At 61.9% G+C, this 56,579-nt stretch carries 52 protein-coding genes and 2 tRNA genes (2 of these 54 only partly in view); 27 read left to right on the top strand and 27 right to left on the bottom strand.

All coding sequences use genetic code 11. The annotated features are described in order from the left end of the window. Positions 1-6, top strand: the final stretch of a protein-coding gene (lptB, locus tag AC0L7I_RS02130; protein WP_473397890.1) for an LPS export ABC transporter ATP-binding protein. Its footprint begins 729 nt before the window's first position; only the last 6 of its 735 coding nucleotides appear in the window; its start codon lies off the left edge, out of view; its stop codon occupies positions 4-6. 22 nt (positions 7-28) lie between these two features. Beyond that, positions 29-1,528: an RNA polymerase factor sigma-54 gene (rpoN, locus tag AC0L7I_RS02125; protein ID WP_473397889.1), complete on the top strand. Its 1,500-nt coding sequence runs from the start codon at positions 29-31 to the stop codon at positions 1,526-1,528. An 8-nt stretch (positions 1,529-1,536) separates the two neighbouring features. Here rpoN and AC0L7I_RS02120 read toward each other — a convergent pair whose 3' ends face one another. Beyond that, entirely contained in the window at positions 1,537-2,331 is a 795-nt protein-coding gene (locus AC0L7I_RS02120; protein ID WP_473397888.1) for a S1/P1 nuclease, read from the bottom strand. 77 nt (positions 2,332-2,408) lie between these two features. Continuing rightward, positions 2,409-4,184, bottom strand: coding sequence for a PfkB family carbohydrate kinase (locus AC0L7I_RS02115; protein ID WP_473397887.1), 1,776 nt, complete (start codon positions 4,182-4,184; stop codon positions 2,409-2,411). Between the two features lie 116 nt (positions 4,185-4,300). On the opposite strand from AC0L7I_RS02115, the gene cdd reads away from it, so the two are divergent. Then, positions 4,301-4,705: a cytidine deaminase gene (cdd, locus tag AC0L7I_RS02110; RefSeq protein ID WP_473397886.1), complete on the top strand. Its 405-nt coding sequence runs from the start codon at positions 4,301-4,303 to the stop codon at positions 4,703-4,705. On the opposite strand, the gene AC0L7I_RS02105 is transcribed toward cdd, so the two are convergent. Continuing rightward, on the bottom strand, positions 4,702-5,223 hold the full coding sequence (locus AC0L7I_RS02105; protein ID WP_473397885.1) for a thioesterase family protein: 522 nt from the start codon (positions 5,221-5,223) through the stop codon (positions 4,702-4,704). The two genes, cdd and AC0L7I_RS02105, sit on opposite strands and share 4 nt — an antisense overlap. A 221-nt stretch (positions 5,224-5,444) precedes the next feature. Here AC0L7I_RS02105 and AC0L7I_RS02100 point away from each other — a divergent pair, with 221 nt between their 5' ends. Next, positions 5,445-6,194: a hypothetical protein gene (locus AC0L7I_RS02100; protein WP_473397884.1), complete on the top strand. Its 750-nt coding sequence runs from the start codon at positions 5,445-5,447 to the stop codon at positions 6,192-6,194. Between the two features lie 51 nt (positions 6,195-6,245). On the opposite strand, the gene AC0L7I_RS02095 is transcribed toward AC0L7I_RS02100, so the two are convergent. Further along, positions 6,246-6,896, bottom strand: a complete 651-nt coding sequence (locus tag AC0L7I_RS02095; protein ID WP_473397883.1) for a type III secretion system chaperone family protein — start codon at positions 6,894-6,896, stop codon at positions 6,246-6,248. A gap of 75 nt (positions 6,897-6,971) precedes the next feature. Continuing rightward, positions 6,972-7,048: transfer RNA gene (locus tag AC0L7I_RS02090), tRNA-Arg, on the bottom strand. A gap of 120 nt (positions 7,049-7,168) precedes the next feature. Here AC0L7I_RS02090 and AC0L7I_RS02085 point away from each other — a divergent pair. Further along, positions 7,169-8,158 (top strand): TraB/GumN family protein, encoded by a 990-nt coding sequence (locus AC0L7I_RS02085; protein ID WP_473397882.1) that lies wholly within the window; start codon positions 7,169-7,171, stop codon positions 8,156-8,158. On the opposite strand, the gene AC0L7I_RS02080 is transcribed toward AC0L7I_RS02085, so the two are convergent. Beyond that, a complete protein-coding gene (locus tag AC0L7I_RS02080) occupies positions 8,112-9,320 on the bottom strand; it encodes an acyltransferase family protein (protein WP_473397881.1) in 1,209 nt (402 codons plus the stop codon). The two genes, AC0L7I_RS02085 and AC0L7I_RS02080, sit on opposite strands and share 47 nt — an antisense overlap. Before the next feature lie 104 nt (positions 9,321-9,424). Here AC0L7I_RS02080 and AC0L7I_RS02075 point away from each other — a divergent pair, with 104 nt between their 5' ends. Next, on the top strand, positions 9,425-10,255 hold the full coding sequence (locus AC0L7I_RS02075; RefSeq protein WP_473397880.1) for a LytTR family DNA-binding domain-containing protein: 831 nt from the start codon (positions 9,425-9,427) through the stop codon (positions 10,253-10,255). 1 nt (position 10,256) lies between these two features. On the opposite strand, the gene AC0L7I_RS02070 is transcribed toward AC0L7I_RS02075, so the two are convergent. The 3 genes from AC0L7I_RS02070 to AC0L7I_RS02060 form a co-directional block, all read right to left on the bottom strand. Further along, positions 10,257-11,132, bottom strand: coding sequence for an inositol monophosphatase family protein (locus tag AC0L7I_RS02070; RefSeq protein WP_473397879.1), 876 nt, complete (start codon positions 11,130-11,132; stop codon positions 10,257-10,259). A 32-nt stretch (positions 11,133-11,164) separates the two neighbouring features. Continuing rightward, positions 11,165-11,560, bottom strand: a complete 396-nt coding sequence (locus AC0L7I_RS02065) for a helix-turn-helix domain-containing protein (protein WP_473397878.1) — start codon at positions 11,558-11,560, stop codon at positions 11,165-11,167. Positions 11,561-11,828: 268 nt separating this feature from the next. After that, on the bottom strand, positions 11,829-12,731 hold the full coding sequence (locus AC0L7I_RS02060) for an N-formylglutamate amidohydrolase (protein WP_473397877.1): 903 nt from the start codon (positions 12,729-12,731) through the stop codon (positions 11,829-11,831). Positions 12,732-12,881: 150 nt separating this feature from the next. Here AC0L7I_RS02060 and cpdR point away from each other — a divergent pair, with 150 nt between their 5' ends. The 3 genes from cpdR to AC0L7I_RS02045 all read left to right on the top strand — a co-directional run bounded on the left by cpdR (position 12,882) and on the right by AC0L7I_RS02045 (position 14,194). Then, positions 12,882-13,241: a cell cycle two-component system response regulator CpdR gene (gene cpdR / locus AC0L7I_RS02055; RefSeq protein WP_035617936.1), complete on the top strand. Its 360-nt coding sequence runs from the start codon at positions 12,882-12,884 to the stop codon at positions 13,239-13,241. A gap of 54 nt (positions 13,242-13,295) precedes the next feature. After that, positions 13,296-13,370 (top strand) — tRNA-Val (locus AC0L7I_RS02050). Between the two features lie 173 nt (positions 13,371-13,543). Continuing rightward, complete coding sequence (locus AC0L7I_RS02045; RefSeq protein ID WP_473397876.1) at positions 13,544-14,194, top strand: glutathione S-transferase family protein; 651 nt, start codon at positions 13,544-13,546, stop codon at positions 14,192-14,194. A 6-nt stretch (positions 14,195-14,200) separates the two neighbouring features. Here AC0L7I_RS02045 and AC0L7I_RS02040 read toward each other — a convergent pair whose 3' ends face one another. Further along, a complete protein-coding gene (locus tag AC0L7I_RS02040) occupies positions 14,201-15,091 on the bottom strand; it encodes a dienelactone hydrolase family protein (protein ID WP_473397875.1) in 891 nt (296 codons plus the stop codon). Between the two features lie 372 nt (positions 15,092-15,463). Here AC0L7I_RS02040 and AC0L7I_RS02035 point away from each other — a divergent pair, with 372 nt between their 5' ends. Beyond that, entirely contained in the window at positions 15,464-17,596 is a 2,133-nt protein-coding gene (locus tag AC0L7I_RS02035; RefSeq protein ID WP_473397874.1) for a sensor domain-containing protein, read from the top strand. A gap of 69 nt (positions 17,597-17,665) precedes the next feature. Here AC0L7I_RS02035 and AC0L7I_RS02030 read toward each other — a convergent pair whose 3' ends face one another. The 5 genes from AC0L7I_RS02030 to AC0L7I_RS02010 are packed head-to-tail and all read right to left on the bottom strand — an operon-like array spanning position 17,666 to position 22,541. After that, on the bottom strand, positions 17,666-18,544 hold the full coding sequence (locus AC0L7I_RS02030) for an enoyl-CoA hydratase-related protein (protein WP_473397873.1): 879 nt from the start codon (positions 18,542-18,544) through the stop codon (positions 17,666-17,668). A 15-nt stretch (positions 18,545-18,559) separates the two neighbouring features. Continuing rightward, positions 18,560-19,537 (bottom strand): NAD(P)H-dependent flavin oxidoreductase, encoded by a 978-nt coding sequence (locus tag AC0L7I_RS02025; RefSeq protein ID WP_473397872.1) that lies wholly within the window; start codon positions 19,535-19,537, stop codon positions 18,560-18,562. Positions 19,538-19,579: 42 nt separating this feature from the next. Beyond that, a complete protein-coding gene (locus tag AC0L7I_RS02020; protein WP_473399104.1) occupies positions 19,580-20,368 on the bottom strand; it encodes a glutathione S-transferase family protein in 789 nt (262 codons plus the stop codon). 24 nt (positions 20,369-20,392) lie between these two features. Then, positions 20,393-21,601 carry an acyl-CoA dehydrogenase family protein gene (locus AC0L7I_RS02015; protein ID WP_473397871.1) on the bottom strand — a complete coding sequence of 403 codons (1,209 nt, stop codon included), beginning with the start codon at positions 21,599-21,601 and terminating at the stop codon, positions 20,393-20,395. Between the two features lie 19 nt (positions 21,602-21,620). Next, positions 21,621-22,541 (bottom strand): oxygenase MpaB family protein, encoded by a 921-nt coding sequence (locus AC0L7I_RS02010; protein ID WP_473397870.1) that lies wholly within the window; start codon positions 22,539-22,541, stop codon positions 21,621-21,623. A 155-nt stretch (positions 22,542-22,696) separates the two neighbouring features. Here AC0L7I_RS02010 and AC0L7I_RS02005 point away from each other — a divergent pair, with 155 nt between their 5' ends. Further along, a complete protein-coding gene (locus tag AC0L7I_RS02005; RefSeq protein WP_473397869.1) occupies positions 22,697-23,437 on the top strand; it encodes a type I pantothenate kinase in 741 nt (246 codons plus the stop codon). Between the two features lie 8 nt (positions 23,438-23,445). On the opposite strand, the gene AC0L7I_RS02000 is transcribed toward AC0L7I_RS02005, so the two are convergent. Further along, complete coding sequence (locus AC0L7I_RS02000; protein ID WP_473397868.1) at positions 23,446-24,243, bottom strand: SDR family NAD(P)-dependent oxidoreductase; 798 nt, start codon at positions 24,241-24,243, stop codon at positions 23,446-23,448. Positions 24,244-24,303: 60 nt separating this feature from the next. Further along, positions 24,304-24,513, bottom strand: coding sequence for a SlyX family protein (locus AC0L7I_RS01995; protein WP_473397867.1), 210 nt, complete (start codon positions 24,511-24,513; stop codon positions 24,304-24,306). 96 nt (positions 24,514-24,609) lie between these two features. On the opposite strand from AC0L7I_RS01995, the gene dusA reads away from it, so the two are divergent. From dusA to AC0L7I_RS01975, 4 genes are all read left to right on the top strand, one after another. After that, positions 24,610-25,590: a tRNA dihydrouridine(20/20a) synthase DusA gene (dusA, locus tag AC0L7I_RS01990; protein WP_473397866.1), complete on the top strand. Its 981-nt coding sequence runs from the start codon at positions 24,610-24,612 to the stop codon at positions 25,588-25,590. A gap of 80 nt (positions 25,591-25,670) precedes the next feature. Continuing rightward, positions 25,671-27,218 (top strand): YifB family Mg chelatase-like AAA ATPase, encoded by a 1,548-nt coding sequence (locus tag AC0L7I_RS01985; RefSeq protein WP_473397865.1) that lies wholly within the window; start codon positions 25,671-25,673, stop codon positions 27,216-27,218. 56 nt (positions 27,219-27,274) lie between these two features. Next, positions 27,275-28,756 (top strand): ATP-binding protein, encoded by a 1,482-nt coding sequence (locus tag AC0L7I_RS01980; protein WP_473397864.1) that lies wholly within the window; start codon positions 27,275-27,277, stop codon positions 28,754-28,756. Positions 28,757-28,836: 80 nt separating this feature from the next. After that, the gene (locus AC0L7I_RS01975; protein WP_473397863.1) at positions 28,837-30,504 is read left to right on the top strand and encodes an MFS transporter; all 1,668 of its coding nucleotides are present in this window, start codon (positions 28,837-28,839) and stop codon (positions 30,502-30,504) included. A 6-nt stretch (positions 30,505-30,510) separates the two neighbouring features. On the opposite strand, the gene AC0L7I_RS01970 is transcribed toward AC0L7I_RS01975, so the two are convergent. Then, the gene (locus tag AC0L7I_RS01970; RefSeq protein WP_473397862.1) at positions 30,511-32,787 is read right to left on the bottom strand and encodes an NADP-dependent malic enzyme; all 2,277 of its coding nucleotides are present in this window, start codon (positions 32,785-32,787) and stop codon (positions 30,511-30,513) included. 179 nt (positions 32,788-32,966) lie between these two features. Between AC0L7I_RS01970 and mutS the strand changes: the two genes are divergently transcribed. Next, positions 32,967-35,678 carry a DNA mismatch repair protein MutS gene (gene mutS / locus AC0L7I_RS01965; protein ID WP_473397861.1) on the top strand — a complete coding sequence of 904 codons (2,712 nt, stop codon included), beginning with the start codon at positions 32,967-32,969 and terminating at the stop codon, positions 35,676-35,678. Between the two features lie 143 nt (positions 35,679-35,821). Further along, the gene (locus AC0L7I_RS01960) at positions 35,822-36,076 is read left to right on the top strand and encodes a hypothetical protein (RefSeq protein ID WP_473397860.1); all 255 of its coding nucleotides are present in this window, start codon (positions 35,822-35,824) and stop codon (positions 36,074-36,076) included. A 5-nt stretch (positions 36,077-36,081) separates the two neighbouring features. Here the strand turns inward: AC0L7I_RS01960 and AC0L7I_RS01955 are convergent, their stop codons facing one another. From AC0L7I_RS01955 to AC0L7I_RS01920, 8 genes are all read right to left on the bottom strand, one after another. Further along, complete coding sequence (locus AC0L7I_RS01955) at positions 36,082-36,492, bottom strand: helix-turn-helix domain-containing protein (protein WP_473397859.1); 411 nt, start codon at positions 36,490-36,492, stop codon at positions 36,082-36,084. Positions 36,493-36,636: 144 nt separating this feature from the next. After that, entirely contained in the window at positions 36,637-38,037 is a 1,401-nt protein-coding gene (locus tag AC0L7I_RS01950; protein WP_473397858.1) for an efflux transporter outer membrane subunit, read from the bottom strand. Further along, a complete protein-coding gene (locus tag AC0L7I_RS01945; protein ID WP_473397857.1) occupies positions 38,030-39,262 on the bottom strand; it encodes an ABC transporter permease in 1,233 nt (410 codons plus the stop codon). Before AC0L7I_RS01945 ends, AC0L7I_RS01950 begins: the two co-directional genes overlap by 8 nt. Then, positions 39,262-39,903: an ABC transporter ATP-binding protein gene (locus tag AC0L7I_RS01940; RefSeq protein WP_473399103.1), complete on the bottom strand. Its 642-nt coding sequence runs from the start codon at positions 39,901-39,903 to the stop codon at positions 39,262-39,264. The genes AC0L7I_RS01945 and AC0L7I_RS01940 overlap by 1 nt, the downstream gene beginning before the upstream one ends. Before the next feature lie 59 nt (positions 39,904-39,962). Then, positions 39,963-41,453 carry an efflux RND transporter periplasmic adaptor subunit gene (locus AC0L7I_RS01935; RefSeq protein ID WP_473397856.1) on the bottom strand — a complete coding sequence of 497 codons (1,491 nt, stop codon included), beginning with the start codon at positions 41,451-41,453 and terminating at the stop codon, positions 39,963-39,965. 198 nt (positions 41,454-41,651) lie between these two features. Further along, complete coding sequence (locus tag AC0L7I_RS01930) at positions 41,652-42,008, bottom strand: hypothetical protein (RefSeq protein WP_473397855.1); 357 nt, start codon at positions 42,006-42,008, stop codon at positions 41,652-41,654. A gap of 28 nt (positions 42,009-42,036) precedes the next feature. Continuing rightward, on the bottom strand, positions 42,037-42,987 hold the full coding sequence (gshB, locus tag AC0L7I_RS01925; RefSeq protein ID WP_473397854.1) for a glutathione synthase: 951 nt from the start codon (positions 42,985-42,987) through the stop codon (positions 42,037-42,039). 55 nt (positions 42,988-43,042) lie between these two features. Continuing rightward, entirely contained in the window at positions 43,043-43,726 is a 684-nt protein-coding gene (locus tag AC0L7I_RS01920; RefSeq protein WP_473397853.1) for a BON domain-containing protein, read from the bottom strand. 156 nt (positions 43,727-43,882) lie between these two features. Here AC0L7I_RS01920 and rsfS point away from each other — a divergent pair, with 156 nt between their 5' ends. The 3 genes from rsfS to AC0L7I_RS01905 all read left to right on the top strand — a co-directional run bounded on the left by rsfS (position 43,883) and on the right by AC0L7I_RS01905 (position 46,583). After that, positions 43,883-44,326, top strand: coding sequence for a ribosome silencing factor (gene rsfS / locus AC0L7I_RS01915; RefSeq protein ID WP_473397852.1), 444 nt, complete (start codon positions 43,883-43,885; stop codon positions 44,324-44,326). Between the two features lie 6 nt (positions 44,327-44,332). Continuing rightward, the gene (locus AC0L7I_RS01910) at positions 44,333-44,797 is read left to right on the top strand and encodes a 23S rRNA (pseudouridine(1915)-N(3))-methyltransferase RlmH (protein WP_473397851.1); all 465 of its coding nucleotides are present in this window, start codon (positions 44,333-44,335) and stop codon (positions 44,795-44,797) included. 484 nt (positions 44,798-45,281) lie between these two features. Next, on the top strand, positions 45,282-46,583 hold the full coding sequence (locus AC0L7I_RS01905) for a TAXI family TRAP transporter solute-binding subunit (protein ID WP_473397850.1): 1,302 nt from the start codon (positions 45,282-45,284) through the stop codon (positions 46,581-46,583). Here AC0L7I_RS01905 and AC0L7I_RS01900 read toward each other — a convergent pair. Beyond that, positions 46,580-47,329 (bottom strand): LytTR family DNA-binding domain-containing protein, encoded by a 750-nt coding sequence (locus AC0L7I_RS01900; RefSeq protein ID WP_473397849.1) that lies wholly within the window; start codon positions 47,327-47,329, stop codon positions 46,580-46,582. The genes AC0L7I_RS01905 and AC0L7I_RS01900 overlap by 4 nt on opposite strands. A gap of 145 nt (positions 47,330-47,474) precedes the next feature. On the opposite strand from AC0L7I_RS01900, the gene AC0L7I_RS01895 reads away from it, so the two are divergent. The 7 genes from AC0L7I_RS01895 to odhB form a co-directional block, all read left to right on the top strand. Continuing rightward, entirely contained in the window at positions 47,475-48,029 is a 555-nt protein-coding gene (locus AC0L7I_RS01895; protein WP_473397848.1) for a DUF2306 domain-containing protein, read from the top strand. Between the two features lie 73 nt (positions 48,030-48,102). After that, positions 48,103-49,272 carry an alkaline phosphatase D family protein gene (locus tag AC0L7I_RS01890; protein WP_473397847.1) on the top strand — a complete coding sequence of 390 codons (1,170 nt, stop codon included), beginning with the start codon at positions 48,103-48,105 and terminating at the stop codon, positions 49,270-49,272. Between the two features lie 45 nt (positions 49,273-49,317). Next, positions 49,318-50,562 carry an MFS transporter gene (locus AC0L7I_RS01885; RefSeq protein ID WP_473397846.1) on the top strand — a complete coding sequence of 415 codons (1,245 nt, stop codon included), beginning with the start codon at positions 49,318-49,320 and terminating at the stop codon, positions 50,560-50,562. A 124-nt stretch (positions 50,563-50,686) separates the two neighbouring features. Then, complete coding sequence (gene sucC / locus AC0L7I_RS01880) at positions 50,687-51,874, top strand: ADP-forming succinate--CoA ligase subunit beta (protein WP_473397845.1); 1,188 nt, start codon at positions 50,687-50,689, stop codon at positions 51,872-51,874. 9 nt (positions 51,875-51,883) lie between these two features. Beyond that, positions 51,884-52,786: a succinate--CoA ligase subunit alpha gene (sucD, locus tag AC0L7I_RS01875; RefSeq protein ID WP_473397844.1), complete on the top strand. Its 903-nt coding sequence runs from the start codon at positions 51,884-51,886 to the stop codon at positions 52,784-52,786. 164 nt (positions 52,787-52,950) lie between these two features. Then, positions 52,951-55,959, top strand: a complete 3,009-nt coding sequence (locus AC0L7I_RS01870; RefSeq protein ID WP_473397843.1) for a 2-oxoglutarate dehydrogenase E1 component — start codon at positions 52,951-52,953, stop codon at positions 55,957-55,959. 38 nt (positions 55,960-55,997) lie between these two features. Continuing rightward, positions 55,998-56,579 carry the 5' end (the start) of a 2-oxoglutarate dehydrogenase complex dihydrolipoyllysine-residue succinyltransferase gene (gene odhB / locus AC0L7I_RS01865; protein ID WP_473397842.1) on the top strand. The gene runs 915 nt beyond the window's last position, so only the first 582 of its 1,497 coding nucleotides appear in the window; it begins with the start codon at positions 55,998-56,000; the stop codon falls past the right edge of the window.

Here is a 56,579-nt window from a genome sequence, read left to right as displayed (position 1 = left end):
GCTTGATCTGAAGGGCGCGGGCTTAGGAATGAAACAGTCACTCGACATGCGCCAGGGCCAGTCCCTGGTGATGACGCCGCAGCTGCAGCAGGCGATCAAGCTGTTGCAACTCTCGAACCAGGAACTCGCCGAGTTCGTGGAAGCCGAGATTGAGCGCAATCCGCTCCTCAACAAGGCCGAAGACGGTGCTAGCGATTCCAGCGAGCAAGGCGAGGCGCCGACCCGCCGTGAACAGCTCTCCCTTGACGACAATTCCGGCCTCGGGGCGGCACGTGAGCAGCTCGACGCTCCGGGCGAAGACGTGTTCGAACCCGGCACAGGCTCGGATGCCGCGTTGCCCGCTGGCGGCTCGGGCCCGTCGGCCCAGACCGATTGGTCCGGCGCCACATCGGGCGGCAGCTTCAACAGCGAAGAATATGACTTTGCGGCCAACCTTTCGACCGATGTCACTCTGCAGGAACACTTGCACAACCAGCTGAACATTGCCGGCCTTTCGGCGGCAGATCGCCTGATCGGCGCCCGCCTGATCGACGAGACCGACGAGGCCGGCTACCTGCGCGCGCCGCTCGATGATGTCGCCAAGGCGCTGGGCGCGGATGTTGCCAATGTCGCCGCCGTTCTGGAAGTCTGCCAGGGCTTCGAGCCGACCGGTGTGATGGCACGGTCGATTCCCGAGTGTTTGACGCTCCAGCTGAAGGAGCGCGGCCGGTTTGACCCAGCCATGGAGGCAATGCTCGCCAATCTCGACATAGTCGCCAAGCATGACCTGAAAGCGCTCGCCGATGTGTGCGGAGTCGACAAGGCTGACTTGCAGGAGATGCTCGCCGAACTGCGCCAGCTATCACCCAAGCCCGGCAGCGGGTTTTCGAGCGACACCACGATCGCGGTGGCCCCCGACGTATTCGTCCGGGAGCTGCCCAATGGCATGTTCGCGGTCGAACTCAATTCCGAGACCCTGCCGCGTGTCCTGATGGACAAAGCCTACTATGCTGAGGTCACAGCCTTGCCAATGCGAGACAAGGAGAAGGAATTCATCTCCGAGTGCGCCTCGAACGCGACCTGGCTGATCAAGTCGCTGGACCAGCGCGCTCGTACGATCCTGAAGGTTGGCAGCGAAATCGTGCGCCAGCAGGACGCGTTCTTTGCGCATGGTGTGGCGCATCTTCGGCCGCTCAACCTAAAACAGGTTGCCGATGCGATCGAGATGCATGAATCCACGGTCAGCCGTGTGACCTCGAACAAATACATGGCCACGCCGCGCGGCCTGTTCGAGCTGAAATACTTCTTCTCCGCGTCGATCCCGGCGACGGGCGGCGGCGAGGCCCACTCGGCCGAGGCCGTCCGCCACCGGATCAAGGTGCTGATAGACGGCGAGACCGAGGACGACGTGCTCTCGGATGACCAGATCGTCGAGATCCTGACCGGCTATGGCATCGAGATCGCCCGCCGCACGGTGGCAAAATACCGTGAGAGCCTGAACATCCCGTCCAGTGTCCAGCGCCGCCGGATCAATCGCGCCAGCGCCTGAACCCGTGCCTATTCGGCGACCGGCTCTGCCGTTTCGAACATCTCGTTGAGATAGGCAGCGAGCCGGACGCCGCCCTGTGACAGGCGCTGACGCAGGACCGGACGCGTTTGGTAAACATAGTCCCACGATAGGATCTGCGTTTCCGGATAGATCGTGTCGCGGATCGCGGCGCTCTCATCGGCCCAGTCTGCGGGGCGGGCCTTGGCCCATTCGGCGAGCTGGTCGGGCGTGATCTTCTGCACGAGCCAGGCAGTCCATTCTGTATAGGACAGTTCCTGGTAGTTGATCAGCAACTCGTCCCAGACCTCATGCAGGTTCGTCATCTCCTCGAAGAAGGTGCAGACATACTGATTGCCGCCCCGGTCGGTGCCGTTCCCGGCGTGCAGCGGCTGGTGCAGGTCGCCGATGATGTGCACGATGAAGCGCAGGGCCATTTGGCGGTCCTCCGGCGAGGCTGACGGATCGGCGACCATCGCGCGAAACCTGGCCAGCGCCGTGATCGCATCGCCTTCCGGCGGCGGCGTCACCTGAGCGTAGGTCATGCCAACGGGAATGGTCACGTAATGATAGGGGTTGGCTTCCGAGCGCCAGAAATCATCAGTGCTGGAGCGCATGAAATCGGGCCAGTCTGACGCCTCGGCTATGCCTTCCGGGCCGAGAATGTCCTTGATCGCTGCGTCGGCAGTCTGGCTTAGGTAAGTTTGTGCGATGGCGGCCGTCACGCGGTGCCCTGTCTTGCCCCAGGCATGGGCGGGAAAGACGGTGGCAATAGCGAGCAAAAGGGGCAGGATGAAGCGGGTCATCAGGCAGTCTCCGGGGCTGGGATGTTGAATCGACCTGAACGGGATTTGGCTTGCCGGGTCAATGCCAGACTCAGGATTTACGGCCAGGTTTCACTCACCAGCCGGTCGACTTCCCGACGATGGGGCAGGCTGGGCTGGGCGCCGGGCCGGGTGCACGCGAGCGCACCGGCGGTCACGGCAAAACGCAGCGCATCCCTTTCGGTCATATCCTCGGTCAGCGCCACTGTCAGGGCAGCCGTGAACGTGTCGCCTGCGCCGACAGTGTCGACGACCTGTACCTTGGGCGGGGTTTCGCGCGCAACTTCCTTGCCATTGCGATAGAGCGCTGCGCCGGCGTCGCCGAGCGATATGGCCACGAGCGCGTCTGTTGCGTGCAACTTGTCGCCGTAGAAGGCGGCCTCCGTCTCATTGACGCTGAGCAGGCTGGCGCGCGCCAGCAGTGCGTCGGGCACAGCCATGGCGGGGGCGAGGTTCAGGCTGACGAAACCGGTGGCTGTTTCGGCCGCGGCCAGAAGCGTGGCGGCGCTGACTTCCAGCACGCCCATCATGTGCGTGATCGCTTGCCCCTCAACATCCGCCGGGCGCAGTGAACGGTTGGCGCCGGGGCAAACGACGATCTGGTTCTCACCGTCGGCCGACACGGCGATCAGGGCGACGCCCGTCGTCTCGCCATTGATATGCTGCACGCCGGACAGGTCCACGCTGCCCGCCTGCAGCAGTTTCAAGGCCTCTTCGGCCATGTCGTCGGCGCCGACCGCACCAATCAGCCGAACCTCCGCCCCGAGGCGGCGCGCGGCTAGCGCCTGGTTCGCCCCCTTGCCGCCAGGATGGCGCGCCAGGCGCGCATTGGTCACCGTTTCGCCGGGCCGGGGCAGGGCGGGGCCGGTGGCGACGATGTCGAGATTGATGGAACCGGTAACGGTGATCATGTTTTTTCCCACCAATTCTTCGATCAGGGCGAAGAAGCCATCCGCATCAGACTTGGTAACCCAGGTATGCGGGCCGTCTTCGAGCGCTGACACGCGCGTCTGGCCAAAGCGCGTCCCGGCCTCGGTGTCGACGCTGATCGTCGCGCCGCGGCTTTCGAACAGGTGCGGCGCAAGGAGGAAGGCAATGGTGGCGGGGTCATGCATCGGTGTCATGCGCCCTTCCTTCCAGCGCGCTTCGAGGACATTGGCCGCGTCCAGCAATTGAACCATGATCGCGGCACGCGGGCCGGGCAGGGCGCGCAATCGGGTCAGGTGTTCAGGCTCTGCACGCACCTGATGGGTCACATCGAGATTGAGGACGGTGGCCGGAATCCCGCTATCGAAAACGACGGCGGCTGCGTGCGGGTCGGCGAAGATGTTGAACTCGGCAAAGGGGGTGATATTGCCACCTTCACTGTCTGCGCCGCCCATGATCACCAGCCGGTCGATGCCGCGGGCAATGTCGGGTGCCATGACAATGGCGGCAGCGATATTGGTCAATGGCCCGGTCACCACGATTGTGTATTCAGCCGAGCCGGCCGAGCGTAGCGTGTCGACCAGGTGGGTGACGGCATGACCAGCAGCGAGCGGCACGTCCGGCTCGAACGGATCAAGCCCGGCAATGCCGCTGTCGCCGTGGAAATGCTCAGCCGTGACCGGCTTGCGCAGGAAGGGCCGCGGGCAGCCTGCGAAGACTGGCACATCGGCCCGGTCCATGATCTGGCACATCATGCGCGCATTGCGACTGGTCAGGTGCAGGGGGACATTGCCGGCCACGGTCGTGATCGCGCGCACGTCCAGCCTCGGGCTTGCCAGCGCCATCATCAGCATGACGGCGTCATCAACGCCCGGATCGCAGTCTATGATGATTGGCATTTTGGTCATGCGGCCCTGGCTTCCCTTGTCGGTGTGTTGCGGTGCATGCTAACCATCGGGCCCGCCCGGGCAAGTGAGATCAGGCGGCGCGCTGCGTTCAACTCTCGGAAAGCTTGGGGATTTTTATGACGGACGTGCCAGAAATCGATGTCGCGGGCCTCATTACGGCGGCCCGAAAGGCCCGCCTGAACGCGCACGCGCCGTATTCGAATTTCCTGGTCGGCGCAGCTGCGCTTGACGAGCGCGGCGCCGTCTCGGTTGGTTGCAACATGGAGAATGCTGCCTACCCGCTCGGCACGTGCGCAGAGGCCGTTGCGCTCGGAACCTTGGTCGCATCCGGTGGCAAGGCGTGCCGCGCGATCGTGATCGTGGCCGGTGGTGAGCGGCTGATTACGCCGTGCGGCGGTTGTCGCCAGCGCATTGCCGAACTCGCGGGCCCGGACTCAATAATTTATTGCGCGTCCGATACGGATGACTCGCTTGAACGCATGACCGTGGAAGAGTTGTTGCCGAACAGTTTCCGCCTCTAGGGACGTGTTTTCAGGTCGTCCAGCATCGCGCGGAAAGCCGGCGAGATTTCCGGACTGTCCATGTGCAGGCCATAACCGTCAAACACCATATCGATGGTTACGCGTTCCTTCTTGCGCCCGACAAGACGCGCCACCATCCGGCTCTCGGCCACCGTGCGGCCCTTCGACAAGAATGTGTGTTCGAACAGGATATAGCTGCCTTCCCAGCCGACTGGCCGTGTGTGCAGCTCGAATTTCTGCGGGAAACGCATCATGCGGTGGAAGCTGATAGCCTCACTCTGGATGATCGGCGTCCAGCCGTGCTTGCGGAAGACTTTCAGGAATCCCGTGCGCGCAATGTAGTTGAGCATGCCAAGGTCGGTGAACGAGGCGTAGCGGGAATTGGTCATGTGTCCCATCGGGTCGTGGTCACCAATCCAGACAGCCGACTTGATGACATGAACGTCAAGCGGCGCCGTGCGCTTGCCCGAAAAGTAAGCCGGAAGGAAAATCCTGAGGAACCGGAAAAAGAGGTTCATGATCAATTGTGCGTCCTGCTGCTCCTGTCGGGCCAATTGCAAAGACCGGGCCGCATTGCAGCGTGCCACCTACAGACTAATAAAACATGTGGGCCTGCATCCGCGTAGTCGGGATATTCGCAGCATTCGTTCGCCATTGGACCCGATTTTGCGTATCTCCCGATTTTCCTTGTCAAGGATGCATGCGACGGGAAATTCAATGAACTCAAGGAGATCACCTGGTGGAACGATTGGGCAGACCGTCCCTGAACTGGGCGCAGACATTTGAGGCCCTCTACGATCAGGCGCGCCGCGCGGAATGGTCCGAATCAAACCTGAAAGTCCTCGTTGAGGCCCATGACCTCATTGAGCCCATGTTTGCGGGATGGCGACGCGCGTCCGGTCGACCCTTCGTTTGTCACCTGATCGGGTCAGCAAGCCTGACGCTGAAACATGGCGGGTCACGCGACGAAGTGCTTGCGGCCTTGGTCCATGCCGCCATTCAGGCGGGCGCCTATGGGCCCTATGGTGCAAGCAGTCGCGTCGATGTGAGGCCGTTGCTCGTCGCGTCGCTGCCGCCTGGTTGTGTCGACCTGGTTGAGACCTACGCGCAGTTCGACTGGAAGGCATTCATTGACGCCGCGGAGCACGACATGGCCCGCGCGTTGGGTTCGGCGAACGCTGCCATATTGAAACTCAGGATTGCCAACGAGATGGATGATGCGCTCGACTGGCCGTTCCTGACGCAAAACCGGCGGCTTGCAGGCGCAAGGGAATGCCAGGTGTCGATTGATGCCGCGAATGCGCTCGGCTGGAATGCGTTAGCCCGCGAGGTAGCGGAAGTAAGCGATGCGATGGCCGCAATACCGCTGGCCGGCACAATCGGCCGGGAGGACTATTTCGTACTGCCTGCGGGTTACACGCTTGCATTTCCGCAGCGCATCAGGCGCAAATTGCAGCGGCTGCGGTCGCGCATCGTGGGCGCGGCATAGCCGATCGCCGGATGAGCCAAAAGGACGGTATGTCCAAGCGGAAACATGGGTCTATTTGAACCTGATTGTTCCAGCCTCGTAGGCTGACCGGCAGTCGCTCGCGTCCTTCCGGATATGGCTGTCGGTCAGCAGGATCGAGCGGCCTTCGCCGGTGAAGCGGATATCGTCGCAAGTGCCATCATGGGCATATTCGCCGCTATCGTCACCGAAATCGTCATCCGGCTTGCTGGCCGCCATCATGACCTTTCCACCAAGCGCCGTGAGCGTGTCGATATTCACCTTGATGTTCGCGATTGTCATGCCGCCATCGAGAATGACGTACCTGGACACGCCGACGGTCGGGTCATCCTGCCAGACACTCACGGCGGCATAGGTGAGACTTGCCGTGTTCAGGGATTCGAGGCTGATATTGTCGGTGAGGTCATACGTCATCAGCATGTTGATGCCTTGGCAAGCACCGGCATCGTTGCAGGCGGTTCCATCCAGGACATATTTCTGTCCGTTCTCATCCTGGGCGACGATGAAAACGTCATCCGCATCGCTATTCAAAACCGTATGATCCAGCGAGGTCACGATGGCTTGCATGTCGGCAAGGGTCACGCTGTTGACCAGCTTTCTGTCGTCGATGCCGGACGCACCTTGGGCTGAAACCGCTGTTGCCAGGCTGACTGCGATGAGGGAGAGGGAGATGGATTTGATCATGGCTACGGCGTCCTTTTCCGACACTAAAGCCAATGCGTCCCCGCCGCGCAACTGATCGTATCAATTTGCAGGAAATGGCGCACCCAAGAGGATTTGAACCTCTGACCTCTGCCTTCGGAGGGCAGCGCTCTATCCAGCTGAGCTATGGGTGCGCAGGAGGAGCCGTCTTTAAGCCAAGCCGGGCGGGGGCGCAACGGGTCAAAGCCGCTCCGTTTGCTTGCGCCTGCCGGAAATTGCGCTAGCTAGGACCCTCACGACAAAGGATGCTCCCGATGCGCACACGCGGCCTGGCCATTTCCCTGATCCTCGGTCTCGCGCTGGTCGGCCCCGCGGCATGCAAGGAAAAGGCGCCTGATCCGGCCGCGATTGCGGCGCAGGCCGAAGCGGCCCGGGCGGAACAGGACGCTGCAGCAGCAGCGGCGCTGGCGGCCGCCAAGGCCTCGCGCGGGTCCGGAGAGCCGGCCGTCTGGGTGCTAAGCGACGACGACACCACGCTGTACATCATGGGCACAGTCCACTTGTTGCGGCCCGAACTCGACTGGCGCAGCGACGAGATCGATGCAGCCATGAACGCGGCCGATACGCTCGTGTTCGAAGCGGATGTCTCCAGCCCTGAAGCGGGCGCGGAGATGATGAAATTCGTCCGCAATGAGGGCTTGTTCCAGGATGGCGGCCAACTGACCAACCTGCTCAGCGATGCCGAGACAATCGAGCTTCAGGCTGCGCTCGACTATGTCGGCCTGCCGCTTGGCGCGGTGCAGAACATGCGCCCCTGGTTTGCCGCCGTAAACCTGTCTGTCATGCAGATGCAGAAGGACGGGTTTGACCCGAATTCCGGCGTCGAGCAGGTGCTCATCGCCGAAGGCAAGGCGGACGGAAAATCATTTGCCTATCTCGAAACCGTGGACGACCAGCTCGGCCGGCTCGCGCGCCTGCCGGACGATGTACAGGTCGATTTCCTGATCAGTTCTGCGGAATCCATCGACGAGGGGGCGGCCATGCTCGACGCGCTCGTCGATGAATGGGCCGATGGCGACGTCAATGGGCTGGGCCTGCTGCTTGCGAACCCTGACATGATGGGCTCCGAAGAAGTCTATGACGCCCTCCTGAAAGAGCGCAACGCGACCTGGACACCGAAGATTGCCGCCATGCTGGAGGCGCCCGGGACCCGCCTTATCGCAGTAGGCGCAGGGCATCTGGCTGGCGACGACAGCGTCATTGCGATGCTTCGGGCTGATGGCTTCGAGGTGACGGGTCCATAGCAGGGGCCAGTGCTTTTGATCGCGATGGCAAACCGATCCAGATGCGCAGGAACGGAATCCTGCGCCCGATTTCGTAGAACAACCAGCAGCCTGCAACCGTGATCGCGATGAGTAGCGTAGCCTCGATGGCGACCGGCAGGCGCGCTGTGCCGAGATAGTGCGCGGCGACGACGATGATTGTCTGGTGGATCAGGTAGACCGGGAAGATCGCCTCGGTCAGCATCCGCCGCACCGGCCCGTCGTTCAGGCGCAGGTTGCGGTGGGCAAATCCGATCAGGGCGACGATGGCTGTCCACGCCTGCAATTCACGCACGCCCCGGAATGTGTTGCGCACCCATTCCGGCGGCACGTCGCCCCCTGTCCAGGCGTTGTAATAGGTCATCAAGGCGCCCCAGGCCATCACCATCGCGCCGAGCGCCAGCCAGCGCCAGCGTACGCAGGCGTCGAAGAAGGGCTGGTGTTTGGCGATCACGAAACCGAACAGGAAGGTCCCGAAATAGAGCGTGTGGAGATAGCCGTCCTCCCGGAAATCGTGGCTTTCGCCGAAGATCGGGAAAAGGGTTACCCGGGTCACGAACAAGAACAGCCAGGGCGTGAGGAAGAGGCCAGGCCCCTTGACCAGCACCGACAGGGCCCTGGGTGCGCGGCGCAATAGCGGGAGCAACGGCAACAGAGCGATCGAATAGATAATCAGGAAGGCGACGAACCACATATGGTTGTAGGTGGGCGTGCTGAGGCACCCGTCAGCGTCGCACCAATTGCCCGATCCGGTGACATACTTGACGTAGAAGTTTTCCAGCCATGGGCCCGGCGATTGTCCCAGCGCGGTCGCCGCTTCCAGAATTTCGAAATAGCTCTGTGGCGGCACGATCACGAACATGGCGAGCAGCAGCGGTGGCCATAGGCGGCCCATACGTGCCTTGGTGAGGTGCCATGTGCTCATCTTGTCGGCCATGAACCGGGTTGCCGCCCCCGATATCAGGAACAGAAGCGTTAAACGCCACGGGTTCGACAGAAACATGAGTGGCTCGATCAATGTGCTGGCGTGGGTCGATTTCACGTGCCAGTCCCATGTCACGTAATACATGCCGATATGGTAGAAGATAAGCAGGGCAAAGGCGCCGATGCGGAGCCAGTCGAGATCGTAGCGGCGTTGGGTCATGGCGGGTGTCTCCTTGGGAACAGCCCCTTCCTTTCGCGAACCTTCACAGCGCGCTATCGTGCCGACACGAGCGGCGGCAGGCCGGGACGAGTGGAGACGGCGTGGTGACGAGCGGTGGACAGGGCGTGACGAGCGGTGGAAGGCGGATTTTCTCCGGTCCCTGGTTCGCGATCGCCGCTTTGGGCCTGGTCAACGGGCTTGTGAACATCACGTCGATCATCCTTGAGGCGAAGCGCGACGGGGATTCCGTTTCCTTCATTGAGCCGCTGATCCTGGAAGGCTCGAGCTACCTGCTCTGGCTGGCTCTTGCGCCGTTCATCGGACTGGCGGTCCAGAGGCTGGCACCGCGTTCCGACAATCTGCCCCGTTTCATCCTCGGCCATCTGGCCCTTACAGTGCCGGTGTCGTTGGTCCATGTCGCGGGCATGGTCATCATCCGGGTCATCTGTTTCGCGTTGCTCGGGGGAGAATACCGCTTCTTTGGTGACGGGATTTTGCTGCCCCTGGTCTATGAGTGGCGCAAGGACGCGATCAGCTATGCCGTTCTGGCGGCCACATATTGGCTATATCCATTGATAGCGGCGCGGCGGGCGAAACCGGTGGGAGACCGAATCGAGATCCGCGACGGCAACACGGCGGTCTTCCTGCCGCCCGGCGACATTCTGGCTGTCGAGGCCGCCGGGAATTACGTCCAGTTCCACACGAAGGAGCGGGTCCATATGGTGCGCGGAACGCTTGCGACCTGGGAGGCGCGGCTGAAGTCGCATGGATTTGCCCGGGTGCACCGTTCACGCCTCGTCAACCGGGCCCGTATCGGCGCGTTCAGGCCGAAAGCGTCAGGCGATGTCGAAATCACGCTGGATGATGGCCGCGTCGTCATCGGCAGCCGTCGCTATCGTGATGCCTTGGCGCCGATTGCCGAGCCCTCGGTCTGAATCAGGCCAGCGTGGCTGAGCGCCTCAAGGCGAGCAGGGCCTGGTCCATGACGCCCTCGCTGGAGGCGCAGACGATTTGGCCACCGAGTTTGGGGGTATTGCCGCGCCAGTCGGTGGCGAGGCCGCCGGCGCCGCGAACCACCGGGATCAGGGCCGCGACATCCCAGGCTTTCAGCTCGGTTTCAGCCACGAGGTCAATCGTGCCAGCGGCAAGGCGTGCATAGCCATAGGCATCGAGGCCATACCGGCAGATCCGGGCCGTTGCGCGCAGGTGGGCCCACGCGCCCTGTTCGGCGGGGTTCAGGATGAAGGGGTCGGTTGTGGCAATCGTTGCCGCGCGCAGGTCCCGGCAACCCGACACGCTGATCGGGCTACGCGCGCCTGCTGCCTGCAATTCTGCGCCGCCGGGCCAGCCGACATAGCGCTCGCCAAGGACAGGCTGGTCGATGACGCCGATGATCGGCACATCGTCCGGGTCGACCAACGAAATCAGCGTTGTCCAGACAGGCAGGCCGGCAACAAAGGCGCGGGTGCCGTCGATCGGGTCGATCAGCCAGCGATAACCGCTGCTGGAGGGTGTTTCGGGATATTCCTCGCCTGTCACGCCATGATGCGGGCGTTCGGCTGCCAGAATGGTGCGGATCGCCCGTTCGGCCGCGCGGTCGCCCTCGGTGACAGGGTCGAAGTCAGGTCTCGCCGGGATGGCCGGTTTCGCGGTGGGGGTGGGACGGGTTTGAGGGGGTGGTGCAGACGGGTTTTCGGCCTTGTTGTCCACGTCTTTGAGGGCACGAAAATGCGGCCGGATGGCTGTCCAGGCCGCATCTGCGAGCCGCCCGGCGAGGGCAAGCTCATCTTCGAGGGAAATTCCGTCTGGCATCCGGCAGGGCTAGCCCTGCCTTGGGCCGGGCGTCAAGCGGCGCCGTGGCTCGATTGGTCGCCTTCGAGCGCCTTGGCCAGTTCCAGCAGGCGCTTTCGCGGACGCTCGCCGAGGCGGTAATAGGCGCGAACGAGTTCCAGCGTTTCTTTTTGCGAGAGGATATCGCCTTCCATATGCTCGGCGTCATTGGCCGCGTCGGGGGCATCGGCAGCAGGGATACCGTCGAAGAAGTACTGAACCGAGACGTTCAGCGCCCGCGACAGCTCATACAGACGCGATGACGTGATGCGGTTTGCGCCACATTCATATTTCTGGATTTGCTGGAACCGTACGCCGACCTGGCCAGCGAGGTCCTGCTGGGTCATGCCGAGCAGCCGGCGGCGGCGGCGAAGGCGTTTGCCCACGTGCAGATCTGTTTCGTCAGCCATTTCTTACTCCAAACTACGACGGGACGGTTTCCAGTCCCAAAACAGGAAATTCGAGCAAGTCCTACGCAATTGGTGTGCCGGAGAGGATTTCTGTGCCCAAAATGCGGGCAGTTGAGGTTAATTGCAGAAGTGCGACATTCCTGCGCTTGCCTATTTGTGCACCGCAGCATATTCCTGTCCTTGCACTTCGGTGCAGACGCCTCTGGCGTTTCCTCCCTTTGACTTTGGCCGCACCTACGGGTGCGGCCCTTTTTTTGGGAAAATGAGGTCAGGATTTGCTGACGAGCCGCGCGATATCGAGAATTTGCGCTGTCACATCTGAAATCATGGCTCTGATCTCAGCAAACCGATCCGAGCGAGTGATTGCGTGCTCATCCATGTACAGGCCGCGATTGATCTCGATCTGTAGGGCGTGGACATTGCGTTTGGGGCGCCCGTAACGACGAGTTGTGTAGCCGCCGGCATAGGGCGCGTTTCGGGCAACGCTGAGACCCTGGGCGCGAAAGGCGCGCTCCACCCGGCCGGTCAGGCGCGGATCGCAGCTCGAGCCGAACCTGTCGCCCAGCACAATATCGGCAAGATGGCGCCGCCCCGGCTGGACCGAGGGCATTGAATGGCAATCAATCAACAGGACCGCACCGTGCGCGTCGCGTAGGGCGCCCAGCTCGAGACCGAGCCGGTCATGATAGGCGTCATGCACCAGGCGGAGGCGTTCTTCGCCCTCGGCGCGCGTCAGCCGACGTGCATAGATTGCCTCGCCGCGCGCTGCGACACGGGGCAGGGCGCCGAGGCCGGCATCGACACGGGCCGTGGGCAGGCCGCTTACGCGCGGCAGGCCATCACTGAACATGGTGGCGTCGAGTTCGCGCGGATCCCGGTTGAGGTCTGCGACGGACCGGCCATAGCGGGCGGCCATCAGCGTGGCGCCGAAGGCCGGGGCATCGGCAAACAGTTCTTCGACAAAGGCATCTTCGGTGCGGCGCAGGTCAATCAGCGGTACGCAAAGGGCCGATTGCATGCTTTCCGGGTAAACATTGCCGGAATGTGGCGAGGCAAACAGCACCGGCGCTGCCGGGCCCGCAGGTCCGTCCAACGTGTAGGGCGTGTCATACGCCACAGTCGCTGCAGGTTCGGCCTCGGGAGATTTCGCCAGGGGAAGTATACCGCTCATTGGTCCCATGGTTTGGCAGTTCGCCCGAAGGTCAAGCTTTTTCGCGGGTGACCAAAAAAAGAGATGAGGAATTGCTTCTCCATTCACGCATGATTTACCCGATCAGTTGTTTATGTCTTAAATCAAACATTGGCATCCAAGGGGGCGAGCATGACCAAGATCCTTCTCGCAGAAGACGACGACTCAATGCGCACGTTCCTGGCTGCAGCCCTGCGCCGGGCCGGCCATGAGATTCAGGACTATGCGGACGGCGAAACAGCCCTGCATGCGCTTGAGCGTGAAGTGTTCGACCTTCTCCTGACCGACATTGTCATGCCGGGACTGGACGGGATCGAACTCGCCCGTCGCGGCGCAGAGCTCGACCCGGCGATGAAGATTGTTTTCATTACAGGTTTTGCTGCCGTGGCGCTGTCTTCGGGCGCGCCGACGCCAGCCGGGGCCAAGGTTCTGTCCAAGCCGTTCCACCTGCGCGAGATCGTGGATGAAGTCGACAAGGTCATGGCCGCCTAAACCATCTTGACGCGGCGGGCTGGATTGGCCATTACCGCCGCTTCCCGATGGATCGGGCGGTTAGCTCAGTGGTAGAGCACTACGTTGACATCGTAGGGGTCACAAGTTCGAACCTTGTACCGCCCACCATTTCAAGCCGCATGTGCCCACAGCGCACAAGTGGATCGAGAATCCCTATAAGGCCTGAAATGCCCGAAGAGCCAGCCGAGGGGCGGCAGGCCAACAGAAAAACACGTGTAGGGCCTCCGCGACGGCGTTCGGCAATGCTAGGCTTGGCGAATTGAAAGCCTCGAGACCGCCGCATGTCGCTGACCCTCTACGCCCATCCGTTTTCCTCCTACTGCCAGAAAGCCAAGACGGCGCTTTATGAAAAAGGCCTCGCATTCGAAGGCAAGCTGATCGATGGCAGCGAACCGGTCATGGGCGAGTTCCGGGCGCTGTGGCCGATCGGCAAGATGCCATTGCTTGTTCATGAAGGCCGAACCGTGTTCGAGGCGACGGCAATCATCGAATATCTCGACGCGCGTTTTCCGGAGACAGTGCGCCTGATTCCAGCGGATCCACTGCTGGCAGCCGAGGTGCGCATGTGGGACCGGTTCTTCGACAATTACATCGCCTATGCGCAATGGCGCCTCTTCGCGCCCGTCATCGGCCAGGAGCCCGATGATGGCGGCGAGAAATGGCGCGGCATGGCGGATACAGCTTTCGGCGTGCTCGACAAGCACATGGAAGGGCGTGAATGGGCCGCAGGCGAAGCGTTCAGCCTGGCTGACTGCGCCGCCGCCCCGCATCTTCTTTATATCGACTGGACTTACGGCATCCCGGATCGGTTCCGCAATGTCTGGGACTATCGCGAAAGATTGCTTGCCCGCCCGAGCTATGCGCGGGCGCTGGACGAAGCGCGACCGTATCGAGACGGTGTTCCCATGAATTTCCCGATAGGACGGGACTGATACCGCCTAGGCAAAATTCGCCGCAAAGAAGTCCAGCGTGCGTGACCATGCCAGAGTCGCAGCGGCTGCGTCGTAGCGTGGCGTCGTGTCATTGTGGAAACCGTGGTTCACACCCTCGTAGATGAAGGCTTCATAGTCCGCACCATTGGCTTTGAGGGCGGCCTCATAGGCTGGCCAGCCTGCATTCACGCGAGTGTCGAGCCCGGCGAGATGAATTTGCAGCGGCACTTTCAGTTTCGCCGCATCGTCCTCGGGTGGCCAACCGCCATAGAAGGGCACAGCGCCAGACAGCCACGGCTGGTTCACCGCCATCAAATTGGTCACGGCGCCGCCAAAGCAGAAGCCGACACAGGCGACCTTGCCATTACAGTCCGGATGATCACGCAGGGTCTCGGCCGCGGCCATGAAATCCTGCAGCATGGCCTCCCGGTCGCGCTGCGCCTGCAGGGCGCGGCCATCATCGTCGTTGCCCGGATAGCCGCCCAGCGGGTAGAGCGCATCAGGCGCCAGCGCGATAAAGCCTGCTAGCGCCGTGCGGCGGGCAACATCCTGGATATGCGGATTGAGGCCCCGGTTTTCGTGCACGACGACCACCCCGGGCCGTTTGGCGGGTCCTGTCTTCAACCGCACGAGATCGCCCGCCATGTCGCCTGCGCCATTGGGTGAGGCGTAGTTCAGGGTCTCGATCTCAAGGCGAGAATCATCTGGCGCTGTTTGCAGGCCGGCATCGTAGTCAGGCATGACACAGGCTGCGAGCATGGCGACGCTCATGCCGCCCACGGCGTACTTGCCGAGACCGGCGAAGAAATCACGCCGCGACATCGCGCCATGGCAATAGGCATCATAGAGGTCGAGCACGCCCTGGGGCAGGGGTTCAGAATTTGGGAGCTGGGTCATCGTGCGTCCTTCCGCAGTGTTCAGTCGGGAAAGATAGCGCGAAAGTCCCGAAAGCAAAGCCTGCTGACAATCAGCCTCAGGACCAGTGGATCAGGCTGGCGAGGCAGGGATCGTTTGCCTCGCAGGTCACCGCGATGGCCCGATCCTGGCATTTCCATCACGGACGGGGGGCTGTCGTTCGGACCCGGACCGTGCCCACAGACCAGCATTGGACGTGTTTTTCACCCTGAGCGTTTATGTTTGTCTCTTGTGGTTGCAGGGTCTGTGCTTTGAACTATTCTGACCCTGCTCCGGGAGCGCGCTATGTGTAATGTTCACTGTTATTTAAGCGCCGGCACGTACTTCGAAAAGGAGACGGAGGCGGCTAGTCGGATGTACTCAGAGTTCAGTGAACTGAAAGCTTACAAGTCTGCACTGGACGAATACGCCATTGTTGGTGTTACCGACCGTCAGGGCTGCATCATCGAGGTGAATGACCGCTTCTGCAAGACCAGCAAGTACAGCCGCGAGGAACTTGTCGGCCAGAAGCAGAGTATCGTGAATTCCGGCCATCACCCCAAGCAGTTTTTCCAGGACATGTGGAAGACCATTGCGGCAGGAAAAAACTGGAAGGGTGAAGTCAGGAACCGCGCCAAGGATGGCTCCTTCTATTGGGTGCTGACAACGATTGTCCCTCAATTGGATGATTCAGGTGGGATTGTCGGATATGTCTCCATACGATTCGACATTACCGAGAAAAAAGAGGCCGAAGCTGCTCTCCTGCTGGAAGCCGAGCGTCGTCGTGAGGCAGAAGCTCTTCTTCTTGATCTGATCGAGGCGATGCCTAGCGGCGTTGCAGCATTCGATTCCGATGACAGGCTTGTCCTCTGCAATTCGGTTTATCGGGAGTTCATTCCAACGGCGGACACCGAATCCGACGATCTGTTCACCTTCGAGGACATAATCCGGCGCGCCATTGAGACGGGCGTGTTCATGGTGCGCGAAGGCGTTAGTGCGCATGAGCAGGAGGCAGGGTTCAGGGAAACGTTGCGGCGGCACAAGGAATCCAAGAAGCCTTCAACCCACAAGCTTGCTGACGGGAGGTGGTTTCAGGCCCAGGGCCGAAAGGCTTCGACCGGACATATCGTGGAAGTCGTGACGGATATCAGTTCAGTCAAAGAAGCAGAAGCGAAGGTTCGTAAGCAAGTCAAAACAGATCCGTTGACGGGCATCTTCAATCGTATTGGTCTGGAAACATGTCTGAGGAATGCCATTTCGGATTACGAAAAGACAGGAGACAAATTTGGCCTGGCTTTTCTGGATGTCGACCATTTCAAGCAGGTGAATGACCGTTTCGGACATGACGCGGGCGATACTGTTCTCCGAGTCATCGCTGCGCGACTTCGCAAGCTGTCTCACATTCGAGCCGTTGCTAGAACTGGGGGTGACGAGTTTGCCATTCTCATCGATATGTCTGATCTGGAGAAAGTGATGCTTGCTGATCTTGCCGAGCAGGCGAGACAGTTCGTTTTTCGGCCCGTTTTATATCGGAGCAAGCCAATTGCCTTGTCCGGATCGGTCGGCGTCGCGACGTTTCCGGACGATAGCGGAGACAGCGAAATCCTGAAAGGGGCGGCAGATGCAGCCTTGCTAAATGCCAAGCGCAGCGGACGTGGACGCGTTCAGGTTGTCGATGACGCTATTCAAACTGCCGGCAAGCGTCGCATGCTGATTGAAACCAGTCTGAAGAGCGCTATCGCTCAGAGGCAAATCGAGGCAGCCTATCAGCCAATTGTCAGAGCAGGGGATTACTCGCTCAAGGGCATGGAGGTGCTCGCACGTTGGCAGCACCCCGAAATCGGATCGATTTCTCCAGCGGAATTTATCCCGATTGCCCAGGATTGTGGACTTTTAGCCGACTTGGACAAGATGATGCTTGAGCAGGCATGCGAGGATGCCAAGGATTGGCTTGGATCGGGAACCGTCGAGTGTCTTTCTCTCAATGCGTCACCAACAGAAATAATTTCACGTGGGTTCGCGACGGGGTTTCTCGCGACGCTGCATCGGCTGAATATCCCGCCAACGAAGATTTGCTTGGAGATACTCGAGTCTTCAATTGTTAAGGACTTCAGGGTCGCTCGCCGCAACCTGAACCGGCTCAGCGAAGCGGGCATGAGGATCGCGATCGATGATTTTGGTACCGGATTTTCCAACCTGCAGAATACGTTGGAGCTACCGGTAAATGGGCTGAAACTTGATCGATCAATGATTCAGAACCGCAAGCAGAGTGCGCTGCTTGCCAGAGTTGTCAGGGGCCTCGCTTCGATAAGCGATGAGTTCGGCATCTATACCGTGGCGGAAGGGATCGAGACCGAAAAAGACCTGGCATTTGCCGAAAGAGCCGGGTGCCAGCTCCTGCAGGGCTTCTTGTTCGGCAAACCAATGAATTTCAGGGATGCCGATGCGTATGTAAGACGAACAGCGCTTCGAAACAGGTTTAAATCTGGCACTGACTGGGTCGCTTAACCTTCTGAACCGGGCAGGCAATAAGAGTGCTATGTCTGATTCAAATCAGCTTGCGGACAGGATACGCGTCTACGATTTTGGGCCTGCTTCAGTCTCCCACCAGGGAAAGCCTTCCGGCATGTCGCGGGTTACTTTTCCGGGGAATGAAGGAGCGCGCTTCTCAAGGAAGGCACCGACGCCTTCCTTGACATCATTTGACGTACCTAGCGCGAGAGCAAAGGCGCCATCCTTTGCCAGCAGGTCGAACGGCGCGCTGTCCGGCCCATATCGCCAGAGCAGCTGGCGGGTCAGGGCGACCGACACGGGCGCGGTGTTGCGGGCAATCTCGTGAGCGAGTTTCAGGGCCGTGAGCAGCACGTCATCCGGCGCGACAACTTCGCTGACTAGGCCGCCTTCAAGCGCCTCTGCGGCGTCGAATACGCGCCCCGTCAGGCACCATTTCAGCGCCTGTGGCAGGCCTACGATCTGGGGTAGGAACCATGCGCTGCCCGCTTCAGGCGGCAAACCGCGCTGCGTGAACACGAAGCCGAACTTTGCGGTGGAGGCCGCGATCTTGATGTCGGTTGGCAGGGCCAGCGTAATCCCGACGCCGACGGCTGCGCCGTTGAAGGCGGCGATTGTCGGCTTCAGGGAATTGTACAGCGCGCCGACAAAACCCGCACCATCGCGGTTGCCGCCATTCGTGCTGCCGAAATTCTTGGCGCCGGCGCCGCCCTCCGACGTATCGAAACTTGCCGCACCAGCCGACATGTCTGCGCCGACACAGAAGTGGCGGCCCGCGCCGGTCAGGATGACCGCCCGGATGCTGTCGTCGGCATCGCATTGCCGGATCGCTGCCGCCAGCTCCTGGCCCATCTGGGCGGTATAGGCATTGTAATTGTCCGGACGGTCCAGCGTGATGATCGCCGCCGGGCCGTCCTGTTCGAACCTTATCTGCTCATAGTCCATTTTGAGTGCCGTCCCTCAGCGGGTCATGGCGGCAAGCCGGGAATCGATGATTTCGCGGGCGTCCGCGACAATCCGGTCAACAAGCTCCTTGACGGTCGGGATGTCGTCGATCAGGCCCTGCACCATGCCGGCCGACCAGATGCCGCCATCGGCGTCGCCTTCGGCCATGGCCTTGCGCCCGCGCGCGCCCGCAACAAGGTGGACGACATCCTCGAACTTGGCGCCGCCCTTGCGTTCGATCTCTACGACCTCATCGCTGACAGCATTCTTCATCACGCGGGCCGTGTTGTGCAGCGTGCGGAAGATGAGGTTTGTCATGCGTTCGTCATTCTCGACCATCTGGCGCTTGAAGCTCTCATGGATCGGCGCTTCCTTGGTAACGCAGAAACGCGTGCCCATATTGACGCCGTCCGCGCCGAGCGCGAGGGCCGCTGCCAGGCCGCGACCGTCGGCGAATCCGCCTGACGCCAGCATCGGGATTTTCACCTTGTTCGCGGCGGCCGGGATCAGGATCAGGCCGGGAATGTCATCCTCACCCGGGTGACCGGCACATTCGAACCCGTCAATGGAGATGGCATCGGCACCCATCCGCTCGGCCGAAAGGGCGTGACGCACAGCCGTGCACTTGTGGATCACCTTGATCCCGTGCTGCTTGAAGTGGTCGATATGCTCCTGCGGCTTGTAACCGGCGGTCTCGACAATCTTGATGCCGCCTTCGATGATGGCCTGGCGGTATTCGGCATAGGGCGGGGGCGTGATGGCCGGCAGAATGGTCAGGTTCACGCCGAATGGCTTGTCGGTCATGTCCTTGGTGCGCTGGATCTCCTTTGCCAGGTCTTCCGGCGTGGGCTGCGTCAGTGCCGTCAGGAAGCCGAGCGCGCCGGCTTCGGCGACCGGTGCGACCATTTCGGCATAGCCGACCCATTGCATGCCGCCCTGGACGATCGGGTGCTCGATGCCGAACATTTCAGTAAAGCGTGTCTTGATGTGCATTTGTCTTTCTCCCTTTCCGCCTCGGGCGGCTTGTTTTGAATCTCAGGTGTCCCAGTGATCGGTGAAGCGGATGGTCTGCTTGGCGAGGCCGTCGGTCACGATGTCCATGCCGCCGGACTTGATCATCCATTCAAGCCTGTGGTCACGGTACTGTCGTTTGAACAGGCCGGATTCCACCGCCGCGCTGACCATCTCCATTCCGGTGATGGATGCGCGCGATTCCTTGTCAGTTTGCTTCACGCTTTCGCGTTCATTCGCGCGCGTGAACCAGGCGGAAAGGCTTGACCCCGCCACCGGCGTGTAACCGAAGCCGTCCGCCGCATTGAGGTAGGGAATGACGCTCAAATCGGCCCGGCCGAACGCATCGCCGTTGAACCAGTCATTGTCGCCCAGTTCAGCTTCCAGCCATGTCATGAAACCGGCGATCTGCTTGCCGGCATTGGCTTCGATACGCTTGCGCAAGGCGTCATCCCCCCGCTTGAAGAAATGCAGCTCGCCGAGACCCCATGTGATCGCTTCGAAATGCGTGTCCATCACGTCCTCAATCTGGCGGGCGCGGGCGCGGGCTTCCGGTGCGTTGGGCATCAGGGTGGGTTCGGGCCATTTGTCGTCGATATAATCAAGGATGATCGTCGAATCGAAGACCGCTGTGTCGCCGTCTATCAGGGCAGGTACCTCACGGCGCGGGTTGGCGTCGGCAAACGCGTCCTTCGTGTGACCGGCGCCGATGCCTTCCGGCATGCGTACCTCAAAGACGATACCCTTCTCGCGCAGGGCAATCTTGACCTTCTGCGCATAGGGCGAGAGCGGATGTTCGTAGAGGACGAGTATGGCGGTGACGGCTCCGGGTTGTGATCAAAGGCCCAATTGGCCCTTGGCAAGGATGTTGCGCTGGATTTCGTTCGAACCGGCATAGATCGAGCCCGCCCGGTCATTGAGATACTTGGCAGCCACGGTCACGGCACTGTCTGGCCCAACCAGCGCGGCCGAATTCGACGGCGCATTGACCACTTCGCCGCCGGGGCTCGTATGGTGTGGCTGGAAGGGCTCGACATAGGTCCCGGCGATCTCGATCGCGAGTTCGGTGAGGCGCTGGCTGAGCTCGGTGCCCTTGATCTTCATCATCGAGGCCTTCAGGCCGGGCGTGCCGCCACCCGCCAGCTCTGACATCATCATCAGCTCGGCAGCTTCCAGCGCCGACGCATCCGCCTCGGCCTGCGTGAGTTTTGCTGACATGACCGCATCGGACAGGCCTGCTTCGGCCGCATTCCGGCGCAGCGCGCCGATACGTGCCTTCAGGCGCGGGCCATAGCTTGATCCACCGCGCTCGAACTCAAGCAGGTATTTGGCAACTGTCCAGCCCTCGTTGACCTTGCCGATGACGTTCGCCTTCGGCACGCGCACGTCATCGAAGAATATCGCGTTCTGGATGTGCTCGCCCGACAGCATGATGATCGGGTCGACGCGGACGCCGGGCGACGTCATGTCGATCAGCAGGAAGGTGATGCCCTGTTGCGGCTTGCCGCTGGCGTCCGTGCGCACGAGGCAGAAGCACATGTTCGCTTCATGTGCATGGGTGGTCCAGATCTTGGAGCCGTTGCAGATGAAATGGTCGCCATCTTCCTTCGCAGACATCGAAAGCTGTGCAAGGTCGGAGCCCGCATGCGGCTCGGAATAGCCCTGGCACCAGAAGTCCTCGCCCGACAGTATGCGCGGCAGGTAGTGGTCCTTCTGAGCCTTCGTGCCATGGCCGATCAGCGCCGGCCCGCACATGGCAATGCCCATGGGCGACAGGGGAGGGGCTCCGGCCCGCGCCATTTCCACGTCGAAGATGTAGCGCTGCGCCACGCTCCAGTCGCAGCCGCCATGTTCCATGGGCCAGGACGGTGCTGCCCAACCTTGCTTCACCAGAATTGCCTGCCAGGCCAGCGCGGTGTCCTTGTCACTGTATACGCTGGTCATGCGGGCGGCGTATCGCCGCAGGTCCGCAGTCAGCTCACGCGCAAGGAAATCGCGAACCTCGTCGCGGAAGGCTTCTTCTTCAGGCAAAAAATCCAGGTTCACTCTGCGGTTCCTCAGGGGATCAATGCGCCAGCGAAGCCGCCAGTCCCACTTGTTTCGTTTGAAGTATTCTTGCCTGTTTCTGCGGGCTCTTCCACAGGAATGTGGCCGGAAGGCCCAGCCGGACGCAAGCTTGACCCGCAGGACTTGCGGGCACCGGGATACGTTCCGCTGCGGCACCCATGAGGCGGACAACGCGCTCGCCGCGCGGGCTGAGATCGTATTCCGGGCCGAGTTCAAGCCGCGTGCGGACTTCAGGTGGCAGGATCGCGACGGCTGCGTGAACAATCGCGCTCTGCAGGCCCTTCGGAACGCCCTTTGCGGCCCGGCCTGATTTCATGATGTCGAGGAATTCGGTATTGATCGGATGCGGTTCGAAACGAGGCAGCAGCCTGTCCAGCATGGCCTGAAAGTCTGCCTCGCAGGTCAGCGGGTGCTGGACGCCATAGAGACGCGCGACCGCATCGCCTTCTTCGTAGAAGCGAGTCTTGTCGGCTTCAGATACCGGTTTGACGAAGCGGTCATAGGCGGTGAGGAAGCCATAGCTGGCCGTGGCGCTGACCCAGTCGAGCAGTTCCACGTCGAGCGCGCTATAGGCCTCGCCCGAGGGTGTTTCACCTTTCACGCGGGCATGCATGTTGGTAACGCCCTGAATCACGCGGCGCGCGGCGCCCTGTGGTCCGTAGACGCCCACCATGGCCGCGATGCCGGTTCTGCGGGACCGGCCGACAGGGTCTGTCTTGAAAGTCGAATGGTCCCAGACGCCTGACCGGATTCGTGCGTCGGCAAATTCCAGAAGGACGGCGGCGATGCCGCCAACGCCGAGCGCAATGGGGTTCTTGAAGACACGCCATGAGACCGAATCGGGGCCGGCAAAGGCGGGCTCCCCTTCGGGATGCAGGAAATCGATTTTCCAGCCGAGATAGGTTTTCATGCCGAGCATGGTAGGAGGTCCTTTCGGGGCCTGCACCTGTCCAAACTAACAGGGTGGGCGCGCACGGGCCAGCAGCGACGCAAGGGAAGGGCGCTCGCATATCCGGTTGGTGGCCGGGAAGTCAGCCGTTAAGCTGCCCTGTGGCGCGCAGCGGAGGACGAACGATGGCGGATCAGGTGAACGCAAGCCGGGCGGATGGTGTCGGTGCCCTGTCTGATCGCCTTTCGTCGCTGCATACGAACGGCGTCGGCCGGATTGTTGGCCTGACAGGCTCTGTCGCGGCGGGGAAGACGACGCTCGCGCGCCAGGTGTCGGAGTGCCTTGCCCCCGAATACGCGGTCGAAACCGTGTCGACCGATGGCTTCCTCTACCCGAACGCCGTGCTGCAGGAGCAGGGACTCGTGATGCGCAAGGGTTTCCCCGAAACCTATGATCGCGACGGTTTTGTCAACGCGCTCGTCAGCGTGCGCCAGGGCGAAGCAGCCTTCCCGGCCCACAGCCACGAGATATACGACATAGACCCGGCGCTGACGCGCATGATCCGCCTGCCGGACATACTGATCCTCGAAGGCCTCGGCTTCCAGGCGCCGACGCGCCCTGATCGGCCTGCGGGAGAGCCCGATGTGCTGGTCTATCTGGATGCGGAAGAGGAAGACCTTGAATTCTGGTATGTCGAACGCTTTGTCGGCTTTTGGCATGCGGCGCGGACGGATCCCAAATCCTTCTATGCCCAATGGCTGCACATGAGCGAGCCGGAACTCAGGATATTTGCAAAGACGGTGTGGGACGGGGTGAACCTGCCCAACCTGCGCGACCATATCCGCCCGCTGAAAGACCATGCCGACATTGTCGTCCGCAAGGACCGTGCCCATGCTGTCGAGGTCATCGCTGACCGGATATCCTGACCTCTCGCCTAGGACAGGACCGTCCCGGCGCAGACATTGATCGCCTGTCCGGTAATTCCCTTCGCCTTGTCCGAGGCCAGGAACACCGCCATGTCGGCAATCTCTTCAGTGTCGAGCAGGCGGCGCTGGATATTCTTCGAGGCGATATATTTTCGGGTGAAGCTCTCGCGCGTTTCGTCCAGCTTTTCCAGCATGCTGTCAGCAATGTCGTCGATCATCTGCGTCGCGACAGAACCCGGGCAAATGGCATTCGCCGTCACGCCGTCTTTCTTCAGCATGCCGAGTTCCAGCGCGAGCGCCTTGGTCAGTCCGATTACACCATGCTTTGAAGCCGCATAATCAGCATTGCGCGCGGCCGGCAGCTTGCCCGACGTCGACGAAATCATGATGACGCGCCCGCTATTGCGCTCCAGCATGCCGGGCAGGAAGGCCTTGATACAGTAGAAGCCGGCATTCAGGTTGACGTCGATCGTCCTGCGCCACTGTTCGGCACTGGTCTGCGTGATGAACTCGCGCGCACCCATAACGCCCGCGCTCGTCACCAGGAAGTCGGCGCGTCCGAATTCCGACTGGACGGTTTCAGCCATGGCCTCGACGGCGCTGACATCTGTCACGTCAATCGCGATACCGATGGCTTTGCCGCCCATGGCGCGGATTTCGTTTTCCACGGCGTTCGCCTCGCCGGCCATCAGCGATGCGACGACGACCGCCGCGCCTTCCTTCGCAAAGCTCAGCGAGATCGCCCGCCCGATACCCGTGCCACCGCCGGTGACGACGGCCACCTTGCCGCTGAATGAATTGCTCATATTGCCCGCCCTGTTGTTTTCTGTGTCGGTACAACACTGCAGCGCGCGTGCAAGGGCAGCCTACCAATGGGGCGGGGGTGAATCGTCGCCCGGTTCCGCGCTCATGGCCTGCGCCATGTTGGCGTACTGGTCGGTCAGCATGGCGACCTGCCGTGTCAGCCGGTCGATTTCCTTCCACTGGGCGATCACCGTCTTGTTCAGGTCTTCGATCACCTCGTCCTGATGGACGATGCGGGTTTCAAGCGTGTCGAGGCGGGCTCTGTCGGTCATGGCGGGTTCTTAGCGCGGCGATGGCCACGCCTGCAAACACATTGATCGTGGCATACACGCTGGACGCAGGCCCATCCTCCGCTCTAGACGGGGCGAATGACTGAATACCGTTTCTCCGTGGCCCCGATGATGGACTGGACAGACGCGCATTGCCGCGCCTTCCACCGCTGCCTGACAAAATCGGCCTTGCTCTATACTGAAATGGTGACCGCCGACGCGATCATCCACGGTGACCAGGAGCGGCTGTTGTGGGAAGCGCCCGGTCTAGCGCCAACGGCGCTCCAGCTTGGCGGATCAGACCCGGAAAAGCTTGCAAAGGCGACGAAAATCGGCGCGTCGTGGGGGTATGGGGAGATAAACCTCAATTGCGGCTGCCCCTCGGCCCGTGTTCAGTCGGGCGCGTTCGGCGCCTGCCTCATGGCCGAGCCTGACCTTGTGGCCGAGTGTGTCGCCGCCATGTGCGAAGCGACAGACGTCCCGGTCACGGTCAAATGCCGTATAGCCATCGACGACCTGCCGGCCCGCGAAACCCTCTTCACCTTCATCGACAAGGTTGCCGCCGCCGGCTGCACAAGTTTCACGGTTCACGCGCGAAAAGCCTGGCTGAAGGGCCTCAGTCCGAAGGAGAACCGGGAAGTCCCGCCGCTCGATTATGCCCTCGTGGCACAGCTCAAGGCTGAACGACCGCACCTCTCGATAACACTGAATGGCGGCATCACCACGATCGATGAATGCCGCGAGCACCTGAAGGTCTTCGACGGCGTCATGCTCGGCCGCGCTGCCTACCAGAACCCGTCCCTGTTGGGCCATGTCGATTCAGACCTGTTCGGTGCCGGCGCTCCCGTCTCGCCCCATGACGCCCTCGTCGCCTACCGGCCTTACATGGCCGCGCGGCTGGAGGCGGGCGCCGGCTTGCATGCCATGACCCGCCACATGCTCGGCCTGTTCAACGGCCAGCCCGGCGCCCGCGCCTGGCGCCGCACCCTGTCAGAACGGGCCCCGAAGCCTGGGGCAGGCCTTGAAGTGCTCGACGCTGCCGTCGAGGCAATAACTGGGCATGCGGTCACGGTCGATTGACTGCTAGAGAAAAGCGCATTTGTTCTTCCTTTGTTCGTTAACCTGTGTTAACGCTTTTCCCGCTGAAGGGGAAAGGCTGCATGGTTTGCCGCATCACCACATTCGCGTTTGAGGGGGTTGAGGCCCAGCCTGTCGATGTGCAGGTGCAGCTCGCCGGCGGGCAGCCGAATTTCTATATTGTCGGCCTTGGCGACAAGGCGGTGGCCGAAAGCCGGGAACGCGTGCGCGCCGCCTTTGCCGCGCTCGGCCTCGCGATGCCGCCCAAACGCGTGATCGTGAACCTCGCCCCGGCAGACCTGCCCAAGGAAGGCAGTCATTACGATCTTGCCATCGCGCTGGCTATCCTCGCGATCATGGGGGTCATCCCGCCCGACTTGCTCGAAGGCCATGCCGCTATCGGCGAACTTTCGCTCGACGGGCGCCTCGGCGAAACGCTCGGTGTTCTCCCGGCGGCCATGGCCGCTGAAGCGATGGACCTGAAACTGATTTGCCCAGCACCGTGTGGGGCAGAAGCGGCTTGGGCCGGCGGCAGCGTGCTCGCCGCACCCAGCCTTATTGCCCTCATCAATCACTTCTCTGGCCGAGCTGTGCTCGGTGCGCCGCCGCCCGGCGCCCTCGCCGAGCCTCCGCCAGGGCCAGACATGCGCGATGTCAAAGGCCAGGAAGGCGCCAAGCGTGTGCTCGAGATCGCTGCTGCAGGCGGGCACAATCTCCTTTTCTGCGGGCCTCCGGGCTCGGGAAAGTCCATGCTGGCCCAGCGCCTGCCCGGTCTGTTGCCGCCGCTCTCGGCGCGCGAACTTCTGGAAGTGTCGCAGATCCAGTCCATCGCAGGGCTGCTCGAGCGCGGCCGCTTGTCGCGCACACGACCCTTCCGCGCACCGCATCATTCAGCTTCGATGGCCGCCCTCGTCGGCGGCGGTATCAAGGCCAAGCCAGGCGAAGTGTCGCTCGCCCATCATGGCATCCTCTTCCTCGACGAGCTTCCGGAATTCCCCGCCCATGTGCTCGACAGCCTGCGCCAGCCGCTGGAAGCGGGAGAGGCCGTCGTTGCCCGCGCCAACCGGCACGTGCGTTATCCGGCGCGTTTCCAGCTCGTCGCTGCCATGAACCCCTGCCGCTGCGGCGGCGGTCCGGGCGCTGCGGCGTGCACGAAAGGGCCAAAATGCGCCCAGTCCTACCAGTCGCGCCTGTCTGGTCCGTTCCTCGACCGGATCGATCTCTATTATGACACGCCGCCCGTCACGGCGGTTGATCTCGCCTTGCCGCCCTCTGCTGAAGGCACGGCCGAGGTCAAGGCGCGCGTCCTGCGCGCCCGCGACGTGCAGACCGAACGCTTCGGTGACACCGGCAGCGACTCGCGCCGCCCGGTCAATGCGGACGCGCCCACCGGAGATATCGAGCGCCTCGCCGCCCCGGACGGACCCGGCGCGGCCTTGCTCGCCGATGCTGCCGTCAAACTCCAGCTTACGGCGCGCGGCTATCACCGCGTCCTCAAGGTCGCCCGGACGATTGCCGATCTCGATGGCGCAGGCAGCGTTCGCCGGCTCCATATTGCCGAAGCATTGACCTATCGCCGAAGGGCGCCTGGACAGGCCGAAGGCGTCCACGCCGGGGCGCTGGCCCGGTAAGGCATACCCGGTTCATTAAACGAATGCTAAAGCCTTGGGCCTAGGGTTTCCGGGACATGACAGACACGCCCAAATCCAGCCCGACGCCGCAGGATGCCTTCCTGGCAACAGCGAGCCATGAGATTCGCACGCCCCTGAACGGCATTCTCGGCACAGTATCCCTCCTGCTGGAAACCGATCTCGAGCCATCCCAGCGCGAATATGCCGAAACGATCCGCCTGAGCGGGGCACGCCTGCTCGACCTGCTCAACAATGTCCTCGACTATGCCCGGCTCGACGCTGCGGCCGTCGAACTTGAAACCGAGAGTTTCTGTCCGATCCGGCTTGGAAGGGAAGTGATCGAACTCCTCAGCCCGCGGGCCCATGCCAGCGCGCTCGACCTCGCGGTCCGGGCTTCGCAACTGCCGATGCCGACCTATTCTGGCGATGCGGGGCGCATTCGCCAGATCCTGTTCAACCTGGTCGGCAACGCGCTCAAATTCACAAGGAGCGGCGGTGTCCTGCTCGACATTTCCGCCCGCGATGACGGGCTTGAATTCCGCATCATCGATACCGGCCCGGGCATCGCGCCGGAAGATCTTGACCGTTTGTTCGACGCCTTCCACCAGACCGGGGCAGGGGATGCCTACAAGGATGGCGGTGTCGGACTGGGTCTTGCGATCGTGAAGCGCCTGACTGACCTGCTCGGCGGCACAATCAACGTCCTCAGCACTCCGGGCTGTGGCGCGGCGTTCTCGGTATTCCTGCCGCTTCACCGGTCCGGGCAGGAGACAAGCCATGATGAAACGGTCCTGGGCGGAAGGGTCGGCCTGATTGGCCTGCCGCCTGTCACCTGCCTGTCGATTGCCTCGGCGCTGGTAGACGTGGAGGCCACGCCCATCCTGATCGACCCGTCGCGGGGCCGCCTGCCAAAAGGCGTGGATGTCCTGCTGATTGGCGCTGACCTGCCGGAAGCGACCGTGAAGGCCTATGCAAAGCTTGCCCCGGCCCTTGTTGTTGTGCGCCCCGAGGATCGGGGGGCGCTGCCACGTTTCCGGTCGCTCGGATGTGTTGGCTGGCTCGTGCGGCCGCTGCGAACATCGTCGCTTGCCGAACGGATTTTCCTCGTGCGCGCCGGTGGAGAAGCGGTCGACGAGCCAGAGGCGGCAACCGGTGCGGGCCACGTGCTGATCGCAGACGACAATCCGGTCAATGCGCTGATTGCGCGCCGCGCCTTGGAATCGGCCGGATTTACCGTCACAGTCGCATCTACTGGCAGCGAAGCACTGGAGGCCGCAGGCGATATGAATCCCGCTCTCATCCTGATGGATCTGCGCATGCCGGTCATGGACGGTTTCGAAGCCATGCGCCGCTTGCGGGCAAGGGGCTCCAGCGTGCCGATCATTGCCGTTTCGGCAGAGATCAATCCTGATATCGAGCGCCGCGCCATTGCCGCAGGCGCTGACGGTGTCGCGGCCAAACCGCTGGATGCCGAGGCGCTCCGCAGCCTTGCTATCCGCTGGACAGCCCAGAGGGCTGCGTCTGCAGGCGTCGCATGAGCGAGGCGGCAACCCCTCCTCAACCGTTGAAGACTCCGCCGCGCGCGCTCCGCGCCCTCAGGGCCCTGCAGGATCGGCGCATGGCGGCGATGGCATTGTTTGCGTTTGCGGCCGGCCTTCCCATGGGAGTCACGCTCGGCCTGCTCAATGCCTGGCTCACCAAACTCGGCATAACACCTTCAACCATCGGTACGCTGTCGCTGCTGACGCTCGGTTATTCGTTCAAGTATCTCTGGGCGCCTGTGTTCCAGACGGCCCGACCCGCTCCGCTTACGGGATTTCTCGGCGGACGACGGTCATGGCTGCTCCTGTTCCAGGCTATCATGGTCGCGCTGATTGCCATCTTCGCCTTCACCAACCCGGCCGAGAATATCGGGCTTGTCGCCCTGATCGCCCTCGTCATCGCGCTCGTCTCACCCACGCATGACATCGTCCTTGATGCCTGGCGCATCGAGGTGGCCCGCTCCGACGAAGACAAGGACCTGATGTCCGCGCTCTACCAGTTCGGTTACAAATCAGCGGGATTCATCTCGGGCTTCATCGCGTTGCTCGTCGCGGCGCGGGCTGGCTGGACAGCGACATTTCTCATGGTCGCCTTCGTGCTGGCCCTGTCGATGATCGGCAGCATAATCGCGCCGGAGCCGGCAAGCTCGAAGACGCCCAATGCCGACCGCCTGTCCTTCTTGCCGAGCCTGCCGCGCCGCATTTCAACGCCGGCCGTCACGGTCGTCGCCATCGGTTGGCTCATCGGGTTTGCGATGATCCTCGTCTTCGTGATGCAGTCGCTGTTCTCTGCAACCCCACCTTCGGGCGGCACATTCGTGCGTACTGAAGGCCCGTGGATTGTCGGCCTGACCGTGCTGGTTCCCGCCATCGTGTCGGCGATACTTGTCTTTCGGTTCGGAGCAGAAGCGGCCGAAACGCCAGCGCGGATTGCAAACCAGACCCGCACCGAATCGGTTCTTCGGAGCCTGTTCCGGGCGATTTTCGACCCCCTGATGGAATTGATTTCACGGCTCAAATGGGGAGCTGTCCTGGTTCTCTTGCTGGCCCTGACCTACCGCTTCACGGATGCGGTCTGGGGCGCGTTTGCCTATCCCTTCTATCTCGGCGACCAGTTCGGTGCGCTCGGCCATTCGCTGGATGATGTCGCCATCGCCTCCAAATTCTTCGGCGTTGTTGCCACCATACTCGGCTCGCTGCTTGGCGCGATCCTGATTGCCATACTTGGCCGCATGCCGGTTTTCTTTGTCGGCGGCATCGTCGCGGCTGCAACCAACCTGCTCTACGCAGACCTTGCGGCAGGTGCGACTGTCCTCGACGGGTTTCTCGAAATCTCGCATCTCGGTCCACCGCTCAGCGCGCTGGCCGACTGGGCGGCCAAGCTTTCGCCCGATGTCGTGGCCGCTGACCAGGGTCAGCGTATGGCGCGCCTGATGGTCACGATCTTTGCCGAGAATATCGCCGGTGGCTTCGCGCTCGTCGCGATCACGGCCTATCTCACGTCTGTCGTGAACCCGCGCTTTGCTGCTGTGCAGTATGCGCTGCTGGCTTCGCTCACCATGCTGATCGGTACGCTCGGGCGGCCATGGCTCGGCGAGATCATCGAGAGCCAGGGCTATTATACCGTGTTCATGATCACGTTCTGGCTCGGCGGTGTTGCCGTCATCCTGTCGGTTCTCGAATGGGTGCGCCAGGCCCGCGACACGAGCGGGTCAACGAGCCTGGTTCTGGCGCAGGACGATTAAGCGCCCCTAGTCGCCGTGGACACGGTCGACATCATAGGCCGCAACCGTCGCAAGGTTCACGATATCGCCCACTGTGGCGCCCAGCGATGCGATCTGAACCGGTTTTTCGAGTCCCAGGAGCATCGGACCGATTACGGTTGCCCGGCTCATCGATTCCAGCAGCTTGGTCGAGATCGATGCCGCATGGATGGCCGGCATGACCAGCACGTTGGCCGGGCCCTTCAGGCGCGAGAACGGATAAAGCAGCGTATGGTTGGGGTTGAGCGCAATGTCGGCGTTCATATCGCCTTCGTATTCGAAGTCGATATCGGACATCTGGTCGAGGATTGCGACAGCTTCGCGCACTTTCTCGCCACGCTCGCCCATCGGGTTGCCGAAGGTTGAATAAGACAGGAAGGCCACGCGTGGCGTGAAGCCCATGGCTCGCACGGCCTCGGCCGCTTCAAGCGCGATATTCGCCAGGTCCTCGCCCTGCGGCAGTTCGGTAACGCTGGTATCTGCAATAAAGACCGTCCGGCCACGGTTGATCACCATGGACATACCGATCAGTGCCTTGTTCGGAATTGCGTCGAGCACGAGCAGTGCATCATTCAGCGCCACGTCATAATTGCGGGTCACGCCCGTCACCATGCCGTCGGCATCACCATTTTTCAGCATGCAGCAGCCAAAGATGTTCCGGTCCTGGTTCACGAGGCGCTGGACGTCGCGCTTGAGATAGCCTTCGCGCTGCAGGCGGGAATACAGGAGGTCGGTATAGACAGGGTTATTGTCTGACAGGCGCGCATTGATGATATCCAGCGAGCCGGCCGGCACGCCCATCTGTTCCATGGTGCGCTCGACCTGGGCTTCGCGGCCGATCAGGATCGGCTGGCCGAGGCCCTGGTTCTTGAATGCGAAGGCGGCGCGGACGACAGCGGGCTCTTCGCCTTCTGCAAACACGATGCGGCGCTGCAGGTCCTTGGCCCGGGCCTGCACGCCTTCAAGGAAAGCCGCAGACGGATCGGCCCGGCGTTTGAGAGAGGCCCGGTAAGCATCCATGTCGGCAATCGGCTTGCGCGCGACGCCCGTGTCCATGGCGGCCTGTGCCACGAAGGGGGGGATGAAGCTGATGAGGCGCGGGTCGAACGGCGTCGGAATAATGTAGTCGCGGCCAAAGCTCGGCCGGGCGCCATGATAGGCAGCGGCCACTTCGTCAGGCACGTCCTCGCGGGCCAGTTCAGCCAGCGCCTGGGCAGCGGCGACCTTCATTTCCTCGTTGATGCTGCGCGCCCGCACGTCCAGCGCGCCGCGGAAGATATACGGGAAGCCGAGCACGTTATTGACCTGGTTGGGATAGTCCGACCGGCCGGTTGCGATGATCGCATCGTCGCGCACCGACTTGATGTCTTCCGGCGTGATTTCGGGATCCGGGTTCGCCATGGCAAAGATGATCGGGTTCTTGGCCATCGATTTGACCATGGCCTTGGAAACGGCGCCCTTGGCCGACAGGCCCAGGAAACAGTCGGCGCCGTCCATCGCTTCGCTCAGCGTGCGCTTGGACGTCTTCACGGCGAAGGCGGACTTGAACTGGTCCATCCGCTCGGTACGGCCCTCATAGACAACGCCGGTCGAGTCACACATCAGGATGTTCTCGGCCTTGACGCCGAGATGGCGGATAAGGCCGGCTACCGACAGGCCGGCTGCGCCCGCGCCGGAGACAGCCACGGTCAGGTCCTTCAGTTCGCGTCCGGTGATGTGGCAGGCGTTGATAATGCCGGCGGCAGCGATGATCGCGGTGCCGTGCTGGTCATCGTGAAACACCGGGATGTCGAGTTCTTCGCGCAACCGGCTCTCGATGATGAAACAGTCGGGCGACCCGATGTCCTCGAGGTTGATGCCGCCCCAGGTGTCGCCGATATTGCGCACCGTCCGGATGAAGTCTTCCACGTCGGTCGTGTTTACTTCAACGTCGATACTGTCGATGTCGGCAAAGCGCTTGAACAGGACAGATTTGCCCTCCATCACCGGCTTCGAGGCCATGTGCCCGAGATTGCCGAGTCCCAGGATCGCCGTACCGTTGGAGATCACCGCAACCATGTTGCCCTTCGACGTGTAATCATACGCCTTGTCGATATCTTCCGCGATCGCCAGGACGGGAATGGCAACGCCCGGGCTGTAGGCCAGCGACAGGTCCCGCTGCGTGCCCATGGGCTTTGTCGGCGCCATGGAAATCTTGCCCGGTGAGGGTTTGGAATGGAAATCGAGCGCTTCCTGGTCGGTGAAGCTTGGGCGCTTGGTTGTCATGGGAGAGGGTAGTCCGATGCTAACGAGTGAAAGGGCGGTTAGCGGTTGACCCTAGGCCTCGCCGCCGGGCGTGCCAACCGCAAATATGCTCCATGTCGTCGCGCTTTCAGGCTATTTCATGGCGCCTCACAGCGCGAACGCTTTGCGAATCTCCAGCCGAGGCGCTAGCGTCCGCCCCCATGGCCGACACTGCGATTCCCTCGAAAAAGGCAGCTGCAAAAGGCGGCGAACCCACGCCGTTCATGGTGCAGTATCTCGGCATCAAGGCGCGCCACCCTGAAGCGCTGCTTTTCTTCAGGATGGGTGACTTTTACGAACTCTTTTTTGATGACGCTGTCGCCGCGGCCCGAATTCTCGACATCACGCTCACGTCGCGCGGGGAATATGAGGGCAAGCCCATCCCGATGGCCGGCGTTCCCTATCACGCAGCTGAAGGTTACCTCGCCCGCCTGATCAAGTCCGGCGCGCGTGTTGCCGTGTGCGAGCAGACAGAAAGCCCGGCCGAAGCGAAGAAGCGCGGGTCGAAATCCATCGTCAATCGCGACATCGTCCGCATCGTTACGCCAGGCACATTGACCGAGGATTCCCTGTTGCCAGCGCGTCAGGGTCAGGCCCTTGCCGCCGTGGCGCTGGCCAATGGCGGCGCCGACGCTGCGATTGCGGTGTGCGATGTTTCCACGGGGCGTTTCGATGTGGCGCCTGTCGCTCCAGGTGCTTTGGCCGATGCCCTGCTCGGCTGGCCGCTGCGTGAACTGCTTGTCAGCGCAGCAGACCTTGACCGTCCGGCCATTGCCGCTGTCGTGTCTGCTGCGAGTGCGCCGGTGACGGACCGGCCCGCGCGGGCAGCGACACCTAAAACCGGCGAAGCGCTGCTCAAGCAGACATTCGAAGTGGCCGCGCTTGAAGCCTTTGGAGATTTCTCCAAGGCCGAGCTCTCAGCCATCGGATTGCTACTCGACTATGTGCTGCTGACACAGGCCGGCGCCGACATCCGGCTCGACGCACCCCAGCGCCCGCCGGTCAGCGGCCATCTGGCAATTGACCCGGCAACCCGCGCCAGCCTCGAGATAGATCGCGCCATGAACGGCGGGCGCGACGGGTCACTCCTTGACACGATCGACCGCACCGTGACGGCTCCCGGCGCCCGCCTGTTGGCCACTCATCTCTCGCGCCCGTCGCTGGATCGCGCTGAAATCGAATCCCGGCTCGAAGCGGTCGCATGGCTCGTCGCGGACAGGGATGTGCTGGACGCACTTCGCAGCAAATTGAAGGCGGCGCCGGACCTGGAACGCGCCCGCACGCGGCTTCGCCTCGGACGGGGTGGACCGCGCGACTTGCAGGCGATCGCGCGCGCCTTGATGGCGGGCGATGCCGCCGCGCTTGATCTGGCCGCCATTGAATTGGGTGTTCCGGCACGTCTAGAGGCCGCAATCAACTCGCTTCTCCTGGCGAACACGCCCGACCTGCAAGCCTTCGCCTCTGACCTCACGCGTGCCCTGAACGAAACTCTGCCCATGCTGGCCCGCGATGGTGGCTTCATCGCAACTGGCTGGGACAAGGCGCTAGATGAGGCGCGCGGCCTGCGCGATGACAGTCGCCGCATAATTGCCGAACTGCAGGCACGCTATTCAGCAGAGACCGGCATTTCGGCGCTGAAGATCAAGTTCAACAATGTATTGGGCTATTTCATTGATGTCCCGGCCCGGCACGGCGATGCGCTCATGGCGCCCCCTCTGTCGGCGACGTTTATCCATCGCCAGACCCTGGCCGGGAATGTCCGTTTCTCGACGCAGGAATTGTCCGAGCTGGCAGGACGCATTTCCCGCGCCGAGGAAGAAGCAAAGGCGCGCGAAGCTGAATTGTTCGACGGATTTTGCGCTGGCGTCGACACGCTGAACGAATTGCTCGCAGCCTCGGCCCATGCGATTGCCGAACTGGATGTCGCTGCGGCCAATGCGGCTTGGGCAATCGAATGCGACGCTGTCCGGCCCGATCTTGCCGGCACCCCGGTCTTCGAGGCTTCAGGCTTGCGCCATCCGGTCGTTGAAGCGGCGCTGAAACGCGAAGGCAAAGGATTCACGGCGAATGACCTGAACCTTGATGCGGGCGGGGAAGGAGGCGCGCGGCTCTTGCTCGTCACCGGTCCGAACATGGCCGGCAAGTCGACGTATTTGCGGCAGGCTGCTTTGGCAGTCATCATGGCGCAGGCGGGCTGTTTCGTGCCGGCCCGGTCGATCCGGTTCGGCCTGGCTGATCGTGTGTTTTCGCGCGTCGGTGCTTCAGACGACCTTGCCCGCGGCCGGTCGACCTTCATGGTTGAAATGGTTGAGACGGCTGCAATTCTCACGCAGGCAACGCCTGCTAGTTTCGTTATCCTTGATGAGGTTGGCCGCGGCACGTCCACCTATGATGGCCTCGCCATTGCCTGGGCCGCCGTCGAACACCTGCACGGCGTCAATGCCTGCCGCGCGTTGTTCGCCACGCACTATCACGAGCTCACGCAACTGGCCGAAGACTTGCCAGGCGCGGCGAACGCTTCCCTGCGTGCCCGCGAATGGAAGAACGATCTGGTCTTCCTGCACGAGGTCCAGCCCGGCCCAGCTGACCGCTCCTACGGCGTTCAGGTTGCGCGTCTCGCCGGACTGCCCAAGCGCGCCGTGACGCGCGCCTCCCAGATTCTCAAGAGACTGGAGGCCGATCCGAAAGCGGCAGACAACCTGCCTTTGTTTGCGGCAGCTTTCGAATCGGCGCCTGAAATCGGCGATGACGAAACAGCGCCCGGCCCAACCGGTCTTGTCCAGATTCTGGACGACATTGACCCCGATGCCCTGACGCCGCGCGAAGCGCTGGATATCGTCTACCGCTTGAAGGCAGAATCAAAAAAGTACTGAATTAACTGCAAAATTGTTGGACGCCTATGCTGAGAACACTAGAGTCATTGGCAGGCCGCAGGCCTTCGAACGACAATCCGGGACGAAGCGCCTCCAAAAGAAGCACTCATCCCTCTTGGACGTGAAAAACCAGAGGTACAATCATGTTTGGCAAGGCAGGAAATATCACCGATCTCACGCTCTCAAGCGCCCAGATTCAAATAGAGCTGGAGATCGCGCGAAAGACCGTCGACCGTCTCGCCCGCACAATTCAGCTGGTCGGTGATGCAGGCGTGACAGACCCGGTAACATCGAACGAGCTGGAAGCGCACCTCGAAGCGGCCTATGCCGCAGCCTGCCGGTGGTTGCTGGAGTCACGATTGCAGGCGGCCGGGAACGGCATCGCGGCTGCGCACTGAGACCGTTACGATTGCTGGCTGAGTTCGAGCGCCTTCAACAGGCGCACGGCGGCCTGCAGGTCGTCTGCGTCACCGATCTGGTCGATCAGCTTCTTTGCGTCGCGCCGCAGGTCCTTGACCTTGAGGCGTGTCTCTGCGGCGTGTGACTTCTTGCCGAGCGGTTCGAATGGTTCGTAGAAAAAGTTGATTGGCTTTTTCAACGCAATTGCCACTTCGCGAAGCCGTCCTGCGGACATGCGGCTGTGGCCTGCCTCGTATTTCTGAATCTGCTGGAATGTTACGCCAAGGAGCTGCGCGAGCCCATCTTGCGTGAGCCCCATTTCACGGCGCCCTTGGCGCAGCTGCTGTCCAACGAAGCGATCTGCATCGGTTGGCTTTCTGGCGTCGTGGCCAGCATGTTTGGCTGATTTCAACATAATAAAAGCCACTACTCTGTATATGCTATCCAAAACAAGGAGATTGAGCAGACGATTCTGACGAATTCTGCTAATTTGTGTGTTAGGATGTCGATAATCGGCAAAAATTCTCCCCACAGGGACATTTTCAGAGCCGGTGAAAGGCTATTCTTGCGCGGTGAGCGCCCCGCCAAGGGCCAAGTAGAGCGCGATTCGCGATTCGGTCTCCGCCCGACGCAGTGAGAGAAGCGTGCGGTCCGCCTGGAAACTGCGCTGCCGGAAGGTCAACACGTCGAGCAGGTCAATCGCGCCTTCCTTGTACTGGATTTCGGCGAGTTGCAGCGTTTCGCGCGCATTCTTGGCGGCAGTCTCAACAAAGCCGGCCCTGTTTCGCAAGGTTGCGACATCATCGAGGCGGCCCTCGATGTCGGCATAGGCGCCAAGGACGCTGGCGCCATAATTGGCAAGCGCGATGCGCCCGCTGGCTTCTGCAGCGTCGATCCGTGCGTCCGTCAGGCCGCCGTCAAACAGCGTGTCCGCCAGTCTGATTCCGAGCGAGACGGCCAGCGCCGCCGGGTCCAGCACATCGCCCAGGCTGTCGGTCGCGCTCGACACACCGCCCGACAGTGACAGGCTGGGCCAGCGCCCGCTGCGCACAGCTTCGGTGCTGGCAAAGGCAGACCTTACGCTTGCTTCGGCAGACAGCACGTCGGGGCGCCTGCGAAGCAGGTCTGCCGGTCGTCCTGCGAGAACGATATCCTCGATTTCGGGCAGTGTATCCGGCACGGTCATCGTGCCCGCCGGATAGCGCCCGAGCAGCACTTCCAGCCCGCGGATGGCGCTGCGCTGCGCAGCGAGGGCGAGTTCAAGCGAATCGCGCGCGCTGGCCACGTCTGACTCGGCGAGCACTTGTTCGCGGCGGTCAGCCGCGCCGAGATTGTAGCGCACATTCACGATCCGCAATGTCTCTTCCTGGGCGGCGAGCGTGGCGCGGGTCAGGTCAACCTGATGGCCCGCATCAACGGCAACCGCATAAGTGCGCGCGACACTCGCAGCGATTGACTCCCGGCTGGCACGGTAGACCGCCCGGGCACTTTGCAGGTCGAATTCCGATGCCAGGACGTCCGACCGGATTGCGCTCCACAGGTCGGCTTCCCAACTCGCATCGACACTCGCACTGTAGCGCTCGGCCAGGTCAAAATCTTCCAGGTCGGACGATCCGCTGGCGCCAGCGCCGGCACTTATGCTCGGTAGCAGGCTTGATCGGGACTGGCGCAGGAAGGCCTCGGAGCGTCGCACGCTTTCCGCGCTCGCCCGCAGGTCCGGATTTGCAGCAAGTGCTTCGCGCATCAGCGCGAGCAAGTTTTCATCATGGATGATTCCCGCCCAGGTCGCGGCGACCTCGCCGTCGGTTTCGGGGCCGAACGCCCAGGTATCCGGAGCGTTCAATGCAGCCTGTTCCTGCACGATCGACGCCTGTGGCGACTGCCGGTCAGGCGTTGACGAGCAGGCCGGGACGATTGCCGCCAACAGGACCAACGCGAGGGCAGGGGTAACCTTATTCATGTCTAAGAGCCTCGATGGGGTTGAGCCGCGCCGCCTGCCGGGCGGGAAAGAATCCAAAGAACAGGCCGATCAGTGCCGACGCGCCAATGGCTATGATCGCGATACGCGGGGAAATCTCAACCGGAAACTCCCCAAGTCTGGCCGCAAGGTTTGCAGCGCCCACGCCAAGGGCAGAACCGATCAGTCCGCCCAGCAGGCAAAGGGCTAGCGCTTCGGCGAGGAACTGGCCGAGAATATCGGTACTGCGCGCGCCCACCGCCATCCGCAATCCGATTTCCCGCGTCCGCTCTGTCACCGACACGAGCATGATATTCATGACGCCTACGCCGCCCACGATCAGCGAAACGGCCGCCGTGAAAGCCAGCAGCACGCCGAACGTGGCCTGTGTGCTCGAACGGGCGCGAATGAAGTCGGCAATATTGAATACACGGAAATCGTCGGTGCCACCCGGAGGAATGCGCCGGATTTCCCTCAGGCGCGCCTCCAGCTGTTCCTGGGCAGTGACCATGTCATAGCCGTCCGCGATCCCGACTTCCATGCCGATCACATATTTGGCGACGGTCGGGTTGCCGCCGCTGATCCTGTTGCGAGCGGTACTGATCGGCACGATGATGATGTCGTCGCGGTCGCCGCCAGGGCCAGACGATGCGCCGCGCGTTTCCAATACGCCGATTATGGCCAGCGGCACATTGTTTGCCCGGATTGTCTGGCCGACTGGATTGGTACCCTCGAACAGATTGTCTGCAACCGTCTTGCCAATCACGGCGACAGCGGCGCCGGAACTTGCCTCGCGATCGTCAAAAAACCGGCCTTCACTGGCCTTGAGAGATTGGGTAACAAAATAGTCCGCATTCGTGCCGTTGAGGCTGGTCGACCAGTTGTCCTGCCCCGAGACGACCGTGACAGATGCCTGGTTTCGCGCCGCGACGGCGGTGACATAGGTTTCCTGCCTGATCTGTTCGACGATGGCATCGGTAAAGGGCTGGTCGGACGATGCACCGCCCGAGCGGGGGCCGCGCCGCGACGATCCCGGATAGACCGTCAGGTTGCTTGCGCCCAGTTGTGCGATTTGCTGGTCGACCTGCTTGGCTGCGCCTTCGCTGATCGCCATCATGGCCATGACCGAGGCAACGCCGATCATGATACCCAGCATGGTGAGAAAGCTCCGCAGCGGATTGGAAATCAGGGCCTCAATAGCTGATTGCAGGGCGACACGGATTTTCATCAGCTTTGCCTCTCGTCGCGCTCAACCTGCCCGTCCCGGAAATGGATCTGCCTGCTTGTATAGGCGGCCACTTCAGGTTCGTGCGTCACCAGGATGACCGTGATGCCTTCCGCCGACAGGCCGGTCAGGAGGTCCATGATGCCCTCGGATGTCTTCGTGTCGAGCGCGCCGGTCGGCTCATCGGCCAGCAGGATCGACGGGCGCCCCGCCAGGGCCCGGGCAATCGCGACGCGCTGCTGCTGGCCACCGGACAATTGCATCGGCCGGTGATCCATTCGGTCGCCAAGTCCGACCATTTCGAGACATTCCCGGGCGCGCGCATTCGCATCTTCAACCGGTTTGCGGGAGTAGAGCAGGGGCAGTTTCACATTGGCCAGCGCACTTGCACGGTGCAGCAGGTTGAATTGCTGGAAGACAAAACCGATCGTCTCGTTCCTCAGGTCGGCCAGTTCGTCCCGGCTCAGGTTCGACAAGGGCCGTCCCTTGATGGTCAGCTCGCCGCTTGTCGGCACATCGAGCGCGCCGATCATGTTCATCAGGGTCGACTTGCCCGATCCCGACGGCCCCATGATCGCAGTCATCTCGCCCTCGGTGAAATCGAGATTGACGCCGCGCAGGGCGAAGACTTCCTGCGTGCCCATCCGGTAGACCTTGGTCAGGTCCCGGCAGGTGATAAGGGGAACAGGCCCGGCGGACACGGTCAGTTTCCCGCGGCCGCAACCGTCAGGCGGGTCACGAATGAATCGCCCTCTTCGGCGCCGCGAAGGATTTCGACATTCTGCCCGTCCGACAGGCCGATTGAGACTAGAACCGTTTTCAGTGTGCCGTCACCGACAGGCTGGTAGAGGTCCACCCGCCGCTGCGCTGAGCGCTCATTGATGGTCTTTTGCACGATGGCCAGTTCGTCCCGGCTCAGATTGTCGCGAAGCACCTTGTCCATGCGGGATTGGATTTTTTCACGCATGCCCGCCCGGTCAAACGTGGCGCCCGCCTCGCCCATGCTCGCGCGGACTTTCTCCATCTCGGCCTTCATGTCCGCCTGTATCCTTGCCTTCCGGTCGGTGTCGATATCGAGCCCGGCCAGCATGGTATCGCCCGGGCTGCCAGCGGGTCCGCCACCACGCTGTTGCTGCGGGCTTTCGCCTGTATCGTCCGACACCACCGTTACGCCGTCGCTCGGCGGACGGAACCGGACGGCAGATTCGGCAAGGCGCAGCACGCCTTCGCGCTTTTCGGCTGTTATCTCGACATTCGCCGTCATGCCCGGCAGCAAGCGTCCAGACCGGTTCTCGGCTGCCACCACAACCGTATAGGTCACGACATTTGAGAGGGTTTCCGATGCGAGGCGCACCTGTTCCACCGTCCCGCGGAAGGTTTCGTTCGGATAGGCATCGACCTTGAAGGTCGCCGGGTCGCCGGCATCGATTCCGCCAATGTCGGATTCGACCACGGCGGCATCAATGCGGATGTCCTCTAGGTTCTGGGCAATCTGGAACAGGACCGGCGCGGAGAAGGACGCTGCCACGGTCTGGCCGACATCGACCGAACGCTCGATGACGACACCATCGATCGGCGACCGGATGATCGTCCGGTCGAGATCCAGCTGTGCGGATTTCAGCGACGCCTGGCGTTGGCTCAGCGTGGCTTGCGACGCGCGCAGCTGAGCGCGCGACACGTCGAGCGCAGCTTTTGCCACTGCAAGCGCCCGCTCGGCATCTTCGAGCGACGATTGCGCGACGGCGTCCTGGTCATAGAGGGCCTTCACGCGGTTAAAGTCTTTCTCCGTCTGGGCGAGGCTGGCCTCGGCAGATTTGATATTGGCTTGCTGCACGTCGAGGCTTGCTCGCGCGCTGGCAATATCCGCCTGCGCCGAAGCGACCCGGCTCTCGAATGTCTGTGGGTCGATCCGGGCAATGATGTCGCCTTCCTTCACTTCGGAATTGAAGTCGGCATCCAGTGCGATGATCTGGCCGGACACCTGCGAGCCGACCTCGACCGTGGTCAGGGCACGGACAGCGCCTGACGCCGTGACCAGCCGGGCCACGTCGCCGCGCTCCACAGTCGCAGACTCAAGCGTGAAATCCCCCGGCCGGGCGTCGCCGGAGCCGCGCACGAACAGGGCCCAGAAGACAATGAGCGCCACCAGCCCAGCGAGGCCGTAGACGAGTCGTCGGTCGATTTTGCGGATCAAGGTATAGCACTCGCTCTTGCGTTTGGGTCGAAGCCTCACCCGACCGGCGCGCGCATCGGCGGCAGGACGAATACGAAATCAAAGTGGAGCGTTGCAACGCGCCTGCCAGATCAAACGTCCGGAGCGCGTATTTCCGTCGTCTCCCGCTGCAAATACAGGCACTGGACGCAGGAAAATGGATCGAAAGGGCCTGTTGGCCTATTTTTTGGGGTCGAGGCGGATGATGTCGTCATCCGCGGCCCCAGCCTCGGAGGCACCGTCCGCGAGATCGAGATCAAGTTCGAACGCCGGCTCTTCGCCGAAATCGGCGCCGCCAAGCGCGCCGGACCCGATAAGCCGGGACTCGCCCGTGTCGCCGCCCAGGTTCAGGTTGAAGCTGCCGGTCGACGCACCGGTGTCGGCCGTCGAATCTGGAAGCGAAAGGTTGAGCGTGCCCGACATATTGTTGTCGGCCGAGACCGTCTGCACATCCGCCGTTTCAGTGTCCGCAGCCTGCGAACAGGCGACGCCGGCAAAGGCGAGGGAGGCGAGGGCGAAGGCAGTGATCGATTTCATGTTCATACACCTGATCTTGCAGCGGCCATCAGCGGTCCGCAAGCTTCTGTTGCACAACGTCCCAGAAAATGGCGGCGGTATCAATGCCGGACAGGGCCTTGATGGCCTGGACGCCGGTCGGGGATGTGACATTGACCTCCGTCAGACGTCCGCCGATCACATCGATCCCGGTCAGAACCAGCCCACGCCGCTTCAGTTCCGGGCCGATGATTTCGCAGATCCTGCGGTCCGCATCGCTGAGGTCCGACTTTTCCGCCGTGCCGCCGACCACGAGGTTGGAGCGCACCTGGCCGGTTTGCGGGCGTCGGTTGATGGCGCCGACAGGCTCGCCATCGACCAGCATGATTCGTTTGTCGCCTTCGCTGACCGCCGGAAGGAATGCCTGCACCATGACCGGTTCGCGCGACCGGGTGAAAAAGACTTCCAGCAGGGAATCCATGTTGGAATCGTCGGGCTTCAACCGGAACACACCGGCACCGCCATGTCCGTAAAGCGGCTTGATGATGATGTCCCTGTGCGTCGCGCGGAATGCCACGATGTCGCGCACGTCACGCGAAACGAGCGTTGGCGGCATGATTTCGGGATAGAGAAGGGGGAAGATCTTTTCCGGGCTGGAGCGCACACCTTCCGGATCGTTGACCACCAGCGTCTCGCCGGAAATCAGCTCCAGCAGGTGGCAGGCGGTGATATAGCTCATGTCGAAAGGCGGATCCTGCCGCATCAGGATCACGTCGAGATCCTTCGCCAGGTCCAGCTTGACCGTCTCGCCGAACACGCCGGGTGTTGCTTTCACCCGCTGGACCTTTGCCGGTCGGGCCCAGGCCGTCACCCGGCCTTGCTCATAGGACAAGTGGTCCGGCCCGTAGACAAACAGCTCGGCGCCGCGCGCCTGCGCCACTTCGGCCAGCGCAAAACTCGTATCGCCGTCAATCTTGACGTCTTCCAGCGGATCCATCTGGATCCCAACTCGCAATGTCATGAAACGCCCGCTCCCGTTTGATGCGGGCTGGGCAGTTACAGCTGCGCTCGCCCGGTCAGTAGTTCACACCGAGCAGTTCCGCATCGGTCTCGGTTTCATATGTAGGATTGGGCGTCGGATTGTAAGAGGGGGCCGCCTGCGTTGTCGGCGCAGCGGGGCGCTCAATCGGCTCGCGGATGCGGACATAGGATACGACCTGTTTCACACCGCCAACAACGCTTGCCTCATGTGCGGCCCGTTTAAGCTCTTCAGCCGAACGTGCTGTTCCCATCAGGTAGACGACGCGATCATAGGTTTCGATATTGTAGTTAAGGCTTTTCACGGTGCTCGAGCCGATCAGGCGCGTGCGCACACGGCCCGAAATGATTTCGTCCGACACGTTGGCAATGAAGCCACCGGCCGGCTGGATCTTGATCTCGTTGGCAACATCATGCGCGCGCGTTGACGTCCATGCAATTCCTTCAGCCTCGACCCGGTCTTTCGGGTCATCGACGCGTCCGGATAACAGGACCAGCCCGCCATTCACTTCGACATCCACCTCGCCAAACCGGTTGATGCTTTCTGACAGCAGTTTCGCCTTGATCTCGCCCGACGTTGTCGTGTCATCGACCGCTTCACCCAGCGTCTTGTCCTGGGCGGCTGCCAGGCTGACCGCGCCGACCGCGCCGACTGCTGCGACGGCGCATCCTCCGAGTGGCATTGAAAGCAGGAGGGCGGCGGCGGCGAGGCGCAGGGTCATATTATACACTCCAATGGCAGGCGGACCGGGAATCCTTCGAATCAGACTGTTCCAGACTTACGGCGAAATTCTGGCAGGGGCCAAGAATAGTACCGCCAAGACTGCAATTGCAACGGTGCCTGAGCCGATGCGGGTTTGGGCTGGTTGTACTACCCCATGCGTGATAATGTAAGCCAGCCAATAAAAGAAGGAACTGAGACCCTGACTTCCAGCGCCCCGCGGACACTGCCCGCAAAGAGTGCCACACTTGAAGACATCCGTACCGTCGCCGAGGCTCTTGCCAAGGCGCTTGAGGATGACAAGGCTGAAGACCTCCTGTTCATCGACCTGGACGGAAAATCTTCCCTCGCCGATTTCATGATCATTGCGTCAGGCCGTTCCGGCCGGCATGTCGCAGCGCTTGCAGACCATCTTTCCCACCAGGTGAAAAAGCTCACTGGCCGCCCGGCCAATGTGGAAGGCATGCCGAATGCTGACTGGGTCCTCATCGATACCGGTGACGTGATCGTCCACCTGTTCCGTCCGGAAGTGCGCGAATTCTACAATCTCGAAAAGATCTGGGCGTCCGATACGAGTGCGCACCGCGCCACCCAGCACTAGGCAACCATGCGGCTGACAATTCTGTCTGTCGGACGCCTGAAGTCAGGCGCCGAGCGCGATCTCTTTGACGAATATGTCAAACGAGCCCTTCCGGTTGCGCGAAGTCTCGGTTTTCGGGGCATCGAGGAAATAGAAGTCGCCAGCGGCGGCGGGCTTGATGCGGAAGCCGAGCGGATTCTCGCGAAAATTCCTGCTGGGGCCAATGTCATTCGCCTGGATGAGTTCGGTCGTAACACGCCGTCAGCCGATTTCGCCCGCCAACTCGCGCGCCTGCGGGATCAGGGTGTGCCTGATCTCGTTTTCCTGATCGGCGGCGCCGAAGGGTATGGCGAGGCTGTCCGGCGCGCGGCGCCCGATACGATGGCGTTTGGCGCGCAGACCTGGCCGCACCGCCTTGTCCGGGCGATGCTGGCCGAACAGGTTTATCGCGCCGTCTCGATCCTGGCGGGTATGCCGTATCACAAGGCCTGATGTCGAAGGGTCAGGAGAAAATTGAAGAGGCTCCGAAGCGCAATATGGGGGCGCCGCTTCGAAGCCTCTTTGTAGACAGCCGGTGCTTGGGAGGGATCGGTCGATAGGGACCTGCCAGCCATCTGGGAACTCTTACGAGGCGTGATGCCTTTTGGATCTGGTCGAATCGAAAAAATTCAGCCGGCAAAGAGCGACGGGGCAGGGGCCAGCACCATCGCAAGCAGGGTGGCCGCAAAAATTCCAAGTGAGGCGACAGAGGCAATTTTCGCGATTGCACTTGAATGGCTCATTGCAGTCTCCCTTTCGTCAGTCTGCACGTCAAATGGGTCGGCCCTGTCATGATGAACACTTTCCAAACGGAATAGGTTCCATGCGAGGCGGGTATGGGACATTTTCAGGGCGTGCGGGGGCATGTGATTGATCCGGCAGCCATGTCAGCCTAGACCGTCATCCGGGACGTAACTGACAGAAGGTGGGACGCCGCATGGTCACGGCCGCGAAAGATTTCCTCAAAGTCTACTGGCCACTTGTCTTCGTGGCGTTCGCGGGGCTCTTGTTGACGCTCCTATTGATGGATCCGGCCCCTCCCAAGACGATCAGGTTTGCTGCGGGGGCTCCCGGAGGAGCCTATTTTGCGTATGGCGAGCGGTATCAGCGCCTCCTTGCCGAGCAGGGGGTTGATGTCGAACTCATCCAGACGGCAGGCTCGGTCGAGAATCTGCGCCTTCTCGATGAAGGCAGCGCCGACGTGGCGCTGGTGCAGGGTGGTCTGGCGACACCTGGCGACGCGGAGAAACTGCGGTCCCTCGGTGGTCTCTTCCATGAGCCTTTTTGGGTTTTCGTGCGCGCCGATGCCGGCGTGACGGATTTTGGCCAGTTGCGCGACCGGCGCATGGCGATCGGGCCGGACGGATCAGGGACGCGTCTTCTGGGGCTGGACTTGCAGGGTGAATTCGGCGGCGACTGGCCTGCGGCTTCGCGAAACAACCTGACCGGGTCCGCGGCAGCGAACGCCCTGATCGCAGGAGAGATCGACGCTGCAGCCTTCGCCTCATCGCCGGACGCGCCCTACGTGCAGGCGCTGCTGCGTTCACCCGGCATTTCCCTCCTCCCGTTCGAACGTGCCGAGGCCCTCTCGCGCCGCCAGCCCGCCCTTGCCGCCGTGGTCCTGCTGCGCGGCGTGGTCGACATTGGCGCAGACCTGCCGGAGCGGGATGTTTCCCTCGTCGCGCCCGTTGCCCAGCTGGTTGCCAGCAAGTCGCTGCATCCGGCCATCGAGGCCCTACTGGTCGATTCCGCCTCCGCCATCCATCAGGACGGCAGCCTGTTTGCCCGTGCAGGCACGTTTCCCGATCCGGATGTCACAGACCTTCCGGTCAGCCGACAGGTCCAGCGCTATTATGAGAACGGCCCGTCCTTCCTGCGCCGGTATTTTTCGTTCGACCTTGCCAATTTTCTCGACCGGGCATGGATTCTCGCAATCCCGCTCCTGACACTACTCATTCCGCTGGTGCGGGTTGCGCCGCCGATCTATCGCTGGCGGGTGCGCCGCAAGATCTACATCTGGTACAAGGACCTGCGTGACCTGGAGGCGCGCGGCCGCAACATGCCGACCGAGGAAGAGCGCGCCGTCATCACGGACGAACTGGAAGACCTGCAGGTCGAGATCGGCGAACTCGACGTTCCGTTGTCCTATACCGACGATCTTTACCGGCTTCGCAACCATGTCGAATTCGTCAAGCATCTGATGATGAACACGCGGCCAACGCCCGGCTTGGGCGCCTAGCTCAGCCCGGCCTGTTTCACAGCCGTCTGGAACGTGCGCGACACAGGTGCCTCCTTGCCTGATTTCAGCACGAGATAGAGCTTGCCGCTCTCGCGCCGCGCATCGGCCACGCCATCGGTGGCAACCCACCACGAACGATGCGTCTGCAGGCCCGGCGCCCGCGCTAGTTCCCGCATTGCATCGGCGAGGCGCATCAGGATCAGCTCCTCGCCGCGGTCTGTGTGGACCCGAAGGTAATGGTCTTCCGACGACACGGCGTGTAGCGCGGACCCGCGATAGCGCACGGGCAGGCGCTCAAGGAATTTCGCAACGGGGTCGGCGCCGTCACCCGCAGCGACCGGTTCGCGGAAGGAGCGTTCGATCAGGAAGCCGAGCCCGGTTATTGCCAGGGCGATCACCCAGACCAGCCCGAACAGCGAGGGCAGGGCCGCCATCGGCAAAGCGCGTTTCTCCAGCAGGCTTTCTATGCCGAAGACAGCGCCCGTCACCGCCAGCGCCGTGACGACCGACAGGATCGGGATAGAGGCCCATGCCGGAAGGTCTGGTGCCCGTTTCGCGATTGCCCATGCCGACACTTCACCGACAAGGGCGCCGAGCAGGACCAGGCCTGTCCAGTAGGCCGCGCTCAGCCAGAAGGGCAGGTGGCCGGTCGCGCCATATGGGCGAATGAATGCGAGGAACAGGCCGATGCCGACGAAAATCGCCGCTTCCCGCCCCCGCTTGGCCCAGTCGATCGTGATCCGCACCCAGAAATCTCTCCTGCATTTCGCGCTTCGCGAACCGTTCTGGCGGCATTTCGCGAAGGATTCCAGTCAGTCCGTGCAAACGCGGTGGCGGGGGCAGGGCGCTGGCGGCATGTCCGGGTCAACGCCCACACAAGAGGACATTCCGATGACAGACGCCACCCCGGCCGCCCCCTCCCGACGCCCTTTGCGCGCCCTTGCCGGCCACCGCAAACACACCATCACTTTCGCCATTGCACTTTTGGCCTATGCGGCGATCAGTTATTTCATCCTCGCATCGCCGGGAAACCCGCCCTTGCGTTTCCGCCTTGATACCTCGCCGCTTCTCCAGGCGCCCTGGGTCCTCAAGGCCCATGTCTCCGGGGCCATCGCCTCGTTCGCCATCGGTGCGGCCCTTATGCTGGGTATCAAGGGACGGCGCATGCACCGCATCCTCGGCTATGGCTGGATTGCGACAATGACCGTGACGGCGGCCAGTTCCTTCTTTCTTACCGGCCTGAATGGCAACAATTACAGCGTCATCCACGCCATCTCGGCCTGGACGGTGATCGTGTTGCCAATGGGCCTCGCCGCCGCTCGTCGCCATGACATCAAGACGCATCGCAAGCACATGACCGGCATGTTTGTCGGCGGCATGGCGATTGCCGGGCTTTTCAGCTTCCTGCCGGGCCGGATGATGTGGTCGATTTTCTTCGGCATTTGACCCTTTCCTGCCTTACTGATGGCGCCGAAGCCCGCTAAGCGTATGGATAGCGGCAGAAAGCGGGAGCAAAGCCATGAAGCGCGCAATCATTCTGATGGGATTGATCAGCCTGGCGGCATGTCAGGTTCCCCGGCCTGTCTCCATTCCAGGCATTACCCGTGCGCCAGACAGTGCCGAAGAGGCGCTCGAGGCCTATTACAAGACGCTTCCCGACAGTTTTTATCCACGCGCCCCCGCAGGATTGCCACTGCCTGGCGCCGATCAGCCGCTGACACGCATTCTGGTGGCCTCATGCCTGAACGAGGAAACAGAGGCGGCGCCGGCACTTGAGGAAATTTCGCGCGAAAAGGCTGACCTCTTCTTGATGATCGGCGACAATGTCTATGGTGATCGCGACGGCCAGAACTATACGGTCAATCAGGCAGACCTCGGCGAATTGCGCGAAAGCTTCAGCGACCTGGCCAAAAGGCCGGACTTTCAGGCCTTGCGCGCCGCGCATCCGATGATGGTCGCATGGGACGACCATGATTTCGGCGCCAATGACGGCGGCAAGGATTTTCCCTTCCGGCGTCTTGCCGAACGCATCCACGAGCGCTTCTGGGGGCTCGAAAAACAGGATGTCGGCGCCTGGCCCGGCACATATTACGCCCGCACGTTCGGGCCCGAGGGCCAGCGAACCCAGGTCATCATGCTCGACACGCGGTTTTTCCGCACGCCGCTGATGGCGACAGACGAATGGGGGGTGAAGGGCAAGGAACGCTACATCCCCTCGACAGACGCCCACCAGGACATGCTCGGCACGGACCAGTGGACCTGGCTTGAAAACCAGCTGCAGAAGCCGGCGGACCTGCGCCTGATCGTCTCCTCGGTCCAGGTGATGGCCACCGATGGGCATGGCTGGGAGGCGTGGTCGCGCCTGCCGAAGGAGCAGGGGCGGCTCTACGGCCTGATCAACCAGACGAATGCGAATGGCGTTGTCTTCGTGTCTGGCGACCGTCACACGGCCTTTCTCTATCGCAAGGACGACGTGTTGCCTTACCCGGCTTACGAACTGACGGCGTCGTCGCTCAATGTCGCATTTGCCGAAACGACCGACGAGCGCGACAGTGCCCAGATCGGCGAAGGCTATCCGCCGGAAAATTTCGGCGCCATCGATATTGACTGGAATTCCGGCACTGCGGCCTTGTCGATCAAGGCCAATGATGGGACGACCGTTCGCGAGACTTCGGTCAAGTTCAAGTAATCAACGTGCGCCGGTTGCCCGGCTTTGCACGCTTCCAGGTATTTGATGTCGGATACGCGAAACGTTTTTGTTCTGATCCTCTCCGTCATGATCGTCCAGATCGCCGGTGGATTGCTCAGCATGCTCACACCTCTTGGCCTCGAAGCCATGGGGGCGGGTCCGCAATCGATCGGTGTCATCGCCGGCTTCAATGCGGCGGGCTACATGATCGGGGCCTGGTCGGCGCCGCGCATGTTGGGCCAGATCGGCAATATTCGCCTGTTCGCTGCCGCCTCCGCCATCAACGCTGTTGCCGTTCTGTCCCTGTCGCTCTGGCACGATGCAGCATTCTGGGCACTTTTGCGCATCGTGCAGGGCATCGCATTCGCTTACATGTTCACCAGTATCGAAAGCTGGATGGGCGAGGCCGTGCCCGACAAGTCGCGCGGCAATGTCATGGGCATCTATCATACCGGTGCCAAGCTCTCCTTGATGATCGGGCCTTTCTTCGTGGCTGGCATGTCGCCGCTCGACGGCCGGGCCTATGCCTGGGCCGGCCTGTTCCTTGCCCTCGCATTGGTGCCAGTCTGCCTGACCCGCCAGAAAGAGCCTGCCCCGCCGGACCGCAAGTCCATGCCGGTGGCCGAACTCTTCCGCATCGCTCCGGCCGCCGTGATCGGCGTGCTCCTGGCAGGCGTTATCAATACCGGCACGCTGGCGCTCCTGCCTGTCTATTTCGAACGGTTTGAGCTTGCGGGCGGCGGGACGGCCGCCGTGGCCATCGCCGGCGCGGCTGCCTGGCTTGGCGGCCTCGTCCTGCAATGGCCGGCCGGCGTCCTGTCAGACCGGATCGAGCGCCGCCTCGTGATCGCAGGCATGTGCACCATGTCCGGCGTCGCGTCGCTGCTGATCGCAGTCTTTGGCGTGGCGCTGGGCGAGATCGGCGTGATCGCCGTCCTTACCATATGGGGGGCAGGGGCCCTGTCCTTTTACGGCCTTTGCGTTGCCCATGCGATTGACCGGACACCGCGCGGCCGCGTGCCGCAGGTCATGTCAGGCCTCCTGTTCGTCTGGGCCGCCGGATCGATTGCCGGCCCGCTGATGTCGGGCTTTGCCATGCGCGTGGCCGATCGGGCTGGCCTGTTTGGTCTTGCCGGTGTCCTGTTGCTCGTGCTGGCGGTCCTGATGGTCATCCGGGTGCGCCAGCGGGCAGCTCCGACCGAGGCGCAGCAGGAAGAATGGAAGCCGATTGCGCCCACCTCGCTGGCAGGCGTGGAACTCGATCCGCGCAATCCGGACGTGGAGTCCTGAGGCTGCGTCCAGTTCCTTGTACCCAGCCAGTTGTCGGCGCGAAGAACCCTGATATACAGCCCGCACCATTAGCGGGGCGGCGCGCGGCCCTCCTGCACGCGACGCAACCATCAAGGCATTCCATATGAACATTCACGAATACCAGGCAAAAGCGGTGCTGAAATCCTTTGGCGCCCCTGTCGCCGAAGGCGTACCGGTCCTCTCCCTCGCAGACGTGCAGAAAGCAGTCGATACGCTACCGGGGCCCCTCTGGGTCGTGAAAAGCCAGATCCACGCCGGTGGGCGCGGCAAGGGCAAGTTCGTTGAAGCCGATGCGGGCGAAAAGGGCGGTGTGCGCCTCGCTTTCAAAAAGGAAGACGTCCTCGCCAACGCCAAGCAGATGCTGGGTCACCACCTTGTGACCGCCCAGACCGGTCCGGCCGGCAAGCAGGTCAACCGCCTCTATATCGAAGACGGCGCCGACATTGACCGCGAGCTCTATCTCTCCATCCTGGTTGATCGCGAAACCGGCAAGGTGGCTTTCGTCGTGTCGACCGAAGGCGGCATGGACATCGAAGCGGTCGCTCATGACACGCCGGAGAAAATCCTGACTCTGCCCGTCGATGGCGGCGTCACCGACGCGGATTCCTCGAAACTCTGTGATGCCCTCAAGCTGGAAGGCACCGCGCGCGCCGACGGCATGAAGCTCTTCCCGATCCTCTACAAGGCCTTCACCGAGAAGGACATGGCGATGCTGGAAGTAAACCCGTTGATCGTCATGGAAGATGGCCACCTGCGCGTTCTCGACGCCAAAGTCAGCTTCGACGGTAACGCCCTGTTCCGCCACCCGGACATCATGGAACTGCGCGACAAGACTGAGGAAGACGAAAAGGAAATCGAGGCCTCCGAATGGGACCTCGCCTATATCGCCCTCGAAGGCACGATTGGCTGCATGGTCAACGGCGCCGGCCTCGCCATGGCGACGATGGACATCATCAAGCTCTATGGTGAAGAGCCTGCCAACTTCTGTGATGTCGGCGGCGGCGCCGGCAAGGAGAAGGTCGCAGCGGCCTTCAAGATCATCATGAAGGACCCCAACGTGAAGGGCATTCTGGTGAACATCTTCGGCGGCATCATGAAATGTGACGTCATTGCCGAGGGCGTGATCGCGGCGGTCAAGGAAACAAACCTTGCCGTGCCGCTGGTCGTTCGCCTTGAAGGCACGAATGTCGACCTCGGCAAGAAGATTATTGCCGATAGCGGTCTCAACGTCATCTCCGCCGACGATCTCGACGACGCGGCCCAGAAAATTGTCAACGCGGTTCGCGGCTAAGGAATATTCATGTCCATTCTTATCGATAACAACACCAAGATTCTCACCCAGGGCATGACCGGCAATACCGGTTCGTTCCACACCAATCAGGCGCTGGCCTATTACGGCACCAAAATGGTTGGCGGCATCCACCCCAAGAAGGGCGGAACCATGTGGGCGGCCGACAATGGCCAGGAACTGCCGATCTTCGCTTCCGTGGCTGAAGGCAAGGCCGCTACGGGTGCCACTGCGTCCGTCGTGTATGTCCCGCCAGCCGGCGCTGCGGCGGCCATCGAGGAAGCCATCGACGCGGAAATCCCGCTGATCGTCTGCATCACCGAAGGCGTGCCTGTGCTCGATATGGTCCGCGTCAAGGCCAAGCTCGACAAGTCCAAGTCGCGCTTGATCGGGCCGAACTGCCCGGGTCTCATCACGGCCAACGAGTGCAAGATCGGCATCATGCCGGGCTCCATCTTCAAGAAGGGCAATGTCGGCATCGTCTCGCGTTCCGGCACGCTGACCTATGAAGCCGTGTTCCAGACCACGCAGGCCGGCCTCGGTCAGACAACGGCTGTCGGCATCGGCGGCGACCCGGTCAAGGGCACCGAATTCATCGACATGCTGGAAATGTTCCTTGCAGATGATGAAACAAAGTCCATCATCATGATTGGTGAGATCGGCGGCGGCGCGGAAGAAGAAGCCGCCCAGTTCCTTATCGACGAGGCCAAGAAAGGCCGCAAGAAACCGATGGTCGGCTTCATTGCCGGTCGCACGGCCCCCAAGGGCCGCACCATGGGCCATGCTGGCGCCATCGTGTCCGGTGGCAAGGGCGATGCAGAAAGCAAGATTGCTGCAATGGAGGCTGCGTGTATCCGCGTGTCGCCATCACCTGCTCGTCTGGGAACCACCCTGGTCGAGGTTCTGAAGGGCTAATTTGCCCTGTAATGTGAGTAAGCCAGGGCGGCCGGAAGGCCCGTCTGGCGAGGCCAGGTTCTGACCGCGTCGGCCGTCCTGCAAAAAGTTCCTAGCGATAGGAACTAGGCAAGGTATCGTTCCTATATGTCGGGGAACGATTTGGTCCAGAGGACGGAAAACAGATGGCAGACGATGGCAGCCCGATGAATGGCGCACGCAGCAAGGGCAATGCTGCAATGCTCGACACGGCATTCCTGTATGGCGGCTCGGCCCAGTGGCTCGAGCAGATGCAGGCGGCCTATGCGAAGGATCCGTCCTCGGTTCCGGAAAGCTGGCGGTCCTTCTTTGCTGAACTGGGCGACGAGTCGGCCAGCGCTGAGGCCAATGCCGCCGGCGCCAGCTGGAAGCGCGGTGACTGGCCCTTGCAGAAAAAGGGCGACGATGTCGCCGCCTTCGATGGCAACTGGGCGGTCGTCGATCCGAAGCTTGCGAAGAAGATCAAGGCTGAAAAGCCCGGGGCCTCGGAAGCCGACATCGCCCAGTCGGTGAAGGATTCCATCCGCGCCATCATGATGATCCGCGCTTACCGCATGCGCGGCCACCTCGCCGCCAAGCTCGATCCGCTCGGCATCGAGGATTTCGGCGACCAGCCCGAACTCAATCCGGGAACCTACGGCTTCGAAGCCGCTGACATGGACCGGCGTATCTTCATCGATGGCTATCTCGGCCTCGACTATGCCAACGTCACGGAAATGCTGGACATCCTCCGGCGTACCTATTGCTCGACCATCGGCATCGAGTTCATGCACATTTCCGACCCGAACGAAAAATCCTGGCTGCAGGAACGGATCGAGGGCCCGGACAAGGGTGTTGCCTTCACGACGGAAGGCAAGAAGGCGATCCTCGCCAAGCTGATCGAAGCGGAAACCTTCGAGCGCTTCCTGCACAAGCGCTATCCGGGCACCAAGCGTTTCGGTCTCGATGGCGGTGAAGCGGCCGTGCCGGCACTGGAGCAGATCATTAAGCGCGGCGGCGCTCTCGGCGTCGAGGAAATCGTTGTCGGCATGCCTCACCGCGGCCGCCTGAACATGCTGGCTGCCGTCATGGGCAAGCCTTACGAGCAGATCTTCTTTGAATTCCAGGGCGGCAACACGCAGGGCGCCGACCAGTTCGGCTCGGGCGACGTCAAATACCATCTCGGCGCCTCGTCCGACCGCGTGTTTGACGGCAACGAAGTTCACCTGTCGATGAACGCCAACCCGTCCCACCTTGAAGCGGTGGACCCGGTCGTGCTCGGCAAGTCCCGCTCGAAGCAGGAAATGCTGCACCGGGAAACCGGCAAGCTCAACCGGACCAAGGTTCTACCGCTCCTGCTGCATGGCGATGCGGCCTTTGCGGGCCAGGGGGTGGTGGCCGAATGTTTCGCGCTGTCGGGCCTGTCCGGCTATCGCACCGGCGGCACGATCCACTTCATCGTCAACAACCAGATCGGCTTTACCACGAGCCCGATGTATTCGCGCTCCTCGCCCTATCCGTCAGATGTCGCGCTCATGGTCCAGGCGCCGATCTTCCACGTCAATGGCGACGATCCGGAAGCGGTGACCTATGCGGCCAAGGTTGCGACCGAGTTCCGCCAGAAGTTCTCGAAAGACGTCGTCATCGACATGTTCTGCTACCGCCGCTTCGGGCACAATGAGGGCGACGAGCCCATGTTCACCCAGCCGGTCATGTACAACGAGATCAAGACTCATCCGTCGACACGCGAACTCTACGGCCAGCGGTTGGTTGCCGAAGGCATCCTGACGTCGGACGAAGTCGATAAGCAGGTCAGCGATTTCGAGAACTATCTCGATGCGGAATTTGAAAAAGGAAAGAATTTCAAGGCAAAGAAGGCCGATTGGCTGGACGGCGAATGGAAGGGCATGGGCCTGCCTGAAGATGACGAGCGCCGCGGCAAGACGGGTGTTTCCAAGAAGCGCCTGCAACAGCTTGGCCAGTCGATCACCACGGTTCCTGACAATATCGAGATCCACAAGACGCTTGCCCGCGTCATCGAGGGGCGCGCGACAGCCATTGCAAAAGGCGACGGCCTCGACTGGGCGACAGCAGAGCACCTTGCCTATGCCGCATTGCTGGAAGAAGGTTTTCCGGTCCGCCTGTCCGGCCAGGATTGCGGACGCGGCACCTTCTCGCAACGCCACAGCCATTTCATCGACCAGGCGTCGGGCGAGCGCTACACGCCGCTGAACCATATCAGCGACAAGCAGGCCCATTACGAAGTCATCGACTCATTGCTCTCTGAAGAGGCCGTGCTCGGCTATGAATACGGCTATTCGCTGGCCGACCCGAACACGCTGACCCTGTGGGAAGCGCAATTCGGTGACTTCGCGAATGGCGCGCAGGTCTTCTTCGACCAGTTCATTTCTTCGGCCGAACGCAAATGGCTGCGCATGTCGGGCCTCGTCTGCCTGCTGCCGCATGGCTATGAAGGGCAGGGGCCGGAACACTCCTCCGCCCGCCTCGAGCGCTTCCTGCAAATGTGCGCCGAAGACAATATGCAGGTCTGCAACCTGACGACCCCGGCGAACTATTTCCACGCCCTGCGCCGCCAGATCCACCGCGATTTCCGCAAGCCGCTGATCATCATGACGCCGAAATCGCTGTTGCGGCACAAGCTGGCTACCTCGTCCCTCGACGACATGACGACGAAGTCCTCGTTCCACCGCATCCTGTGGGATGACGCCGAAACACCGGGCCGCGAAGGCAAGGTGAAACTGGCCAAGGACAATAAGATCCGCCGGGTCGTGATGTGTTCGGGCAAGGTCTATTACGACCTGTTCGAGGCGCGTGAAGAACTCGGAGTCGACGATGTCTACCTGATGCGGATCGAACAATTCTACCCCGTGCCGCGCCGCTCGATCATGCACGAGCTCAAGCGCTTCAAGGGCGCCGAACTCGTCTGGTGCCAGGAAGAGCCGCGCAACATGGGCGGCTGGTCGTTCATCCGAGACGAGATCGAATGGTGCGCCACGCAGATCGAGGCAAAAATGCCGCGTCCGCGCTATGCCGGGCGTCCACCATCGGCTGCAACAGCCACCGGACTCATGTCCAAGCACAAGGCCGAAATGGCCGCCTTCATCAACTCTGCCCTTGGGCCAGATCCGGTCGACGACAAGATCGTCGCTTCCTGACCGCCTTTCCCGGAATTTCCAATACGGACGTAAAAATCATGACCGATATCTCAGTCCCCACTCTCGGCGAAAGCGTCACCGAAGCCACCGTCGGACAATGGATGAAAGCCGCTGGCGACAGCGTCAAACGTGACGACGTGCTCGTTGAACTCGAGACCGACAAGGTCTCCGTCGAAGTCTCCGCGCCGGAAGACGGCGTTCTGTCCGAAATCGTCGCCAATGTCGGCGACACGGTGGAGATCGGCGCGCTGCTCGGTCGCCTCAATGCCGGAAACGGTGCGGCCAAGGCAGCGCCCGCCAAGGCCGAAGCCGCGCCTGCCAAGGCTGCGCCTGCGCCGGCAGCGTCGGGCGGCAAGCTCACCGATGTTGCCGTGCCGACCATGGGCGAAAGCGTCGCCGAGGGCACGCTCTCGACTTTCCTCAAAAAGGTCGGTGACAGCGTCAAGAAGGACGAGACCATAGCCGAGATCGAAACTGACAAGGTTGCGCTCGAAGTGCCCGCGCCGGCTGATGGCGTGATTGCCGAACTTCTGGTCGCCGAAGGCGCAAGCGTCACGCCGGGATCCGTCATTGCCCGCATCAGCGCCGGCGGCGTTGCATCTGCGCCAGCGGCCGCCCCG

The organism is Hyphomonas sp. J20-32 (assembly GCF_055808555.1).
The sequence above is the reverse complement of the archived record's forward strand: the minus strand, read 5'-3'. Positions and strand labels throughout refer to the sequence as shown.

Bases quoted from the DNA above. Each gene is read 5' to 3' on its own strand.
- rpoN (WP_473397889.1), top strand. From the start codon at position 29: ATGAAACAGTCACTCGACATGCGCCAGGGCCAGTCCCTGGTGATGACG.
- AC0L7I_RS02120 (WP_473397888.1), bottom strand. From the start codon at position 2,331: ATGACCCGCTTCATCCTGCCCCTTTTGCTCGCTATTGCCACCGTCTTT.
- AC0L7I_RS02115 (WP_473397887.1), bottom strand. From the start codon at position 4,184: ATGACCAAAATGCCAATCATCATAGACTGCGATCCGGGCGTTGATGAC.
- cdd (WP_473397886.1), top strand. From the start codon at position 4,301: ATGACGGACGTGCCAGAAATCGATGTCGCGGGCCTCATTACGGCGGCC.
- AC0L7I_RS02105 (WP_473397885.1), bottom strand. From the start codon at position 5,223: ATGAACCTCTTTTTCCGGTTCCTCAGGATTTTCCTTCCGGCTTACTTT.
- AC0L7I_RS02095 (WP_473397883.1), bottom strand. From the start codon at position 6,896: ATGATCAAATCCATCTCCCTCTCCCTCATCGCAGTCAGCCTGGCAACA.
- AC0L7I_RS02085 (WP_473397882.1), top strand. From the start codon at position 7,169: ATGCGCACACGCGGCCTGGCCATTTCCCTGATCCTCGGTCTCGCGCTG.
- AC0L7I_RS02080 (WP_473397881.1), bottom strand. From the start codon at position 9,320: ATGACCCAACGCCGCTACGATCTCGACTGGCTCCGCATCGGCGCCTTT.
- AC0L7I_RS02070 (WP_473397879.1), bottom strand. From the start codon at position 11,132: ATGCCAGACGGAATTTCCCTCGAAGATGAGCTTGCCCTCGCCGGGCGG.
- AC0L7I_RS02065 (WP_473397878.1), bottom strand. From the start codon at position 11,560: ATGGCTGACGAAACAGATCTGCACGTGGGCAAACGCCTTCGCCGCCGC.
- AC0L7I_RS02060 (WP_473397877.1), bottom strand. From the start codon at position 12,731: ATGAGCGGTATACTTCCCCTGGCGAAATCTCCCGAGGCCGAACCTGCA.
- cpdR (WP_035617936.1), top strand. From the start codon at position 12,882: ATGACCAAGATCCTTCTCGCAGAAGACGACGACTCAATGCGCACGTTC.
- AC0L7I_RS02045 (WP_473397876.1), top strand. From the start codon at position 13,544: ATGTCGCTGACCCTCTACGCCCATCCGTTTTCCTCCTACTGCCAGAAA.
- AC0L7I_RS02040 (WP_473397875.1), bottom strand. From the start codon at position 15,091: ATGACCCAGCTCCCAAATTCTGAACCCCTGCCCCAGGGCGTGCTCGAC.
- AC0L7I_RS02035 (WP_473397874.1), top strand. From the start codon at position 15,464: ATGTACTCAGAGTTCAGTGAACTGAAAGCTTACAAGTCTGCACTGGAC.
- AC0L7I_RS02030 (WP_473397873.1), bottom strand. From the start codon at position 18,544: ATGGACTATGAGCAGATAAGGTTCGAACAGGACGGCCCGGCGGCGATC.
- AC0L7I_RS02025 (WP_473397872.1), bottom strand. From the start codon at position 19,537: ATGCACATCAAGACACGCTTTACTGAAATGTTCGGCATCGAGCACCCG.
- AC0L7I_RS02010 (WP_473397870.1), bottom strand. From the start codon at position 22,541: ATGCTCGGCATGAAAACCTATCTCGGCTGGAAAATCGATTTCCTGCAT.
- AC0L7I_RS02005 (WP_473397869.1), top strand. From the start codon at position 22,697: ATGGCGGATCAGGTGAACGCAAGCCGGGCGGATGGTGTCGGTGCCCTG.
- AC0L7I_RS02000 (WP_473397868.1), bottom strand. From the start codon at position 24,243: ATGAGCAATTCATTCAGCGGCAAGGTGGCCGTCGTCACCGGCGGTGGC.
- AC0L7I_RS01995 (WP_473397867.1), bottom strand. From the start codon at position 24,513: ATGACCGACAGAGCCCGCCTCGACACGCTTGAAACCCGCATCGTCCAT.
- dusA (WP_473397866.1), top strand. From the start codon at position 24,610: ATGACTGAATACCGTTTCTCCGTGGCCCCGATGATGGACTGGACAGAC.
- AC0L7I_RS01985 (WP_473397865.1), top strand. From the start codon at position 25,671: ATGGTTTGCCGCATCACCACATTCGCGTTTGAGGGGGTTGAGGCCCAG.
- AC0L7I_RS01980 (WP_473397864.1), top strand. From the start codon at position 27,275: ATGACAGACACGCCCAAATCCAGCCCGACGCCGCAGGATGCCTTCCTG.
- AC0L7I_RS01975 (WP_473397863.1), top strand. From the start codon at position 28,837: ATGGCGGCGATGGCATTGTTTGCGTTTGCGGCCGGCCTTCCCATGGGA.
- AC0L7I_RS01970 (WP_473397862.1), bottom strand. From the start codon at position 32,787: ATGACAACCAAGCGCCCAAGCTTCACCGACCAGGAAGCGCTCGATTTC.
- mutS (WP_473397861.1), top strand. From the start codon at position 32,967: ATGGCCGACACTGCGATTCCCTCGAAAAAGGCAGCTGCAAAAGGCGGC.
- AC0L7I_RS01960 (WP_473397860.1), top strand. From the start codon at position 35,822: ATGTTTGGCAAGGCAGGAAATATCACCGATCTCACGCTCTCAAGCGCC.
- AC0L7I_RS01955 (WP_473397859.1), bottom strand. From the start codon at position 36,492: ATGTTGAAATCAGCCAAACATGCTGGCCACGACGCCAGAAAGCCAACC.
- AC0L7I_RS01950 (WP_473397858.1), bottom strand. From the start codon at position 38,037: ATGAATAAGGTTACCCCTGCCCTCGCGTTGGTCCTGTTGGCGGCAATC.
- AC0L7I_RS01945 (WP_473397857.1), bottom strand. From the start codon at position 39,262: ATGAAAATCCGTGTCGCCCTGCAATCAGCTATTGAGGCCCTGATTTCC.
- AC0L7I_RS01940 (WP_473399103.1), bottom strand. From the start codon at position 39,903: ATGGGCACGCAGGAAGTCTTCGCCCTGCGCGGCGTCAATCTCGATTTC.
- AC0L7I_RS01930 (WP_473397855.1), bottom strand. From the start codon at position 42,008: ATGAAATCGATCACTGCCTTCGCCCTCGCCTCCCTCGCCTTTGCCGGC.
- gshB (WP_473397854.1), bottom strand. From the start codon at position 42,987: ATGACATTGCGAGTTGGGATCCAGATGGATCCGCTGGAAGACGTCAAG.
- AC0L7I_RS01920 (WP_473397853.1), bottom strand. From the start codon at position 43,726: ATGACCCTGCGCCTCGCCGCCGCCGCCCTCCTGCTTTCAATGCCACTC.
- rsfS (WP_473397852.1), top strand. From the start codon at position 43,883: ATGCGTGATAATGTAAGCCAGCCAATAAAAGAAGGAACTGAGACCCTG.
- AC0L7I_RS01910 (WP_473397851.1), top strand. From the start codon at position 44,333: ATGCGGCTGACAATTCTGTCTGTCGGACGCCTGAAGTCAGGCGCCGAG.
- AC0L7I_RS01905 (WP_473397850.1), top strand. From the start codon at position 45,282: ATGGTCACGGCCGCGAAAGATTTCCTCAAAGTCTACTGGCCACTTGTC.
- AC0L7I_RS01895 (WP_473397848.1), top strand. From the start codon at position 47,475: ATGACAGACGCCACCCCGGCCGCCCCCTCCCGACGCCCTTTGCGCGCC.
- AC0L7I_RS01890 (WP_473397847.1), top strand. From the start codon at position 48,103: ATGAAGCGCGCAATCATTCTGATGGGATTGATCAGCCTGGCGGCATGT.
- AC0L7I_RS01885 (WP_473397846.1), top strand. From the start codon at position 49,318: ATGTCGGATACGCGAAACGTTTTTGTTCTGATCCTCTCCGTCATGATC.
- sucC (WP_473397845.1), top strand. From the start codon at position 50,687: ATGAACATTCACGAATACCAGGCAAAAGCGGTGCTGAAATCCTTTGGC.
- sucD (WP_473397844.1), top strand. From the start codon at position 51,884: ATGTCCATTCTTATCGATAACAACACCAAGATTCTCACCCAGGGCATG.
- AC0L7I_RS01870 (WP_473397843.1), top strand. From the start codon at position 52,951: ATGGCAGACGATGGCAGCCCGATGAATGGCGCACGCAGCAAGGGCAAT.